Genomic DNA, 53,900 nt, shown 5'->3' with positions numbered 1-53,900 from the left:
AAGGCACCCACGGTAGCCAACAGACACCGGACGGTATTGAAGGAAATTACCCCCGCACGCGCAGAACCACTACGCTCTGGCTATGCGACCACTTTGACCAGGAAGTCTGCCCGCGATGATTCTGATTCTTTTGCCCTCCGCCGATTACGACCCGACCGAAAGCAGCGTGCCCTGGCAGACGATGCGCAATGCGGGCATCGAAGTACGTTTTGCCACGCCGCAAGGCTTGCCTGCCCACGCCGATCCACGGTTGGTGAATATCGGCTTCGGCCCGTTGAGCCCGATGCTGATGACGCGCAAGGCCGATCTGGGCATTTACACGCAGATGATCGAGTCCGAAGCGTTCAGGCAGCCGCTGGCGTATGCCGATGTCGATACGAGCCAATTTGAGGGTCTGCTGATTCCCGGCGGCCACGCCAAAGGGATGCGCACGCTGCTCGAATCGACGCAGGCTCAGCAGATCGCCCTGCAATTTTTCAAGGCCGAAAAACCCGTGGCGGCGGTGTGTCATGGCGTGCTGTTGCTGGCCCGGACGCTCGACCCCGATACCGGACGGTCGGTGTTGTTCGGGCGCAAAGTGACGGCATTGCTCGCGGCAACCATGGAGTTGCCGGCGTGGCTGATGACGGCTGCCTGGCTGGGGCGCTACTACCGCACCTACAAGCAGACCGTCGAGGCGGAAGTGAAAACCGCGCTGGCCAGCAAAGCCGACTTCAAACGCGGGCCGCTGATCGCCAAACGCGATTGTGCGCAGAAACTGCAATCAGGATTTGTGGTGCGCGACGGCCAACTGCTGACGGCGCGCTGGCCCGGCGACTGCCATCGATTCGCCGCCGAGTGGGTGGCCATGTTGCAGCCACCCGAGCGCTGATCCGCGTTTCAGTCCAGACGCGGCACGGTGAAGCGGAATTCGCTGCCCTGCCCCGGCTCACTCTCGGCAACGATCTGCCCGCCATGGGCCTCGACGATGCCCTGCGTGATGTACAGGCCCAGCCCGGTGCCGGTCGGATTGCCTTCCTTCACCGTCCAGTAACGGTCGAATACGTGCGGCAGGTGATCCTTGGGAATGCCTTCGCCGCTGTCGCGCACCGTGAAGACGATGTCGTCACCGACCGATTTGGCATACACGTCGACCGTGCCCAGGCGCGGAGTGAACTTGATCGCGTTGCCGACCAGATTCGACAGCACCTGAAACAACCGCTCGGGGTCGGCATGGATGCTCAGATCGGGATCGGCCTCGAACGAAATGCTGATGTCCTTGTCCAGCGCCAGCGGCGCGAGCAGCGATTGCGCCTCTTCGAACATCTGCGCGACATCGAGTTTCTGCGGCGCGATGGTGTAGCGGCCGGCGTCGATTTTCGAGGTGTCGAGCAAGTCTTCCAGCAGCGTGTTCATGCGTCCGGCGGCTTGTTGCATGGTGTCGATGGCGGTGGAGATGCGCCGCGAGGTGTGCGGCCCGTCGGAGCTGAAAGCCTTCTGCATCATGCCGCACAGCATCGAGATCACGGTCATCGGGTTGCGCAGGTCGTGGGACACCACCGCCACCAACTCGTCGCGGGCACGCACCGCTTCCTGCTCCCGGCGCACCTGACGGGCCAGATCATTTTCCAGCGCCGAGCGACGCAAGTCGTTGGCGGCGAACAGATCGCCGTGACTCCACTTGGTGGAAATCCCGGCCATCTCGACCTTCCAGATTTCGAACGAAGTACGCGGCCGCAGACGAAGGCCGGCGTCAGAGTTTTCCAGGTCCAGCGGCTTGCGCGGATCACCACTCCAGTTGATGTTCTCTTTGACTTCGGGCCGGAACCACAGCACGCCGTTGTCCACCGGTTTGGGCAGGCTCATGGCGAGCACACCGCTGGCGACCTGCTGATAGTGCGCGGCCGGCGGATAGACGCTGGCCAGGTGATGACTGGCAAACACCGGCTCGCCACGCTCCTGCAACCATTTGTGCAGGGCGCGAATCTCTTCCGGCTCCGGGCAGTTGCCGTAACGGTGCAATTGCTTGTCTTCGATGATCGCGATGCCGCCGGCATTGGCCAGCGCCATCAGGACTTGTGGCTGATTGGCCAAACCATCGAAGACGTTCTGTGGCGAATCGATCATCGCCTGATTGAGCAACGCCAGCGCTTCGACTTTTTCTTCCCGTTGACGGCTGACTTCCAGCGCTTCCATCGCGCTGATCTGCAACGACAGCACCTGGCCGATGGTCTGGCACGCGGTGCGCAATTCATGCGGTACATGCAGCGGCTGGCGATTGCCGCAACTGATCAGGCCCCAGAGCTTGTCGCCCTTGAGCAGGGAAATGCTCATCGAGGACAGCACACCCATGTTTTTCATGTACTGGCAGTGGATCGGCGACACGCTGCGCAGTGTCGCAAAGCTCAGGTCCAGCGGGGTCTGGGTGTCCGGGCGCAACTTGGGCACCAGCGGCACCGGTTGGTAGTCGGCATTCGGGATGATCCGCAGCCAGTTGGTGCGGTACAGCTCGCGGGCCTGCTCGGGGATGTCCGAGGCCGGGAAAAACAGACCGTTGAAGACTTCCATTGACGGATCGGACGCTTCGGCGATGACCTGACCGTGGCCCTCTTCCTCAAAACGGTAGATCAATACCCGGTCGTAACCAGTCATGGCCTGGATTTCCTTGACGCTGATGTCGTACAGCGCCTGCAGGCTCTGGGCCTTTTGCAGGCGCGCGAGCATCCGCCCCAGATGGGTTTCGGTGCCGGCGACGTTGCGCGGCTGGAAGTTTTCGACGTGGATTTCCAGCTCCAGAATCAGCACATCCTGATGCCGGTGCAGCAAGCCTTCGAACGCGGTGCCGTTGAGGCGAAAGTGCAGCGGCGGCGCATCGGACAAGGCCGGTTGCTGCAAGGCCTGGCGAACCTGTGCGGCATGGGCATCGCCGATCAGGCTTTGCAGGGGCTGGCCGATCAGCTCTTGCGCCGGGCGTGCGAGCAGGGTCTCGACGTTGGCGCTGATCTGAATGATCGAAAGGTCCGGCTCGCTCAGGGTCAGCAGCAAACCGTGCGGCTGGATTGCGCCGGGAAAGCGGATCGGCTCGTCGGCACAGTTGGCCAGCAACTCTTCAAAGGCTTCTTTGTCTTGCGGGTTCATACCAGAACCTCCTGGCTTTCGAGCCACTGCTCGAAACAGCTGAATGTAGTGTGGGCGGCCGCCACGACGGCTTCACGCTCGTCGGCGTCCATCGGGCGACTGCCCAGGTATTCGATGAAATCGCGCCAGCGCCGGCCCGTGGCAGCGCCGTAGATGTCCAGAAACGCTGCGCCGTTGTCCGCGCCGAGATTCAACCGCGTGGCGATCTCCCGGCGCAGGATCTGTCCGCCAAGGGTTGCGCCTTCCAGCACGTACAGCACGCCAAGGCAGGCGGCGGCGGAGTCGATGGCGGGCAACTGGCGGCAGAGCGAAAACTCTCCGCCGCTTGCGCCCAGCGCCTGCAGATCGCGTTGCAGGGTCGGGGTCTTGAGGCGCGAAACCAGATCGAAATCGGCGGGGATCTCGCCGCTGTCCTGCAATGCGCTTTCCAGTGGCTGATAGAAGCCGTAATAGGCGCGCATCAATCGCTCGAAAGCCTGCAGATCAAGGGTATCGGAGAAGAAAGGAAGGCGTTTTTCCAGAGCAATGTGCAGTTCGGCCGTGCCGGCGCGCAGATCCTGCAACACCGGTGGTACATGAACCTCGCGGGCCTTTGCTTGCATGTAGTCGCTCGTACAGTGGGCCGCCTGGGGCCATGGGGGAATGGAGAAGCATTGCGCGAAAGCTTACACGGCAATTGGCCTTTCTGACCCGCCAGATGATTTTTTTCTGGCGGATTCATCACCCTGTGACGGTTTCAGAGTTGACGAGAGCGCAGAAAGTTCGAACGGATTGACGCCCGTCCATCGCTGTACTGCGACTCTGCCGCCTGACTGTACGGTTCAGGCCCCCACGCCCGCGTGATAAAAATACCGCTCCCGTCACCGGAGCCCGCCCCATGGATCTTGCCACCCTCTCCCTGTTCCTGCCCGCCTGTTTTGCCCTGAACATGGCGCCGGGGCCGAACAACCTGCTGTCGGTCAGCAATGCCACCCGCTACGGCTATCGTCGCGCCTGCGTGGCCGGGATCGGTCGGTTGCTGGCGTTCGCCGGGATGATCGCCCTCGCGGCGGCGGGGCTGGCGGTGGTGCTGCAAACGTCTGAACTGTTGTTCTATGGGATCAAGATTATTGGCGCAGGGTATCTGTTGTATCTGGCGTGGCAGCTGTGGCGGGCCAATCCTGCCACCGAAGACGCGGTTACAGCGCCGGCAAACGGGCTTCTGGCCCTGGCGCGTCAGGAGTTTCTGGTGGCGGCAGGCAATCCCAAAGCAATACTGATCTTCACCGCATTCCTGCCGCAATTCGTCGACCCGGCCCGCGCCATCACCCCGCAGTTCATGCTGCTGGGCGTGTTGTTCCTGCTGCTGGAATGGATCGCCATCAGCGCTTACGCCTACATGGGCCTGCACATGCGCCGCTGGTTCGCCGAGCCGCGCGGCAAACGGATCTTCAACCGTTGCTGCGCCGGGCTGCTGTCGGCGGCGGCTTCGGTATTGTTAATGGCCAAGCGCGCCTAAGCTTCGGACGGGCCCTTGAGTTCGACCTGATTGCCATCCGGGTCGAAGCAGTACAGCGACAGGCCGTAGCCCTCGGCGCCAAAACGGGTGGCGGCTTTTTCGACGGTCAGGCCGCAGGCTTGCAAATGACTGACCAGCGCCGCTTCATCGAACGGCTCGATGCGCAGGCAGAAGTGATCGACATTGCGCCGTTCGCTGCCGGCAGCGGCGCCGCCCTTGCGGCCGATTTCCCCGTCGAGGTCGACCAGATCGATCATCGACGTACCGGCGCGCAGGTGCACCAGACCGAACTTTTCATTGCGCTTGACCACTTCGGCACCGAAAACCCGGTCGTAGAAATCAATGCTGCGATGCAGATCCGCAACGCGCAGCACGATGTGATCGATGTGTTGAATCGTGAACGGTGGCATACCTTCATTTCCCGAGTTGTAGCGACCCGATCACTGTAGTGCAGCGGCCCGAAAATTCACTGTCGATTTTTCGGTGGAGCCATCGAATAACTGGTTTTATCCTCGGCCCATGAACATACAGACCGCTGTCCTGCCCCCTCACGCCGAAATGGTTCGCGCCATGCTCGAACGCGACACTGCCTATGAAGGCGTGTTCTTCACGGCCGTGAAAACCACCGGGATCTTCTGCCGCCCCAGTTGCACCGCGCGCAAGCCGAAACCGGAAAATGTCGAGTTCTTCGCCCACGCTGACGAGTGCCTGTCCGCCGGTTACCGCGCCTGCTTGCGCTGTAAACCGCTGGATGCTGCCGCCATCGCCCCGGACTGGGTGCAGCAACTGTTGAAAGTCGTCGACGCCGATCCGGAACTGCGCTGGAGCGATGCGCAATTGCTCGCCGAGGGCATCGAGCCGCTGAAATTGCGGCGCTGGTTCAAGCAGCATTTCGGCATGACCTTCCACGCGTGGCTGCGCACCCGTCGACTCGGCATGGCATTGGGCGGAATCAAGCAAGGCACGTCCATCGACCACGCCGCGTTCGATTCCGGCTATGAATCCCTCAGCGGTTTTCGCGATGCGTTTCAGAAATCGTTCCACATCACGCCGGGACGCGCGGCAGCCAGCGAGCCGCTGCTGTTCACTCGCCTGACCACGCCGCTGGGGCCGATGATCGCCATGGCCGAACGCCGTGGACTGGTGCTGCTGGAGTTTCTCGACCGCCCGGCACTGACCCGGGAAGTCGAAGAACTGCAGACCCGCTACGGCTACGTGGTCGCACCAGGGCACAACGCGCATTTGCAGCAGATCGAAAACGAGCTGGCGCTGTACTTCGCCGGCAAACTGAACGAATTCAGCGTGCCGCTGCACCTGCCCGGCAGCGAGTTTGCCCGCCAGGTCTGGAGCGAACTGCGGCAAATCCCCTACGGCCACACCAGCACTTACGGCACCATCGCCGCACGGCTGGGCAAACCCGGCGCCAGTCGCGCGGTGGGGCTGGCCAACGGGCACAATCGGCTGTCGATCGTGGTGCCGTGCCATCGGGTGATCGGTGCGGACGGCTCGCTGACCGGCTATGGTGGTGGGCAACCGCGCAAGGCGTTTTTGCTCAGGCTGGAAAATGCCGCCGTGCAGCTGACGCAATCACTGGCTTTCTGAATAAACGACAAGAAGGGATCTCGATGAACGCGCTCGACACTCAGTTTCACCAGTTGCACCACGATGGCCTGCTGATCTTGACCAACGTTGCCGACGCCACAGGTGCGCGACTGGTCGAGCAACTGGGTGGCAAAGCCGTCGCCACCAGCAGCGCTGCTGTCGCCTGGGCCCACGGTTACCCGGACGGCAACACCCTGCCGCTCGAGCGGTTGATCAGCAGCGTGGAGTCGATTGCGCGAGTCATCAAAGTGCCGTTGAGCGTGGACATCGAGGCCGGTTATTCCGATGACCTCGGCCGGGTCGCTGAAGTGATCGATGCCGTGATCGCAGCGGGTGCGGTCGGGATCAATATCGAAGACGGCAGCGGCACGCCGGAACTGCTGGTGCGCAAGATCGAGGTCGCGCGGCAAGTGGCCGAGAAGCACAATGCGAAGCTGTTTATCAATGCCCGCACCGACGTTTATCTGAAAAGCCTGGTGCCTGCCGAGGATCGCGTCGCCGAAACCCTGCACCGCGCCGCGCTCTATCAGGCAGCCGGGGCCGATGGGTTGTTCGCTGCCGGGGTGACGTCCTCCTACGAAATCGAAGCGATCTGCAAAGGTACGACCCTGCCGGTCAACGTCCTGGGCTTCGCTTGCCTGCCCTCTCCCGAAGAACTGCAAACCCTCGGCGTGCGCCGCTTGAGCGCCGGTTCCGGGATCGCCGAGTTCCTGTACGGCGCCATGGGCTCGCTGGTGAAGAGTTTTCTCGCCAGCGGCAAGCTCGACACCCATGACCTCAAGGCCTTCACCTATGGCGAAGTCAACGGTCTGCTGAAGTAACTCATGCCCGATCCCTACCAACCGGCCAGCGAGTTTCTGGCCAGCCTCGACGCCGACTGGCAGCGCCACATTGCTGCCATAGGCCCTTGTCTGCATCAGCCGCATCCGACGCGCGATCCCTATGAGTCGCTGGTGCGGGCGATTGCCTATCAGCAACTGCACGCCAGGGCGGGCGATGCGATTGTCGGGCGGCTGGTGGGGTTGTTTCCCGGGCAGACGTTTCCGCGTCCGGAGCAGATTCTGGCGACGGGCTTCGATCAATTGCGCAGTTGCGGGTTTTCGGCGGGCAAGATTGCGACGATTCAGGGGATTGCCCAGGCGACTCTGGACGGTGTGGTGCCGGATTACTCGAGCGCGCTGGTGATGGAGGACGAAGCGCTGATCGAGCGTCTGGTCAGCCTGCGCGGGGTCGGGCGCTGGACGGTCGAGATGTTGCTGATTTATAGCCTGGAACGCCCGGATATTCTGCCGGCGGATGACTTTGGGGTTCGCGAGGGGTATCGGCGGTTGAAGGGGCTGGAGGTGAAGCCGACGCGCAAGCAGATGATTGACATCGGATTGGCGTGGAGTCCGTTTCGAACGGTGGCGGCGTGGTATTTGTGGCGGGTAGCCAAGCCGTAGAACACGTTATCGCTCATCGCGAGCAGCACACTCACCCCATCTCTTCTAGGCTGAATCGCACCGACAAAAAACACCGGAGGCCACTCATGCACCTCGAAGGCTCCTGCCACTGCGGCGCGGTTTCATTCACCCTCGACAGCGCCCACCCCTACCCTTATCAGCGCTGCTACTGCTCGATCTGCCGCAAGACCCAGGGCGGTGGAGGTTTTGCGATCAACCTGGGCGGCAATGCGGCCAGTTTCAAGGTGCGCGGGCGCAAACACATCACGATCTACCACGCGAAAATGAAAGACGAAGGCGATGCCCGCGCCCACCGCAGCAGCGCCGAGCGGCACTTCTGCTCGCAGTGCGGCAGCGGCCTGTGGCTGTTCAGCCCGGAATGGCCGGAGCTGATCCACCCGTTCGCCTCGGCCATCGACACGCCGTTGCCGGTGCCGCCGGAACACACTCATCTGATGCTCGGCTCGAAAGCCCCGTGGGTCGAAGTGCAGGCGAGCGCCAGGGACCAGCAATTCGAGGTCTACCCGGAAGAATCCATCGCCCAATGGCACGAACGACTGAAATTGACCCGATAACCGCCTTCACAGTCTTTGACAGTTTCCCGACAAAGCTGCCAAAGATTGCCGGCCGCCCCCTCACTAGCATGGGCGCATCCAATTTCCCCTCGGGTGCCCCATGCCGGTTTCGTTACGCACACTTTCGCTGTCCCTGACTTCCCTCTGCCTGCTGCTGCCGGGCGATTCGCTGCGCGCCGAAGACTGGCATGCCAACCTGCGTGCCGGGGCCGGCAGTGCGCCGCGTTACAGCGGCAGTGATGAACGGGTAGTGGCGCCATTGGTGGGGGTCGAAATCGTCAGCCCCTATGGTGTGTTTCTCGACAGCAGCCGGGGCCTCGGCTGGGGCTTCGACGAAGAGGATTTCGGCCTCAGCGTCTACGTCGGCGCCAGCGACGTGCGCAAGGATCGCAAGACCGGATTCAAAGGCTCGGACGAGCTCAACGGCATGGGTTCGATCAAGTCGCGCCCGGTGATCGGGCTCGACGGCACGTATCACATGGGCCCGATCATCCTCGGCGCGAGTTTCGAGCATGCGCTGGAAAAGGATGACGATGACCATGACACCGGCTCATCGTGGAACCGCCTCAAGCTGAGCATCAGCGCGCCGCTCTACGAAGGACGTTTCGGCAAAGTCACCGGCGGCCTCAACAGCCAGTTCGGCGACAGCAATTACATGCGCACTTGGTACGGTGTCAGCGATGCCCAGGCCTCGCGCAGCCAGTTTCCGGCGTACAAGGCCCGGGCCGGGTTGATCAGTCGCGGCGCGGACCTGACATGGACGTTGCCGCTGGATGAGCAATGGAGCGTGTCGACCGTGCTGGCGGTGCAGTACCTGAGCCACGAAGCGGCCGACAGCCCGATTGTCGAACGCCGGTTGCAGACCTCGTTGGCCGGGCAAGTGGTCTACACCTTTTGATCGCGCTTAGAACAACTCGCTGAACGGGATGAAACGCAGCGGATCACCCATCTGCAAGGTGCTGTCCTCGGGGATTTCCACCAACCCGTCGGCCCAGGTCGCACCGAGCAGAACCCCGGAACTCTGGTTCGGATACAGCGCCGCCTGCCCGCCCTCCAGACGCACCCGCAGGTATTCGCGACGGCTGCCGGGTTTCGGCCAGTCGAAACCGGCGTTGACCGTGAAGCTCAGCGGCATCACCTCTTCCACGCCTTGAATGCGCAGCAGATACGGGCGCGCCAGCAGACCGAAGGTCACCAGCGCCGAGGTCGGATTGCCGGGCAGACCGATCACCGGCACTGTGCCGAAATGGCCGACCGTCAGCGGTTTGCCGGGTTTGATCGCGAGTTTCCACAGCAACGGTTTACCGTTGTCACGCAGCACCTGACCGAGGCAGTCGGCGTCACCGGCAGACACGCCGCCGGTGGTCAGAATCAGATCGGCTGCCACTTGCAGTTGCTCGAGTTTGAGCCGGGTCTGCGCCGGACGATCGGGCAGAATCCCGGCGTCGATCACTTCGCAACCCAGTTCACGCAACCAATGGTCGAGCAAGGTGCGGTTGCTGTTGTAGATGCTACCGGGACGCAAGGGCTGGCCCGGTTCCACCAGTTCATCCCCGGTCGACAGCAACGCCACGCGCGGACGACGCACCACTGGCAAATGGGTCATGCCCTGCCCTGCGGCAACGGCCAGTTCGAACGGGCCGAGGCGTTTGCCGGCGCGCAGCAAGGTGTCGCCGACGCGGTTTTCCTGGCCCTGGGGACGGATGTTCTGGCCGACCTTCAGCGGTTGCAGGAAACGTACGCGACCGTCCTCCAGCACTTCGACGTTTTCCTGCATCTCCACGCAATTGGCGCCCATGGGCAACGGCGCACCGGTGAAAATCCGTGCGCAGGTGCCGGATAGCAAGGCGTCCGGCGCCATCCCGGCGTAGACCCGCTGTGACACGCTCAACGGCTGGCGATGCAGGTCGGCGAGGTTCAAGGCATAACCGTCCATGGCGCTGTTCGGCCACGGCGGCAGGTCGAGGGTGGCGACCAGATCGCTGGCCAGCACGCGCCCGCGCGCGTCATTGAGCGGCACCGATTCGCTGTCCGGCAGGCGTTGTTCATCAGCCATCGCCAGCAGTTGGTCGAGGGCGTCCTCGACCGGCATCAATCCCGGCTTGCTCATCCGCGCGGCCCGCAGGCTTGCACCGGTTTGAGGTGCGGAACGAAGTTGCACGGGCGGTGACGGTTATCCAGTTGTTCGGCGAGGATGCCTTCCCACGCGGTGCGGCAAGCGCCGGTGGAACCCGGCAGGCAGCACACCAGCGTGCCGTTGGACAGCCCGGCCAGCGCACGGCTTTGCACGGTCGAGGTGCCGATGTCGAGAATCGAGATGGCGCGGAACAGTTCGCCGAAACCGTCGATCGGCTTGTCCAGCAGGCAAGCCACGGCTTCCGGTGTGCTGTCACGCCCGGTGAACCCGGTGCCGCCGGTGATCAGCACCACTTGAATGCCGTCGTCGGCGATCCACTGCGCGACCTGGGCGCGGATCTTGTACAGGTCGTCCTTGAGCAGGTTGCGTTCGCTCAAGGTGTGGCCGGCCTCCAGCAGGCGGCTGACCAGCAACTGGCCGGAGGTGTCGCTGGCGTAATCGCGGGTATCGCTGACCGTCAGCACGGCAATATTCAGGGGAACGAACAAGGCATCCGATTTCACACTCATGGCACTCTCCGGCCGTCGTCAATTCAATGGATGACGAGCCTAAGTGCCGTCTGTAAGGACTGTCTAATCACTCTGGCCAACCACACTATCGACCTGCTCTATCGGTGATTTTCTTCAACCCCTCGCCCCCTGTCCGGCCCAATGAAACCGGGGGTCATCGAAACCCTCGATAGGCTCTTAGACACTGCCGATTGGACGAAAAAAACCATCAGTGGGATCGTCGTTCCCTGCGCTTTCCGTGCGCTGTACGCATCTGCGTCAATACTCAATCAAAATTCCTTATCGAGCAGGTGCCGTCGTGGACATCAAACAACTCAAGTTCCTGATCGCGCTGGACGAAACCCGCCACTTCGGCCAGGCCGCCGCGCGCTGCCACATCACCCAGCCGACCCTGTCGATGCGCCTGCGCAATCTGGAGGACGAGCTGGATCTGGTGCTGGTCAATCGCGGCCAGCGCTTCGAAGGTTTCACCCAGGCCGGCGAGCGCGTACTGGCCTGGGCCCGCACGCTGCTGGCGGCCCACGACGGGTTGTTTGCCGAAGCCGCTGCCTGCCGGGGGCAACTGGTGGGTAGCCTGCGGCTGGGGCTGGTGCCGCTGAGCAACTTCAATCCGGTCAATTACATCCAGGGTTTGTCCGGGACTTATCCGGAGCTGAAATACAGCCTGTCGTCGCTGAGTTCGGACGAGATCATCGAGGGCCTGGGCAACAATCAACTGGACCTGGGCGTGTGTTATCTGGACCACGTCAACCCGAACTATTTCGAGTTCTTCGAGATCGGCGAAACACGCGTAGGCCTGCTCTACGACACCCGCCACTTCCATTTCGAAGGCCCGGAAATGAGCTGGGAAGACGCCGCCGAACTGCCGCTGGGGATGATCACCACCGGCATGCACTACCGCAAATCCATCGACCTGAGCTTCCGCAGTCGCGGGTTGAATCCGCAGCCAATCATGGAAAGCGACTCGACCTATCAACTGCTGCAGGCGATTCACCAGGGCTTCTGCTGCTCGATCATGCCGCTGGACAGCGGGCTGGAAGAGCCGATCGAGCACCTGGCTTTCATTAACCTGCCGGATGCCAGCGTGCTCGCGCCGCTGGGGTTGGTGATGCGCAAGACCGAACCGCGCTCGGCGATTGCCGAGAAGTGTTTTGCCGAGGCGCGCAAGATGTTCGGGATCGAGGCGCCTGCCGTTTAACCCTCCCCAAGTTGCCTGAAACGTTGCACTTCGGTGCAGCGTCTTCAGGTTCGCCAGCAGTGATCGACCAATCCAATCACTGCATCGGAACAAGCGATTGGACGCACTTTTCCCTGCCCCGTAGCCTGAACCCACTTCAGCGCTTCGGGGATTTTCAGGATGCTGTGCCAAGTTGAACAACTCATCGAACCGGGCGACGCCAACGCCCCCGCGCCACAACCGGCGTCAGTGGCTTATCGCGAATACCTCGACGACGCGCCGTTGTCCCACGCGGCGCTGGCGGCGGAAATCGCCCTGGCCATCAGCTACAACGGCCTGAATCAGGCGGTGATGATGGTCTCGCCGGGCAACATCGAAGACTTCATTCGCGGCTTCAGCCTGAGCAATGCCATCGTCGACCGCCTCGACGATATCCACGACATCCGCCTGACCCATTTCGACCAGGCCTGCCAGGCCGACGTGCAGATTTCCAGCCGCGCGTTCTGGGCCCTGAAGGATCATCGCCGGCAGATGGCGGGCACCAGCGGTTGCGGCCTCTGCGGCGTGGAAGCCCTTGAGCAGGCGCTGCCGCAACTGGAGATCCTGACCCCGACACCGTTGCCACCGGCCGCGCATTTCAACGGCATCCGCCAGCGCATCGAACAGGCCCAGCAACTGGCCCGCAGCAGCGGCGCCCTGCACGCGGCGCTGTACTTCGACGCCGACGGCGAAGCGCTGTTGTGCCGCGAAGACATCGGCCGCCACAACGCCCTCGACAAGCTGATCGGCGCCTTGCAATTCGAAGGCCTCGATGCGCGTCAGGGCTTCGTCGTGGTCACCAGCCGTTGCAGCCTCGAACTGATCCACAAAGCCGTGCGCGCCCGCCTCGGCACCCTCGTGAGCCTGTCCGCCCCGACTGCGCTGACCGTGCGCTGGGCGCTCAAACACCGCTTGAACCTGATCCACGTCCCGCACCGCAACGCCCCGCGAATCTACAGCCCGATCCAGGAGCCCACCGCATGAGCAACACCCTCACCCACCTCGACGATCAGGGCCGCGCCAACATGGTCGACGTCAGCGACAAAGCCGCCACCCGCCGCGAAGCCACCGCGCAAGCCTGGGTGCAGATGCGCCCGGAAACCCTGCAAATGATCCAGTCCAACGGCCACCCCAAGGGCGATGTGTTCGCCGTGGCGCGGATCGCCGGGATTCAGGCGGCCAAGCGTACCCACGAGTTGATTCCGCTGTGTCATGCGCTGTTGCTCAGCTCTATCCACGTCGAGCTCAAGGCCTGTGAACCGGACCGCGTACAGATCACCAGCACCTGCCGCCTCACCGGCCAGACCGGCGTCGAACTCGAAGCCCTGACCGCCGCCAGCGTCGCCGCGCTGACGATCTACGACATGTGCAAAGCGGTGGACCGGGCGATGGTTATCGGCGACATCCGCCTGCTCAGCAAACAGGGCGGCCGCTCCGGCCACTTTCAATGGGAGAACCCGCAATGATTCTGATCAACTACTTCGCCAGCTACCGTGACCGGCTCAATCTGGGCGGTGAAAAAATTCCGGCCAGCGACACCCTCGCCTGTGTCGAGGACGTGCGGCAGATGCTGATGCAGCGCGGCGATGTCTGGCGTGAAGTGCTCGGCGCCGGCAACCTGATGTGCGCGGTGAATCAGGAACTGTGTCAGCCGGATCAGGCAATCGAGGATTTCGACGAGATTGCGTTTTTCCCGCCGGTCACGGGGGGTTGAAACATGGGTGTTCGAGTCCAGCGTAAAGGCTTCGATGCCGGTCAGTTGATTGCCGATCTGCATGCGCGCAATCCACGGGTGGGCGCGGTGGTGAATTTCATTGGTTATGTACGGGATCTGAACGTCGGGCAGTCGGTGACCGAGCTGTTTCTGGAGCATTATCCGGGCATGACCGAGAAGGCTCTGGAGCAGATCGCCGAACAGGCCCGGGAGCGCTGGCCGTTGCTGACGGTGGAGATTGTGCATCGGGTCGGCGCGCTGTCGGTGACCGAACCGATCGTGTTCGTTGGCGTCAGCAGCAAGCATCGGCATGCGGCGTTCGAGGCCTGTGCGTTCATCATGGATGTGCTGAAGACGCGTGCACCGTTCTGGAAACGTGAGACCACGCCGGAGGGTTCGCATTGGGTTGAGCCGCGGGAGAGTGATCAGGATGCGGCGTTTCGCTGGAGTCTGGCGCATGCCTGACCGGGTACTGTCGAATGCGACAAAAGCCTGATTAGATAGCGACTCTCGCCGATTCGAACGTGGAGCCGCACTTGAGCCAAACGCCAAAGGACTTGCCCCGCCCTCAACCCGTCAGCCTGCGCCAGGCCTGGCCCTTCTGGCTGAAACTTGGCTGCATCGGCTTCGGCGGCCCCGCCGGGCAGATCGCGATCATGCATCAGGAACTGGTGGAGCGTCGGCGCTGGATTTCCGAACGGCGCTTCCTGCATGCGCTCAACTACTGCATGTTGCTGCCCGGCCCGGAGGCCCAGCAACTGGCGACTTACATCGGCTGGCTGCTGCACCGAACCCGTGGCGGCATATTGGCCGGGGCGCTGTTTGTGATGCCCTCGTTGCTGATCCTGATCGCTCTTTCCTGGATTTATATTGCGCTTGGCGACGTGCCGGCGGTGGCCGGGGTGTTTTACGGGATCAAACCGGCGGTGACCGCGATTGTGCTGCACGCGGCCCATCGCATCGGCTCCCGAGCCTTGAAGAACAGCTGGCTGTGGGCAATTGCCGGGGCTGCGTTCGTGGCGATCTTTGCCTTCAACGTACCGTTCCCGCTGATCGTGCTCGGCGCGGCATTGATCGGCTATTTCGGCGGACGCTGGGCGCCGCAGCGGTTCAGCAACGGCGGCCATCGCGGCGGCGAAAAATCCTTCGGCCCGGCGCTGATCGATGACGACACACCGTCGCCCGAACATGCGCGGTTCAACCTGCCGAGGCTGCTGCGTCTGGCGCTGATCGGTGCGCTGCTGTGGTGCCTGCCGATGGCGTTGCTGACCGCGTTGTTCGGCTGGGACGGCACCTTCACGCAGATGGGCTGGTTCTTCACCAAAGCGGCGCTGCTGACGTTCGGCGGCGCCTACGCCGTGCTGCCCTACGTGTATCAGGGCGCGGTCGGGCATTACGGCTGGCTGACGCCAACGCAGATGATCGACGGCCTGGCCCTGGGCGAAACCACGCCGGGACCGCTGATCATGGTCGTGGCGTTTGTCGGGTTCGTCGGCGCTTACGTGCAACCGACGTTCGGCCCGGAACACGCGTTCGCCGCCGGAGCCTTGGCCGCGACGCTGGTGACCTGGTTCACTTTTCTGCCCTCGTTCCTGTTCATCCTCGCCGGCGGGCCGTTGGTGGAGTCGACGCACAATGAACTGAAGTTCACCGCGCCGCTGACCGCGATCACAGCGGCGGTGGTCGGGGTGATCCTCAATCTGGCGTGTTTCTTTGCCTGGCATGTGTTCTGGCCCAATGGATTCGCCGGGCAACCGGACATTTTCTCGATCCTGCTGGCCCTGGCTGCCGCCGTCGCCCTGTTCTTTTTCAGGCGCGGGGTAATCGAGGTGTTGATCGTTTGCGCCCTCGTCGGGCTGGGGTTTTACCTGCTGCGCTGAACCGGGGTGCACGCCAACGCCTGCGGAAACAGGCGTTTACTTATCCGGGGATTCCCCCTTACTATCCAGCCACACCGGCCTGGCGGGACACTCCCGCCGCCGACGTTTTCCGCCAACGGAAACACGCGTCATGAGCACGTCACTCCAACAATCAGAATCGTTGAACGTCTCTGCACTGTGCGCCCTCCTTCACAGGGGCCGCGCATGAATCGCATCGTCAATCTCCCCATGGCCCTGAGCCGTTCCAAGCTGCGTCACTCCGCACGCCCGCCGGATATCTGCCTGCCTGTCTGATCGCGCCGGTAAAAACCGCGACAGCTCCCCACTCTTTTTTCGATATCCCTGCCAGGACGCCCGCGCCTTTTGCCGAGCTGCGTCCGGCCCGAATCTGCGCGCCTGTGCGGCGCCACCGTGAGTGATTGATTATGAAATTCGCAGCCATTGAAGACGCCCGTCACTTTCTCGAGCAGAACCCCGACATCGACATGATCGAGCTGTTCATCCTCGACGCCAACGGCGTGCCGCGCGGCAAGCTGTTGCACCGCGAAGAACTGCTCGCCGTATACGAAAGCGGCCGGCCGCTGCCAAGTACCATCCTTGGCCTGACCGTGCATGGCGAAGACGTGGAGAACTCAGGCCTGGTGTGGGACGTCGGCGACATCGACTGCCGCGCCTACCCGCTGCAAGGCAGTCTGGTGCGCCTGCCGTGGCGGCAGATTCCGACTGCGGCGGTGCAGGTCAGCATGCACCCGGAACAAGGCATGCCAGCGAGCATCGCCGACCCGCGCCACCTGTTGATCAAGGTCATCGACCGCTTGAAAGCCGAGGGTTACCACCCGGTCATGGCCTGCGAGCTGGAGTTCTATCTGCTCGACGCCAAACGCGATCACAACGGTCGTCCGCAACCGGCGCTGGATGCCGACGGTGGACGACCGCGACACACGCAGGTCTACGGTTTGCGTGAGCTGGAGCAGATCGAACCGTTCCTTGCCGACCTCTACAGCGCCTGCAAACTGCACGGCATTCCGGCGCGCACGGCTATCTCGGAATACGCGCCGGGCCAGGTGGAAATCACCCTCGAACACGGCGATGCGCTGGAGGCGATGGACCAGGCCGTGCGCTACAAACGGCTGGTCAAAGCCGTGGCGCACAAGCACGGGATGCAGGCGACGTTCATGGCCAAGCCGTTCGATCACCTGGCCGGCACCGGCATGCACATGCACGTCAGTCTCGCCGATGCCGAGGGGCGCAATCTGTTTGCCTCCGAAGACCCGGCCGGCACCCCGCTGCTGCGCACGGCGATTGGCGGGATGCTCGCCTCCCTGCTCGATTCGCTGCTGCTGTTCTGCCCGAACGCCAACTCCTACCGCCGTTTCCAGGCCAACAGCTACGCACCGCTGGCACCGACCTGGGGCGTCGACAACCGTACAGTCAGCCTGCGCGTGCCCGGCGGCCCGGCCAACACCCGGCACATCGAACACCGCATCTGCGGCGCCGATGCCAACCCGTATCTGGCAGCGGCGGCGATCCTGGCGGGCATTCATCGCGGGATAAAAGAAGACATCGATCCGGGTGAACCGGTGGAAGGCAACGGTTACGCGCAGGCGAAAGAATTGCTGCCGACCGACTGGCTGACCTCGCTTACGGCGCTGGAAAATTCGGTGTGGGCGCGGGATGCGCTGGGGCAGGAATTTCTCGGGGTGTATCTGGCAGTGAAACGTGCGGAATACCGGCAGTTCATGGCCGAAGTGGGTGAGCAGGACTGGCGCTGGTACCTCACAGAGGCCTGATCTTTCACAACTCCCCCTGTGGGAGCGGGCTTGCCCGCGAAGGCGTCGTCACATCCAACACTTCAGGTGACTGACACATCGCTTTCGCGAGCAAGCCCGCTCCCACAGGGTCCGTGCACCGACTCCCGAATCTGGACACTGAAATGACTGAACGCAGCAATTCCTACTACACCGCGACCCTCAACCGCGACACCGACTACCCGACCCTGCAAGGCCGGCACCAGGTCGATGTGGTGATCATCGGCGGCGGTTTCACCGGCGTTGCCACGGCCGTGGAACTGGCCGAAAAAGGCCTGAAAGTCGCCATCGTCGAAAGCCACAAGATCGGCTGGGGCGCCACCGGGCGCAACGGTGGGCAGGTCACGGGCAGCCTGTCCGGCGACGGTGCGATGCGCAAACAGATGCGCAACACATTGGGCGATGAGGTCGACGATTTCATCTGGCACCTGCGCTGGCGTGGGCACGAAATCATCAAGCAACGGGTCGAGAAATATGCGATCGATTGCGACCTCAAGCACGGCCATTTGCATGCGGCATACAAGCCAAGCCATATGGCCGGTTTGCGCAGCGACTACGACGAAGCCGTGCGCCGAGGCATGGGCGATGAGGTCAGTCTGCTCGACCGCAGCCAGGTCCGTGATCTGCTGCAAAGCGATCTCTACCACGGCGCCATCAAGAATACCCGCAACATGCACCTGCACCCGCTCAACCTGTGCATCGGCGAGGCGCGAGCGGCGCAAAGCCTCGGCGCGCTGATCTTCGAAAACAGCGAAGTGCTGGAGATCATTCACGGCGACAGCCCTGCCGTGCGCACCGCCCACGGCCGGATCGACGCCAATCAGGTGCTGCTGGCCGGCGACGTTTACCACAAACTCGAACCGGGCCAGCTCAAGGGCAAGATTTTCCCGGCCATTGGCGGCATTGTCACCACCGAACCATTGGGCGATCTCGCCAAACAGATCAACCCTGAAGACCTCGCCGTTTACGACTGCCGCTTCGTGCTCGACTACTACCGCCTCACCGCCGACGGGCGCCTGCTGTTCGGCGGCGGCGCCAACTACAGCGGCAAGGACTCACGGGACATCGCCGGCGAACTGCGGCCGTGCATCGAACAGACCTTCCCGGCGCTCAAAGGGGTGAAGATCGACTACCAGTGGAGCTGCGCGATGGGCATCGTCATCAACCGCATTCCGCAACTGGGCAAGCTCTCGGACAACGTCTGGTATTGCCAGGGCTACTCCGGCCACGGCATTGCCACGACCCACATCATGGGCGAGATCATGAGCCGGGCGATCACCGGGCAGATGCAGCAGTTCGACACGTTTGCCGCGTGCTCGCACATTCGCGTGCCGATGGGGGATTTGCTGGGGAATCCGATGCTGGCGGCGGGCATGTGGTACTACCAGATGCTGGAAAAACTGCGCTGATCGAGCGGGCCCCATCGCCAGTGATGGGGCCTCTTTTTGCCGCAAAACCTCAGTCAAGCAACTGCTCCACCTCAATCCCCAACCGCCGATAATCCTCGACACTCCCCGACGCCACATGCCGTTCGGTGATCAGCGTGTGCAAGCGCTCGCACGGCGCCACCACAAACGGTTCCACCGCGCCGAGCTTGTCCGCCGTGGTCACGGCAATCACCCGCGCCGCGCAGTCGAGCAGCGCCTGCTTGACCGGCACTTCATCGAAATGCAGCGAGGTGATGCCTACCTCCGGATGAATCGCACAGACCCCGGTGATCGCCAGATCCGCTTTGATCCCCGACAGCAGCCGCAGTGCCTCATGACCGCCAGCGGACATGGTTTTCGGATTGAGCTGCCCACCCGCCAGAATCACCTTGATGCCCGAATATTCGGACAACGCAATCGCCGTCATCGGCGACGCCGTGACCGCCGTGAGGCTGATATCCCTGGGCAACGAGCGCGCCACTTGTAACGAGGTGGAACCGGAGTCGAACATCACCGTCTGCCCGTTTTGTACCTGCTGCGCCGCCAACTGCGCCAAGCGGATTTTCACCTCGTCGATTTCGTCCAGCCGGGTGAAGTAATCCTTGCCGGTGTCCTTCGGCCGCGGCAGCGCGCCGCCGTGCACTCGCTGCACCAGTCCGGCGTTGTCCAGCTCGGCGAGATCGCGGCGGATAGTGTCTTCAGACACCGCAAAGTGCTGGCTCAACTCGGACGCCATGACCTTGCCGTCACGTTCGAGGATCAGAAGGATTTTCTGCCGGCGCAGGGAGGGAAGCTCGGAAGCGGAATGATCGTGCATGGTTTTGCCTGTTTGTGCTTTTAATTGCAGGTTTTCGCGAGCTTAGCCAAGCAAACCGGCAAACACAACGCCGGTATCAATGGCTTCGATCATTGGAATCACAAAGCCGAATTTTTTCTTTCGACCCGCCCCCGGCAGAATGGCCCCACTTTCAAAAGGACCAGGATGAACACCCCATGAACCTCAATTTCGCTTTCGCCTGCATGGTCGTCGTGTCGTTTGCCATTGCCCTCGTGCACGCCTGATCAAGGACTCACCCTGCGCCGGGCTCAGACTTTTGCCATCAATGATTTCTCTAGACACCCGCAAAGCAAGAATCTAGCGTTGTCAGCTCCAGATGACTTGCAGAGATCAACATGCGCCAACCCGTTCGGAAACTGACGATAGACAATATCGACTCGATAACCGAGGCGTTTCATCACGACCTTGCCGTTATCGGCGAATCGATTGCGGGGAAGACCGGCATATCTTTGATGCTTGCGCTGAAGCGCGATCGCTTGGGCCACGGGCCCTACCCAGACGTGTCACTGTTCGAGGCGGCCAACCGAATCATGTCTGACCTGGTCATTCTTCATGGAATCGGCGCGCTGCTTAAAGAGAAATTTTTCCCTTTCGACGAGTACACCGTTGAGTTTGGAAACGAAAACCGCAACAGCTTTGACATACGCGCAGAATCGCCGAGCGGCACCCTCGCTGGTGAAGCATTTAATGCGGCTTCCTCATTCTTCGGCACCAAAAAACGTGCGGCATTAAAGAAACTGCGCAGCAAAGCTGTAGAGCAAAGCTACAAAGTCATCATGTTTAATGCTGAAGGACCTCGTAGCGGCGTCAAACCAGAGGTCGACGGCATCTACCAGATCGCCGTTGATGTCACCACGGGATCAATCAACATCACGCCCTGAACCCGAACGCCGCTAAACCGTGAATCAATCCTCCACCGGCTTTCACTCCGCCACCACCCGCGCCTTGCGCACGAACAACGCATGCACCTTGTCCCAGAAATTGCCGCCCAGCACGAAGAAGCTGCCGACGAACATCAAGTCGCCGAGCGCCTGCAACTGCCAGAGATTGGGCCGTACGCCCGGGAAGAAGTTGTCGAAATACGGTTCCAGGAAGGACGACAGCAGCGGCAGGCAGAACATCACCACGCCGATCTTGTGGCGCATCGGGCTGACTTCGGCCACCGGGGTCGGAATCACGCCGGAAATGTAGTGGCCGATCGTGCGCTTGAGTTCGGCGAACCCGGCCTTGCCCATGACCGCGATCACCAGCAGCAACAGCACTTTATTGCTGATGAACAGCACCCCGGTCAGCGCCGCGACTTTCGAGCCCGGCACGTCGAGGGCGGCGGCAATCGGCACCATCAGCCACGAACCGAGCATCAGGCAGATGATTGCCACGCCGACCTTGAAACGCCAACTGGCGCTGGAGGGGGCAAGCGGTTCTTGAGCAGTGTCCATGGCTTCCTACCTTTTTATTCGGGGCGGGGTTCGGTGGCGTTCGCCTGAAAAAGCGTAGCAGCTGATTGCTTCGAACAACCCGCAATCTGCGGTCTATGCTCCAGTGACATTTCCCGCTGGGGCCTCCCGGTATGCCTGCAACGCCAGCCCTGCTGATCCGTCCCGGCCACCTGCTGTTGCTCGGTGCGCTGAGCCTTGGCGGCTGCCTGCGGCTGGGCCCGGATTTCCAGCCACCGGCGCAGGACTGGAGCAAGCAGTGGCAAAGTCCGGCGCTCGAGCAGGCCAGCGAACGCGGCACCGTGCCGGATCTGCGCCAGTGGTGGCAGGTGTTTGCCGATCCGATCCTCGACCGTTTGATCAGCGACGCCGAAGCCCGCAACAGCAGCCTGAAAATCGCCGGCCTGCGGGTCCTCGAAGCCCGCGCGCAACTGGGCATCGCCGACAGCGGTCGCTACCCGCAGCTGCAACAGGCCAGCGCCGACAGCCTGTACATCGACCGCCGTCAGTCCGGCGGCAACAACCCGCAGGACTTGCACTTCTGGCAGCACAGCGCCGCATTCGATGTCGGTTGGGAACTGGATTTCTGGGGGCGCTTCAGCCGTGCCATCGAATCCGCCGACGCCAGCTACTTCGCCGCCCAGGCCAACTACGAAGACGCCCTCGTGCTGCTGCGCGCTCAAGTGGCCGATACCTACTTTGCCCTGCGCACCACCGAAGCCCGGCTGCGGGTCGCACGGGAAAATGCCGCCCAGCAAAAACGCAATTTCGAGATCACCGAAAAACTCTTTCGCAGCGGCCAGACCGCCGAACTCGACCTGCAACAGGCCAGAACCCAATACCTCGGCACCCTGAGCAGCATTCCGGCTTTCGAAGACCAGTTGCTGCGCACCCGCAATGCGCTGGCGGTGCTGGTCGGCCAGCCGCCCGGTGGCGCGGCGTTTCTGGCGGAGCAACCGGGGCTGATTCCGCTGGTGGATCGCGCCGTGTTGCAGGATGTCCCGGCCAACCTGCTGCTGCGCCGTCCCGATGTCCGCGCGGCAGAGCTGAACGTTGCCGCGCAATCGGCGCTGGTCGGCGTGGCCGAGACCGATCTGTATCCCTCGCTGACCCTGCTCGGCAGCATCGTCTGGTCCAGCGACACCCTCGGCGCCACCCCGCGCAGCCTCGATCTGATCGGCGGCCCGAGCCTGCGCTGGAACCTGTTCGATTACGGTCGTATTCACAACAACATTCGCGTGCAGGATGCGCGCTTGCAGCAACTGATCGAAGCCTATCGCGACAAGGTCCGCCAGGCTGCCCGCGAGGCCGACGACGCCGCCAGCGGCCTGACCAAAGCGCTGGAGCGCGAACGCATTCTCGGCGAGGCCGAAGGCGCGGCGCGGCGTTCGCTGGTGCTGGCCAATACCCAATATCGCGAAGGCTATTCGGACTTTCAACGGGTGCTCGACGCCCAGCGTGCGTTGCTGGAGCTACAGGACAACTATCTGGTCAGTCGCAGCAACGCCGTGAGCAACCTCATTGCTTTGTACCGCGCCGTCGGCGGCGGTTGGCAAAGCGCCGGGCCGCAGATTGATTCAGCGACCCGGCAGCAGATGCAGCAACGCACCGACTGGGGCGATCTGCTGAGCGCCCCGCCGCCCCAACCGACTTATCCGATTCCCTCGCAGGTAGACCGCCATGAGTGATGAAGCGCCGCCGGATCCGGCGAAAAAAGGCATCCGCTGGGTGCTGCTGGTGATTATGCTGAGCCTGGTCTGGTATCTGCTGGCCGACCGTTTTACGCCCTACACCCAACAGGCGCGGGTCGGCGCATTCGTGATCCCGGTGGCGGCGGAAGTCGCGGGCCGGGTGATCAAGGTCAACGTGCGCAACAATCAGGACGTGCAGGCCGGCGACATTCTTTTCGAACTCGATCCGCAGCCGCTGCAAATTGCTGTCGACCGGGCCCGCGCCGATCTGGAAAACACCCGGCGCACGGTCGGCGCCAGCACCGCGGGCATCGCTTCGGCACAGGCGTCGTTGCGGGCCGCGCAAGCCAATGAACTCAAAACGCGCCAGGACAATCGACGGCTGGAAGGCTTGTACAAAGAAGATCCGGGCACGGTTTCGGTTCGGCTGCTGGAAGTGTCCCGGGCCAATCACGAGGCCGCTGTCAGCCAGGTCGCCGCCGCTCGGGCCGAAGTACTGCGCGCCCAGGAGCAGGAAGGCGGCAACACCGACACCAACGCCAAACTGCTCAGCGCCGCCGCCACGCTGGCCAAGGCCGAACTGGATCTGGCCAACACCCGCATTCGTGCGCGTTCGGCGGGCCTGATCACCGACCTGCGTACCGATGTCGGCCAGTTCGCCGCTGCCGGCAGCCCGGTGATGACGCTGATCACGATCCAGGACGTGTGGGTCAGCGCCGACCTCACCGAAAACAATCTCGGCCGAATCAAGCCCGGCACGCCAGTATCGATCATCCTCGACGCCCTGCCCGGCGAAGTGCTCGATGGCCGGGTGCGCAGCGTCGGTTATGGCGTCAGCGTCGGCCAGACGCCGCCGCCCGGCACCCTGCCGACAATCCAGAACAGCCGCGACTGGCTGCGTCCGGCCCAGCGTTTTCCGGTGATCATCGAGTTCAGCGAAGAGGCGAAAAAGCGTCTGTTCGAGAGTCGTTCGATTCGCGCCGGCGGGCAGGCGGAAGTCATGGCGTTTCCCAGCGAAAGCAATCTGCTCAATCCACTCGGGCGGGTGTTTGTCTGGTTGATGAGCTGGCTGTCGTATGCCTATTGAACGCAGCGTCCCGGCGCAAAGGGCCTTGCGTCTGGCCTGCGGCACGGCGTTGTGCACCGCCGCCAGTTACGGGCTCGCCTTGCCACTGTCGTTTCTGTCGCCGGTGCTCGCGGTGTTGCTGCTGGCCAGCATGCCTCGACCGTTGCCAGTCAAAATGGCGCTGGTGCTGACATTGGTCGCCGCATTCACAACCAGTCTCGGGCTGTTGCTGGTGCCGTTGCTGCGTTATTACCCGGTGTGCGGCGTGCTGCTGATCGGTGTCGGACTGTTTCTGGTGTTCACCTACGGCTTGCGCGGCGGCAACGTGCTGGTCATGACGTTCCTGGTGATCGGCATGACCATGATCTCCGCCGCCGGTTTTGCCTCATTCGAACTGGCGATGGCGGTGATCAGCGCGCTGGTCAAAGGCTTGTTGCTGGCCGTCGTCATCGTCGGCCTGAGCCACATCCTGTTCCCGGAACCGGCCAACAGCCCCGCGCCACCACCCGCTCCCGCCCTGCCCGCCGAAGACGTGCCTCGCGTAGCGATGCGCGCAACATTGATCGTGCTGCCGACCTTCCTGCTGGTGCTGATCGACCCGGCCAGCTACCTGCCGATCATCCTCAAAGCCGTCAGCCTCGGCCAGCAGAGCACCACGACTCGCACCCACCATGCCGGGCGCGAACTGCTCGGCTCAACCTTGCTCGGCGGACTGCTGGCGGTGCTGTTCTGGTGCGCGTTGAGCCTGTTCGTGCACTTGTGGATGTTCTTTCTGTGGATGCTGCTGTTCGGGCTGTTCGTGGCGCGCAAACTCTATCGGTTGCACCCGACGCAACTCACCCCGGGGTTCTGGCTCAACACCCTGATCACCATGATCATCCTGCTCGGTCAGTCCGTTGAGGACAGCGCGGCGGGCAAGGACGTCTACACCGCCTTCGCGGTGCGCATGGGGTTGTTCATTCTGGTGACGCTCTACAGCGGTGTGATGATGCACCTGCTCGTCGCGCATCGGGAAAGCCGTCAGGGCGTGACCTGATAACCCCGCCCTTGCAGGCAACCGGTGTAGGCGCTTGAACTGGCTGAAGCATCGGTCCGCCGCTGCTCACGCCGATCCTGCCGCTGCCGCGCACCACCGACCACCGCACCGGCGGCAGCCGTCTCTTTGGCTCGGTTCTGGCGATAATCCTGCTTGCGGTCATCGTCCACGGCTTCATAGAACTCGTCGTGCTGACGCCCGCGCACTTCAGCGGCAGTAGCGCCGGCAGCGGCACCCACGGCAGCGCCCTTCAACCGACCGCCGGCCTGGGGTGTCGACGTGGTTGAGGTGGACGCGATGGAATGGCAATCGTTGATGTCGATCTGGGTTTGCTGGGAAGTCTGACCCTTGAGCGGGACGACGGATTCAGCACTGGCCTGTGTGGCGCACAGGCACGCTGCGATGAAGAGTGAGAAGCGGAACATGATGACCTCCGACGCGGCGGGGTTTGCCTGGGGGGCGGGGTAATCTGGGAGTGTAGTTCACGGGGCGCAAAGCCCGTGTTCAAACGTCTTCCCGCACCCGCCGAACCTGCACCAGCAACGCCGGCGCGAAGTGCAGTACCACCATTCGCGCCAGATGGTGAGTGAGGATAAACACCACATTCAGCCCGCCGGCGAACGCCACGATTGCGATGGTTTCGATTGCTCCTGGCATGTACGCGAGCCACAGCGACAACGCATCGCTGCCCAGCAACCGCGCGGCCGCCAATGCAAAAACCGCCGCCACCAGAATCATCAAACCGACCGATACCAGCGCCGTGCGGCCGTGACGTCCCAGCTCCGCGAGGCCAAGCCCTTGGAATCGCGAACCAATCCGCACACCGAGAATCAGCGCCGCCAGATTCAAACTCCAGTCCGGCATGTGAAAGCCCTGCAGCCATCCTGATTTCACGAACGCGGCGGTGATGATGATTGCCGTCAACATGAACGGCGCCGGCACGCCAACGGCCAGCAGCAAACGCCCGACCACCACGCTCAAACCGATCACTGCCAGCACGGTCAATGCCATGCCCGTCGACAGCGGATCAACTTCGGTCGCCGCAGCCGGTGCTGCTCCGGGAATCAGCAAACTCACCAGCAGCGTGATCAGCAGCAGCCGCATCAAGTGCACGATGATCACCTTGCTCGACGCCTGATGCGATTCCAGCAAATCGAACACCGCTGCCAGCGCGCCCGGATACACCGCCAGCAAGGCATCCGTTCGATTCCACCCCGCACCGCGCGACAGCCACCAGGCGGCCAGCGCCACTTGCACTGCCAGGCACAGCAGCAACACGCCGAGGCTCGGCAACATCGTCGATACCGTCGCACTGTCCCACGCTTCGAACATCAACCCGGTGGCGATACCCAGCGTGACCTGAATGTAGCCCAAGCCATAGGGCGTCGCTGGCGCGAATTTGAATTTGGTGACGACCAGTGCCGTCACGAGAATAGAGCCCAACAGCAAACCGTGGGGCACGCCTTCGAACTGCAACAGTGCGCCGAAGCCGGCAGCAATCAACAAACACAGAATGGATTTCATGGTCGCCTTCCTGGCTATTCAAGTGAGTCAGGCGCGCAACCGTCCAATCGCCCGCCGATACTTTTCGATCCGCTCCAGATCCTCCCAACTCGGCGAGGCAATCCGCGACAGGTCGCTGTTCTCTTCCAGATCCGCCAGTTTCACCACCCGCCCGATCGGGTTCTGCGCCGCGCGCTCGACAAAGTCCTCGTAGGATTCACCGGGCACTTTGGTCACCGATTCGATGGCGGACAAAACCGCTTCGCTGAAGCCTTCCTTGCGCAAATCCTCCAGGCTGATGCCACAGTCCTCGACCACATCGTGCAACACCGCGACGATGCGCTCTTCCAGGCTGCTCATGCGCAACATGACCTTCAGCGGATGCAAAATATACGGCGCCCCCCCCTTGTCCACCTGCCCCTCGTGGGCCGTGGCGGCAATGGCGATGGCGCGTTCCAGTGTCTGAGTCATGGGCTTTTCCTCGGGTCAGACGCCGTACCGGCCGCCAATATAGAAGTGGCGCTTGAACCAGCGCCCAATCGCCTGCAAACGTCCGGCTGGCTGCGCCGGCTCGGCATAGCGCTGGAGGATCAGCGAGACCAGATCAGCCTGACTCTCCCCCGAACGCGCGTCCAGCAACTCGGCCACCCAGGCACATCCGGCCTTCTTCAAATGCTCACGCCATTCACCGGGCCAGCCATCCAGCTCATCCAGCGCCAGCCACCGCGCACCGCCCTGCTCGACATGCCCGCCGCCGATCGATTGCTCGAAGCAGAACGGCGTCGCCGGGCGAGACAGGTCGATGCTGAAGATATAGATGTCTTGAGTTTTGTGCTGCGGCGTGGGGGCGTTGTTGCGGCTGCCGATTTGAATCATGCGCGGTTCCGTCCGTGGGAGAGGCGTTACAACTTGTTTCGCAGTCTACGACGTGGTGCTGATGGGGGGAACCTTTGGCGATGAGCCGGGACGTGGCAAGTGAAAAGTTTGAATGGGTAGTCCGGGGATTTTGTTTCAGTCGCCCACAAAAAAGGGACACCGCTGGGTGTCCCTTTTTGCGTTTGGATTCAGGTTGATGGATCAGCGTTTCATGGCTTCACACTGGTTGCGCAGATCCCCGTCGCCGATGCTCGCACAGCTGCTGCCCTGCTTCGCTTCACAGAAGGAGCGTTTGTCACGATCCTGGATACTCGCGCATGAACCGCCTTTCTCCCCTTCGCAAGCGGTGCGAAGATCGTAATTATCGATCGAGGCACAACTACTGCCTTTCTTGGCGTCGCAATAGGCGCGCTGGTCACGATCCTGGATACCCGCGCATGAACCACCCTTCTCCGCTTGGCAGGCCGTGCGCAAATCGTAATTGTCGATGGAATAACAACTGCTACCTTCCTCCATGGCCTGGCAATAATTGCGTTTGTCTGGGTCAGTGATGCTGGCACAACTGGCGGAAACGTAACCGCTGAACAGCAACAACATCGCAAGAATCAGTTTCATCTCACACTTCCTTGAGCTTGCCGGGAAACAGCCTGGCACTGGGTAAAGCAATCAAAACCAGATCAGCGCTTCATGGCCTCACACCGCGTACGCAAATCATGGTTGTCGATGTTCCCGCAACTGCTGCCGCCCGTTGTGGCATTGCAGTAGGCGCGCTGGTCGTGGTCATCGATGTTGCCGCAGGAGCTGCCACCCTGCTCCGCATTGCACCGCGCACGCAGGTCATGATCATCGATGTTGCCGCAGCTGCTGCCGCTCTTTTTGGCATTGCAGTAGGCACGCTGGTCGTGGTCGTCGATGTTGCCGCAGGAACTGCCGCCCTGCTCCGCGTTACAAGCCGCCCGCAGATCGTGATTGTCGATGTTGCCGCAACTGCTGCCGCTCTCCCTTGCATTGCAATAGGCGCGCTGATCGTGGTCATCAATGTTGCCGCAACTGGCAAAGCTGTAGCCGCTGAACATCAACAACATTGCGAGTAATAGTCTCATCACACACTTCCTTGGTTGACCAGGAACCAGCCTGGCACTGCTTGAGCCGATGAATGAGCGTCGCGACACGCCATCAAATTGACATCGGTTTTGGGGAAAGTTCCGGGGGTGGAATGTGTGATGAGTTTTTTGATCTGAAAACGCCGTAGGAAATTGCTCCGCGTGGTGAGGGAGCTTGTTCTTGCGGGGCTGCGAAGCGGGCCGAAATCTGGCAAGTCGTTTTCCCCTGTTGCTCCGCAGCCCTTGATTTACGCCGGTTGCGCCGCCGAACGCGAGCGAACTCTCTGGCCAGACGTGGTGATTTCACGTCCTACAGGCTGATTGCGACGGTGGGAATCGGTGCCTAGAGTGGGTCTGTCGCTGAACGAATTTGGCGATAGGGTTTCGCAGCCCTAAGGAAAATTGACTAACACCGTCAAACTACAATTCTGGCAAAATTCGCCGGCATTACGTTTTACGGCAGTTGTGTGCGGGAGACTTACGGGTCTGCCGGGTTTGGTCTCTTCCTCGGTCTGCGAACCCGCACACATCTGCCACCCACTTTGTTTCGCAGCAGAAAGGTGGCTCATCTTTACCAAGAGACCTTTCCATATGACGATCAAAACACCGCTCCACCGCCACGCGAAGATGTCCCATCCCGCTACCGACCACCCTGTCCTGCTCATCGACGCCGACACCACACTGAGCGATCTTCACGCCTGCCTTAGGGAACGGCTCGATGCTGTTCTGAAATACTTGGATCTGATGGCCTGCATACATCTCCCCGACCACGCCGAGCATGACATCAACACCGTCAGCACCATCGCCAGAATCTTGATTCAGGACGTGAGTGACGTGTTTCGGGTTATAGAGCAACGAGGATTTTGATGTTCTTGCCTGGAAGCTGAAGGACTTACACAATTAAACTTTTCAACTTTTATGCCCGTTTTAAGCCTTGCCAAGTACATGGCGCTTGAAAAGAAAGGACAAGCACCAATCGGAATAATCACAATTAGTGAAAGTTATTAAAACCTGTCATTTATTACAGGTGACAATATCTCTCACCTAAAACACAATCACTCCACAGAAATATGCATTCTGGAAATCACGCCCATTTCGAAACTGGAGATTGAAAATGACATACCCACTGAATGGAAACTATGATGGCGGAAGCGGAAACATATACCGCCTTGTGATTGAAAACTTCAACGAATCAACCGGTTGGTGCAGCGGCTACTTCCACGACGCTCAGACAAACAAGTGGGAAAAAGTGACAGGCCACTACCACTTTTACGGGGAAGGTCAAGATGAGACAGTACTTCAATTCAATACTTCACATGGTTCCTGGAGATGGGAAGCGGACTACGTCGGCGGCGCGCCATCCTTTAACAATTGGACTGCCACTCTAAATGGTGCTGGTTATGCTCAAATGGATTTTATCAAAGAGTCAAACACGCCACAAAGGGTAACGGCAGCGGAGCTAAATCGGGGCGAATAAGCAAGTCAGAACCTAGAAAAATTCGGACCGCCAGCCCATTAATCATAAAAAATCAATCAAAGCCATCCCCTGGCGTAATAGGTATGGCTTTGAATAAAACCGACAACAATAGAGCTTGCATAACGCGAAGCGAATCATCAAAAATTCGCCGGCGTATTCGCACTAATAATCTCCGCCTCATCCGCCCCAATATTCCGGAACTTGTGCGGCAGCGTCGTCGGAAAGTAATACCCATCCCCCGCACTCAACACGCTCACCTGCCCATCCACCGTCAACTCCACGGTGCCACGGGTCACTAACCCACACTCCTCACCTTCCGAGTGAACAATCGGCTCTTCCCCGGAGCTCGCGCCCGGTGCGTATTGCTCGCGCAGCAAGCGCATCTGGCGGCTGGGGACCGAGGCGCCGATCAGGAGCAGGCGCAGGCCGTGGCGGCCGAGGTCGGGTTGTTCGTTGGCGCGGAAGACGTATTGGTGTTCGCGGGGGGGCTGGTCGAAGGTGAAGAAGTCGGCCAGGGACATCGGGATGCCTTCGAGCAGCTTTTTCAGTGAGCTGACGGAAGGACTGACACGATTCTGTTCGATCAGGGAGATGGTGGCATTGGTCACGCCGCTACGCCGGGCCAGCTCGCGCTGGGAGAGTTTGTAGCTTTCGCGTACTAGTTTGAGTCGAGAACCCGTATCCATGACAGCCTTATGTGAGAACGACTTAAGGGCGATGGGGGTGGGTGGCGGGTGCCGCGCAAGGCGCGCGGATCACGTTGCTCCCGTGTCCCGGAACCGTGAAAGGCGGCTATTAAATCACGTTTGTCGGTGTTGCTCAGCAGGTTCGATGGACGGCACATGAAAAAGCCGGCGACGCCCTTTTTGGGGGCGCCACCGGCGAGGTTAATCAGATGCCGAAACGGTCGCGCAGCGAGTAGTACACGGCGCCGAGGGCGGTCAGTGGCGCGGAGAAGGTGCGGCCGCCGATCATCGGCATGTGTGGCAGGGAGGCGAAGGCGTCGAAGCGTTCGGCGTCACCGCGGATCATTTCCGAGATCAGTTTGCCGGCCAGGTGCGAGCAGGTGACGCCGTGGCCGCTGTAGCCCTGCATGTAGTAGGCGTTTTTCTCGATGCGGCCGAATTGCGGCATGCGCGACATGGTCAGCAGGAAGTTGCCGGTCCAGCGGTAGTCGATTTTCACGTCTTTGAGCTGCGGGAAGGTCTTGAGGATCTTCGGGCGGATCAGGGTTTCAATGTCGTCCGGTTCACGGGCACCGTAGACCACGCCGCCGCCGTAGAGCAGACGGTTGTCGGCGGTCAGACGGTAGTAGTCGAGCAGGTAGTTGCAGTCCTCGACGCAGTAGTTGTTGGTGATCAGGCCGCGGGCCTGCTTTTCGGTCAACGGTTCGGTGACGCAGATCTGCGAGCCGCACGGCATGCTCTTGGCGGTCACGCGGTTGTCGAGGCCTTGCGGCAGGTAGGCGTTGCCGGCGATCAGCAGGTACTTGGCGCGGACCTGGCCTTTGGCGGTGCGCACGACGTTGGGTTCGCCGTATTTGATTTCCACCGCAGCGGACTGTTCGTAGATCTTGCCGCCCAGACGCACGATGGCGGCGGCTTCACCGAGGGCCAGGTTCAGCGGGTGGATGTGACCGCCCTGCATGTCCAGCAAACCGCCGACGTAGGCGTCCGAGCCGACTTCGCGACGAATGTCCGCAGCGTCGAGCATCTTCAGGTTTTTATTGCCGTAACGTTCCCAGCTACGTTTCTGTTCGGCGAGTCCCTTGAGCTGTTTGTTGTTCATCGCTGCGAAAATGCCGCCCGGGCGGTAGTCGCACTTGATGTCGTATTCCTTGATGCGCGAACGAATGATGTCGGCGCCTTCGAAGATCATGCTGCCGAGGATTTCGGCGGTCTTGTCGCCGTAGCGCTCTTCGATCACGTCGACGTCGCGGCTGTAGGAGTTGACCAGTTGACCGCCATTGCGACCGCTGGCGCCGTAGCCGACTTTCGCCGCTTCCAGCACCGTCACCTTGTAGCCGGCTTCGGTCAGGAACAGCGCCGAGGACAGGCCCGTGTAGCCGGCGCCGATGATGCAGACATCGCACTCCACCGACTCTTCAAGCGTCGGGAAGTCGATGACTTCGTTGCGGGTGGCGGCGTAATAACTGTTGACGTGTTGTTGTTTCATTATTGTTCTCCGAGGGACGCCGGAAAAACCGGCGTCCACCGTTGTAAATAGAATTAGAGCTTGATCCAGGTCGCTTTCAGCTCGGTGTACTTGTCGAACGCGTGCAGCGATTTGTCCCGACCGTTGCCCGATTGTTTGAAGCCACCGAACGGTGCGGTCATGTCGCCGCCGTCGTACTGGTTGACCCACACGCTGCCGGCGCGCAGGCCACGGGCGAAGGTATGAGCCTTGCTCAGGTTGCTGGTCCAGACCCCGGCGGCGAGGCCGAAGATGCTGTCGTTGGCGATGTGCAGTGCTTCTTCAACGGTGTCGAAGGTGATCAGCGACAGCACCGGGCCGAAGATTTCTTCCTTGGCGATGGTCATGGCGTTGGTCACGCCGTCAAAAATCGTCGGCTCGATGTAGGTGCCGCCGGTTTCCTCGAGGGTGCGGCGGCCGCCGGCGATCAGCTCGGCGCCCTGCTCCCGACCGATGCTGATGTAGCGCAGCACGTTGTCCAGTTGACGCTGATCGACCACGGCGCCGACGGTGGTCGCCGGATCCAGGGCGTGACCCGGTTTCCACGCTTGCAGCGCTTCGACCAGCAGCGGGATGAATTGCTCGCGGATCGAACGCTCCACCAGCAGGCGCGAGCCGGCGGTGCAGACTTCGCCCTGGTTGAACGCAATGGCGCCGGCCGCCGCTTGTGCTGCCGCGCGCAAGTCCGGTGCGTCGGCAAACACCACGTTCGGGCTCTTGCCCCCAGCTTCGAGCCAGACGCGTTTCATGTTGCTAAGGCCTGCATAAATCATCAGTTGCTTGGCAATCGCGGTGGAACCGGTAAAGGCCAGCACGTCGACGTCCATGTGCAGCGCCAGCGCCTTGCCGACGGTGTGGCCGAAGCCTGGCAGGACGTTGAACACGCCTTTCGGAATGCCCGCATCCAGCGCCAGTTGCGCAATGCGGATCGCGGTCAGCGGGGATTTTTCCGAAGGTTTGAGGATGAACGAGTTACCCGCCGCCAGCGCCGGGGCAAATTTCCAGCTGGCCATGATCAGCGGGAAGTTCCACGGCACGATGGCGGCGACCACGCCGGACGGCTCGCGGGTGACCAGGCCGAGTTGATCGTGTGGGGTGGCGGCGACTTCGTCGTAGATCTTGTCGATGGCCTCGGCGCTCCAGCGGATCGCGTTGGCGGTCGCCGGGATGTCGATGCTCATCGAGTCGCTGATCGGCTTGCCCATATCGAGGGTTTCGAGCAGCGCCAGCTCTTCCTGGTGTTGCAGGATCAGGTCGGCGAAGCGGATCAGGATGCGCTTGCGTTCGGCCGGGGCCTTGTTCGCCCACACGCCGGAATTGAAGGATTGGCGCGCGGCTTCAACGGCAAGGTTGGCGTCGGCTTCATCGGTGCTGGCGACGGAGGCCAGGAAACGGCCGTCGACGGGGCTCAGGCATTCGAAGGTTTCGCCGCTGATGGCCGGGCGGTATTCGCCGTTGATGAAGGCACGGGATTCGAGGGTCAGGGACTGGAAGCGTTGTTCCCAGTCGTTGCGGGTCATGGTCATGGGGGGGTGACTCACACATAAGAATTAGTGACCGATATCCCTGTGGGGGCGACGGTGCGACTTGCTCGCGAATACGGCGGGTCAGTCACCTTCAATGTTGAAGGTGATGGCCACTTCGCGGGCAAGTCGAATCGTCGCACCGTCGCTCCCACAGGGTTTTGCGGTGTTAGCGAGATCGCGCTTGAGCGTCAGACGGTATGCAGATACCAGTTGTACTCAAGGTCAGAGATGGAGTTCTCGAACTCGGCCAGCTCGCTTTCCTTGCACGCGACGAACACGTCGATGTACATCGGGTCGATGTAGCGGGCCATGACTTCGCTGTCGTCCAGCTCACGCAGGGCGTCGCGCAGGTTGTTCGGCAGGCTCTGTTCGTTCTGCTCGTAGCTGTTGCCTTCGACCGGAGCGCCCGGCTCGATTTCGTTGGTCAGGCCGTGGTGGATACCGGCCAAAACGGAAGCCATCAGCAGGTACGGGTTGGCGTCGGCACCGGCGACACGGTGCTCGATGCGCACGGCATCCGGCGAACCGGTCGGCACGCGGACGGCCACGGTGCGGTTGTCGATGCCCCAGCTCGGCGAGTTCGGCACATAAAACTGCGCGCCGAAGCGGCGGTACGAGTTGACGTTCGGGCACAGGAAGGCCATTTGCGCAGGCAGGGTCTCCAGCACACCGCCGATCGCGTGGCGTAGCGCGGCGTTCTGCTCGGGATCCTCGCTGGCGAAGATGTTGTTGCCTTCTTTGTCCAGAATCGAAATGTGTACGTGCAAACCGTTGCCCGCCTGGCCCGGATACGGCTTGGCCATGAAGGTGGTGTCCATCTCGTGGTCGTAGGCGATGTTCTTCACCAGACGCTTGAGCAGGACGGCGTAGTCGCACGCCTTGATCGGGTCGGACACGTGATGCAGGTTGACTTCGAACTGCGCCGGGGCGCTTTCCTTGACGATGGCGTCGGCAGGAATGCCCTGCTCTTTCGCGCCTTCGAGGATGTCTTGCAGGCAGTCGACGTACTCGTCGAGGTCGTCGATCAGGTAGACCTGGGTCGACACCGGACGCTTGCCCGAAACCGGCGAACGCGGCGATTGCGGACGGCCGTTCACGTTGTCCTGGTCGATCAGGTAGAACTCGAGTTCGAACGCGGCGCAAATGGTCAGGCCCAATGCGTCGAACTTGCGCACCACGTTGGCCAGCACTTCACGCGGGTCGGCAAAGAACGGCTCGCCTTCCAGTTCGTGCATGGTCATCAGCAGTTGCGCGGTCGGACGCTTCTGCCAGGGCTCGATGCTCAGGGTGCCGGGGATCGGGTAGCAGATGCGGTCGGCGTCGCCGATGTCCAGGCCCAGGCCGGTGCTTTCCACCGTGGAGCCATTGATGTCGAGGGCAAAGAGCGAGGCCGGCAGGTTGATGCCTTTCTCGTAAACCTTGTGAAGACTGGTGCGCTCGATGCGCTTGCCGCGCACCACACCGTTCATGTCTGCAATCAGAAGGTCGACGTACAAAACCTCAGGATGTTTCTTAAGGAATGCGTTTGCTTCGTTGAGTTGAACGGCACGCAGAGGGACCGACATGATGCACCTATTTAGCTGTTAATTATTATGTTCACTGCTGTTTCGCGGAGCCAGTCAACCCGAACGGCAAAGTGAAGTCAATAGCGAACACCGGGCCGCTCAGCGTTTATTTTTCGGGCTTTTTTTAACACTCACGTGCCAATGACGACGCCAGAGACCCGTGAATCATGAAGATTTGATGAACGGCGTTTAGAATTTTTTACATAGGAGTTGTTAATTAAAATCAACGACGCTAAGCTCCGGAAAAGCTCGTTCAAGTGTCAAACTTCGAGGTGAATAAAAATGGCATTCAAGCCATTGATCGGCGTTACTGCGTGCGTCAAACAGATTGGCCTGCACCCCTATCACATCAGCGGCGACAAGTACGTTCGCGCTGTCAGCGTTGCGGCGCTGGGGTTGCCCGTCGTCATTCCTTCCCTTGGCAAACTGACTGAAATCGAAGATCTGCTGGGTCAGCTCGACGGTCTGTTGCTGACCGGCTCGCCGTCCAATGTGGAACCCTTCCACTATCAGGGCCCGGACAGCGCTCCCGGCACGGATCACGATCCGGCGCGGGATGCCACTACCCTTCCTCTATTACGTGCAGCCATCGCGGCGGGCGTTCCGGTACTCGGCATTTGCCGGGGCTTCCAGGAAATGAACGTGGCGCTCGGCGGCAGCCTGCACCAGAAGGTGCATGAACTGCCGGGCATGCTCGATCACCGCGAAGCCGACAGCCCGGACGTCGCCGTGCAATATGCCCCGGCCCACGCCGTGAAGGTATTGCCGGGTGGCGTGTTCGAAGCGCTGGAGCTGCCGGGTGAATTCCAGGTCAACTCGATTCACAGTCAGGGCATCGACCGCCTCGCGCCCGGCCTGCGCGCCGAAGCCGTGGCGCCGGATGGCCTGATCGAGGCGGTCTCGGTGGAGCACAGCCCGACCTTCGCCCTCGGCGTGCAATGGCACCCGGAATGGCAAGTGCTGGACAACCCGAACTACCTGCGGATTTTCCAGGCATTCGGCGAGGCTTGCCGCCAGCGTGCGGCGCGACGCAACCAGCGCTGACGCCACCCAACGATTGCAAAACCATTTACTGCCCCCGCGGGGTCGGCGGCTGCGCGCTTGCGCATCCGTCATCCGCGATCAGCAACACACCGCGAAAACAAAAAGCACCACCCGGCAGCCAGGACGGCGGCGCCGAACAACCCGCACGGTGCGGGTCTGCAATCCACTCTTAAGCCAGGCCGCGTTGGCCCGGCGACTGAAACCTGTTGGGAGTTTCACATGGCAAACGCCTCCAGCACTTACAGGAAGGCTCTTGAAGGTCATCAGCAACCGAAAAAGGTTCTGGTGAAAGTCGATCGAGTCACCAAGAAGTTCGATGAAACCACTGCGGTGGACGATGTGTCCCTGGAGATCCATCAGGGCGAAATCTTCGCCCTGCTCGGCGGCTCCGGCTCGGGCAAATCGACCCTGCTGCGCATGCTCGCCGGTTTTGAACGACCAACTGAAGGACGCATTTTGCTCGACGGTGTCGACATCACCGACATGCCGCCGTACGAGCGGCCGATCAACATGATGTTCCAGTCCTACGCCCTGTTCCCGCACATGACTGTCGCGCAGAACATCGCCTTCGGCCTCAAGCAGGACCGTTTGCCGGCCAGCGAAATCGACGCCCGTGTCGAAGAAATGCTGCGCCTCGTCCACATGACCCAATATGCCAAACGCCGCCCGCATCAGCTGTCCGGCGGCCAGCGTCAGCGCGTGGCCCTCGCCCGCTCCCTGGCCAAGCGGCCGAAGCTGTTGCTGCTCGACGAACCGATGGGCGCGCTGGATAAAAAACTGCGTTCGCAGATGCAGCTGGAACTGGTGGAAATCATCGAGCGCGTCGGCGTGACCTGCGTGATGGTGACCCACGACCAGGAAGAGGCCATGACAATGGCCGAGCGCATCGCGATCATGCACCTGGGCTGGATCGCCCAGATCGGCAGCCCGGTCGACATATATGAAGCCCCGGTCAGCCGCATGGTCTGCGAATTCATCGGCAACGTGAACGCCTTTGACGGCACCGTGGTCGAGGACCTTGAAGGTCACGCGATCATTCACAGCCCGGACTTGCAGCAAAAGATCTACGTCGGTCATGGCGTCAGCACTTCGGTGCAGGACAAATCGATCACCTACGCGATCCGCCCGGAAAAAATGCTCGTCAGCACGATCAAGCCAGAGACCCGCTACAACTGGTCCGAAGGCAAGGTGCATGACATCGCCTACCTCGGCGGCCACTCGGTGTTCTACGTCGAGTTGCCGAGCGGCAAGATCGTCCAGTCGTTCATGGCCAACGCCGAACGCCGTGGCGCGCGGCCGACCTGGGACGACAAGGTCTACGTCTGGTGGGAAGACGACAGCGGCGTGGTACTGCGCTCATGAGAACCTTCAATCAGCAATTCCTGCGCCTGGTGCCCAGCGGGCGAAAGTTCGTCATCGGCATCCCGTTCATCTGGCTGTTCCTGTTCTTCATGCTGCCGTTCTTTTTGGTGATGAAGATCAGCTTCTCGGAAGCCGCGCTGTCGATCCCGCCGTACTCGGAGATTTACACCTACGCCGAACAGAAATTCCAGCTGCTGCTGAACATCGGCAACTACACCCTGCTCGGCGAAGACGAGCTGTACCTGTCGGCGTATCTCGGTTCGCTGAAGGTGGCGTTGCTCAGTACGCTGATGTGCCTGGTGATCGGTTTCCCGATGGCCTACGCGATCACCAAGACCGGCAAGGAAACGCAAAACGTCCTGCTGCTGTTGATCATGATGCCGACCTGGACCGCGATCCTGATCCGCGTGTATGCGTGGATGGGCATCCTCAGCAACAACGGTCTGCTCAACGCGTTCCTGATGTGGACCGGGCTCACCGATCACCCGATCGAGATCCTCAACACCAACACCGCCGTTTACATTGGGGTCGTGTATGCGTATCTGCCGTTCATGGTTCTGCCGCTGTACGCCAACCTGGTGAAGCACGACGGCAGCCTGCTGGAAGCCGCGCAGGATCTGGGTTCGAGCAACTTCAACAACTTCTGGAAAATCACCGTGCCGCTGGCCAAGAACGGCATCATCGCAGGCTGCATGCTGGTGTTCATTCCGGTGGTGGGCGAGTTCGTGATTCCGGAACTGCTGGGCGGCCCGGAGACCCTGATGATCGGTCGCGTGCTGTGGCAAGAGTTCTTCAATAACCGCGACTGGCCGGTGGCGTCTGCCCTGGCGGTGGTGATGCTGTTGATCCTGATTGTGCCGATTCTGCTGTTCAACCGCAGCCAGGCCAAAGAGATGGAGGCACGGGGATGAAACGCTTCGGTTTTGCAAAGTTCATGCTGATCTTCGGCCTGACGTTCATTTATCTGCCGATGCTGATTCTGGTGATCTACTCGTTCAACGCCTCGAAACTGGTAACGGTCTGGGGCGGCTGGTCGGTGAAGTGGTACGTCGGCCTGCTCGACAACACCCAACTGATGGGCTCGGTGGTGCGCTCGCTGGAAATCGCCTGCTACACCGCGATTGCCGCCGTTGCGCTGGGCACCCTCGCCGCTTTCGTGCTGACCCGCGTAACGCGCTTCAAGGGTCGTACGCTGTTCGGTGGTCTGGTCACCGCGCCGCTGGTGATGCCTGAGGTGATTACCGGTCTGTCGCTGTTGCTGCTGTTCGTAGCGATGGCGCAACTGATCGGCTGGCCGCAAGAGCGTGGCATTGTCACCATCTGGATCGCCCACACCACGTTTTGTGCCGCTTATGTGGCGGTGGTAGTCTCCGCCCGTTTGCGCGAGCTGGACCTGTCGATCGAAGAAGCGGCGATGGATCTGGGCGCGAAACCGTTCAAGGTGTTTTTCCTGATCACCATCCCGATGATCGCGCCGTCGCTGGCGGCGGGCGGCATGATGTCGTTCGCCCTGTCGCTGGACGATCTGGTGCTGGCGAGCTTCGTCTCCGGCCCGGGTTCCACCACCCTGCCGATGGAAGTGTTCTCGGCCGTGCGTCTGGGTGTGAAGCCCGAGATCAACGCCGTGGCCAGCCTGATTCTGCTGGCAGTGTCGCTGGTGACCTTCCTGGTCTGGTACTTCGGCCGCAAGGCAGAAGCCAACCGCAAGCGGGCGATTCAGGAAGCGATGGATCAGACCGCCAACGAATCGTGGCAGCAACCGCAACCTCAACGAGTGGCAGCGACGGCCTAGGGCCGTCGCGTTTTACGGCTTTGCGCTTTGGCTTAAAAGCTTCTTAATAAAAAGAATGGAGTTTCACCGATGAAAATGTTTGGCAGGACTCTGCTGACACTGTCCTTATTGGGCGCAATCGCCACGGGCGCCCAGGCCAACGACAAGGTGCTGCGCGTTTACAACTGGTCGGATTACATCGCCCCGGACACCGTCAAGAAGTTCGAGGACGAGACCGGCATCCGCGTGACCTACGATGTGTTCGACAGCAACGAAACCCTTGAGGCACGTTTGCTCGCGGGTAAGTCCGGCTACGACATCGTGGTGCCGTCCAACAGTTTCCTGGCCAAACAGATCAAGGCCGGGGTCTACCAGACTCTGGACAAATCGAAGCTGCCAAACTGGAAAAACCTCAACCCGGTGCTGCTGAAAAACGCCTCCGCCAGTGATCCGGACAACGCCCACGCGTTCCCGTACATGTGGGGCTCGATCGGCATCGGCTTCAACCCGGACAAGGTCCGCGAAGTGCTCGGCAAGAATGCGCCGACCAATTCCTGGGACCTGCTGTTCAAACCGGAGAACGCCGAGAAGTTGAAGGCCTGCGGCATCAGTTTCCTCGACTCGCCGACCGAAATGCTTCCGGCCGCCCTGCACTACCTGGGTTATCCGGTGAACGACAAGGACGTGAAGCACATCGCCGAAGCCGAAGCGCTGTTCATGAAAATCCGGCCGTCGGTGGCGTATTTCCATTCGTCGAAGTACATCTCCGATCTGGCCAACGGCAACATCTGCGTGGCCGTCGGCTACTCGGGTGACGTGCTGCAGGCCAAGGCCCGCGCGGTGGAATCGGGCAACAAGGTCGAGATCGACTACAGCATTCCCAAGGAAGGCGCCGGCAGTTTCTATGACATGGTCGCCATCCCGCGCGATGCCGCCAACGTCGAGAACGCCTACCTGTTCATGAACTTCCTGATGCGCCCGGACATCATCGCCGAAGTCACCAACAGCATCGGCTACAGCAACGCCAACGAAGCCGCGACGCCGCTGGTGGACGAAGCGATCCGCAACGACCCGGGGTCGTACCCGCCGCAAGCGGTGATGGCCACGCTGTATGCGGTGCCGGATCAACCGATTGCCACGCAACGGATCATGACCCGGGGCTGGACCCGCGTGAAACTCGGCAAGTAATTGCACCACCGATGATCGTTCCCACGCTCTGCGTGGGAATGCAGCCCGGGACGCTCCGCGTCCCAAAGCGGACGCAGAGCGTCCATTGAGGCATTCCCACGCGGACGGTTCGACGCCTCGACGTGGGAACGATCAGAGTTACAAGTTTCCGTTCACGCAGCGCCTTACCACCGCTGCCCCCTGCTCTGAACGGCATCACCTGGCTTCCTCGGTTCAGGTGAATTCAGGCGCCCTCGGGCGCCTTTTTTTGTGGGCTCAGATCAGCGGCCAATCGGCCAGCGAGCGATAACGGCCCTTGTGGGACTCGAACAGCGCAAAGCGTTCAGCGCGCAGGAAAAACTCTGGCGCAGTGGCGGATTCCGGTTCCGGCGCCCGATAGTCGCGGGCCAGCGTCAGGTGCGGACGATACTCCCGCGTCGCCTCTTCAAACCCGAATGGCAACATCGCCTGCTCCAGCGCATACACCAGTCGCAGCAATCCCTGCGGCGCCTGCTCCGGCGCCAGCGACAACACCCCGGCACGCCGCCAGACCTGCAACCGATCCAGCGAAATCCTCAGCGCCTCCCCCGGTGTTCGCACCTTCGCCGCCGCCTCGCAGACCTCGCCAATCTGCGCCAACGGCACCGCGCCGAGAAACAGCAACGTCAGGTGGAAATTGTCGGCCGGCACCGGTTTGCCGGCACGCAAACCCAGTTCGCTGCGCCACTGGGCAATCGCCTTGCGCTGTGCCGGCGGGCAGTCCAGGGCGAAGAACAGCCGCTTGACCGGTTGATCCCCGCGCGTTTCGTCCATCATGGCCCCGCTCCTTCGTTCGTCGAGATCCCTGGATTCTACACGCCCGTTTCTGGCGACTCTCGGCATGGGGTTTATAGTTCAACGATTGCCATCAACCGGAGGACGTCATGCGCGAGATCCTCAGCAAAGAACCCTGGTGGGCCCGACCGCCGAATCCCGGACAGGATGAGAGTGAACTGGAATGGGGCTGGCTGGTGCATTACAGCGAAGGTGAGCCACGTTTCGAATTCGTCCGCGAGCGGCCGACGGACGAGCAGATCCGCAACCGCAAAGGCTGCCGGATCACCCCGTCGGCGGAGTGACCCGGCGGCGCGGCATCAAGGCTCGAGAATGTCCTTGAAGCCACCGAAGATCATCCGCTGCCCATCGAACGGCATCGGGTTGACGTCCGGTTGCATGCGCGGGTCCTCCATCATTTTTGCCATGCCGGCGTCGCGGGTGGCCTTGTCCGGCCAGACCAGCCAACCGGCCGATACGACTTCGCCTTCCTTGAGTTTTACGGCCATCGGGAATGAGGTGACCTTGCCGTCCGGCACGTCATCGCCCCAGCCCTGAATCACCTCCAGCGCGCCGTATTCCTTGAACAGCTTCGCGGCGATTTCGCAGTGTTTTTTGTACTGTTCGCGGTTGGCATTCGGCACGGGCGCCACGAAAACATCGATGTAAGCCATGATCATTCTCCTTGCAGGGTGGGTTCGATCTGCTGAGTAGTCGACTCGGACGGCCGCCATTCGACACGGTTGACGCCCAACCCGACCGACGGTTCATCTCGCCCGCCCAAATTGCCCTCGACCTGCGCCGCCATGTGCAGCGTGCCGGCCATCACGCCGGTGGTCGGGTTTTGCACCAGTTTCAGCCAGGCCTTGTCGAAGGTGTTGCCCAGGCTGCTGCGGATCAGCGCTTCACTGTCCGGGCGGTCGTTGGCCTGAATGATTGCGCGCACGCCCGCCACGCGGACCGAAATCAGCGCCCCGGCCAGTTTGCCGGCTGCGGCCGCCACCGCGCTGGCCGCGCCGCGCGGGGCCATTTCCGCCTCCATGCGCTGGCTGGCGCGCTTGGCCACCGGCGCCATGGCCGACTCAGTCGAGGTCACGCCTTTGGAGCCGCCGTCGGTGTGAATCTTGTCGATCAGCGCCGCGTAGGCCGGCAGCGTGTTCAACGGTTCAGTGCTGACAACCTGATACAGCGAAGCATCCCTCGCCGGCGGCGGGCCAAGGGCGATGGCAGGGATTTTCTGCAATCGCCGGTTGAGCTGGGCAATGGGCACGCCGTGGCGCTGGGCGATGACCGGCATCTGCTGCGCCATCAGTTGCGCGTAGAACGCGGTGGACTGGCCGAGGATCGCGTCCGGGTCGATCTCCACCGCTACCGGCGCCAGCACCCGTTCCTGATATTGCTCCAGCAGATAGGCCGCCAGACGCTTGGCCGAGGCATCCTGCTCGCCGCTGGCACTGATCGTGTACCAGCTGACCTTCATCGACAGCCATTCCTGGGTCCAGTAGCTGCTGAACCACGGGATGAAATTTTCTTCAGTTTGCTCATAGACCCGAATGCGCCAATGTTCCATCGAGCCACGGGCGAATACCTTGACCTGCTCGGTGGCCTGTTTCGAGGCGCTGACAATTTCCCGGTCGATCTGCTGCCAGGTCGCCGGCGAAACCACCACCGCCGGCGCGGTCACCGGGGCCCGCGCCGTAGTGGCGCAGCCGGCCAGCAACACCAGTGCGGCGACGAGCAGCGCACGCAGGTTCACGGTGGCGGTCCTTATCTGTTCTTTGGTCGCAAGACCTGAAGAATCCGGAGAGAGATGACATGAGTATAGGTGCGTGGGGTGCGCCGTTTATCCGCTGGTCAGGGCCGCGCCGGTCCAACCATCAATGGCGTCGATATTCACCATCGCGACGATTGCCTTCCGCCGACCGCTCGCCAAAGGCACGATTAACCCATCCGAAACACACAGCACGAGGAGTTCACATCATGATCAATACCGTCACCCTCGCCGTGAGTTTCCCGGTCTTCGGCAGCAACTACTACGATCAGCACGCCGTGTCGCGCAAGACACAAGCGCTGGTGTTCGACGAAGCCTTCGAAGATCTGTTGATGCCCGCCGCCAGCAATCATTTCAGCAATGAAGTGGTGGGCCTCAACGATCAGTTCCGTTTTCTGAGCGACATTCTCGCCACCCATTTGCTGGACATCGAGGCCTCAGTGCCTGCGCGATCCAGCGTCCGGGCGAGCGCTCATTTTTAATGCCAGAGGGCGTTCCCGCAAAGAAACGCCCTCTTCGTTTCAGTCAGTCATCATCCCGGTCGCGGTGATAACGACGCCCGTCGCGGCGGTCGTCATCGCGGTCGTCCCAGCGCCGGTCATGATCGTAATAACGGCCATGATCGCGGTCGTAATGCCGGCCATGGCGATGGTCATCATCGAAATCCGCCACACAGCCGCCCAGCAGTACAGCGGCGGAAACGGTCAGCAGCAGGCTTGTTGCACGCATCATTCAGAATTTCCCTAAAACCAAGGTCTTGACGACGGAAACGGCAGCGCTGCCCGCACCGATGAGGCGCGGTGTGCGCTGCCGCAGATACGACCGGGGAAAACGACGATGATTCACCGACCGCCGATGACCGTTGATCGCCTCGCCCGCCTCGCCCGAGCGGCGGCCAAATGCCACCTATACTGCTTGCAACGCGCAAAGGATCTGCCCCTCAAAAACAACAAGTAGAGGTGCGACATGGTCTGGCAACAAGTCTATGACCCGTTCGGCAATCCGGTGATTTCCACGATCATGGCCGCCGTTCCAGTGGTGGTGATGCTGGCGGCGCTGGCCTTCTTTCATGTGAAGGCGCATCTGGCCGCACTGCTGGCGCTGGCCTCGGCACTGCTGATCTCGATCTTCGCCTTCGGCATGCCCGCTAACATGGCCGGTTCGGCGGCGCTGTTCGGGGCGGCCAACGGGCTGCTGCCGATTGGCTGGATCGTGCTCAACATCATTTTTCTGCATCGCCTGACCACCGAGAACGGCTCGTTCAAGGTGTTGCAGGATTCGCTCGCCCGCATCACCGACGACCGGCGCCTGCAATTGCTGCTGATCGCCTTCTGTTTTGGCGCCTTCTTTGAAGGTGCCGCCGGGTTCGGCACGCCGGTGGCGGTGACTGGGGCCATTTTGATCGGTCTTGGTTTTTCGCCACTGGCAGCGTCCGGTCTGGCGCTGATCGCCAACACCGCACCCGTGGCCTTCGGCGCACTGGGCACACCGATCATTACGCTGGCCAAGGTCACCGGGCTGGATGAAATGGAGCTCTCGATGATGGTGGGACGGCAGCTGCCGTTCTTTTCGGTGCTGGTGCCGTTCTGGCTGATCTGGGCCTTCGCCGGGTGGCGAAAGATGCTGGAGGTATGGCCGGCGATTCTGGTGGCTGGCGTCAGTTTCGCCATCCCGCAGTTTCTGGTTTCGAACTACCACGGGCCGATGCTGGTGGATGTGATCGCCGCGCTGATTTCCATGGCCTGCCTGACGTTGTTCCTCAAGGTATGGAAACCGGCAACCGTCCACACCTCGGCCGCGCTGTCGGGGCGGCATGACGACTCGAAGGTCGAAGAAGAAAAGGTCACGGCCAGCGCCGCATTCAGCGATCAGGCGCGCCCGGCAGTGATGCGCGCGTGGATGCCGTGGATCATCCTCACGGTGTTCGTGTTTGCCTGGGGCACCCAGGGTTTCAAGAACATGTTCGACACTCGTCCGGCGATTGATCCCGTTACCCAATCGGCCAGGCTTGATCCGCAGGGCAAACCGCTGCGCGAGGCCAATCCGGTGTTCGCCCCGGCCGTGACTTTCAGCTCCCTGCATCTGCAGATCGAAAAAGTCCCGCCGGTGGTCGCCGCGCCGAAAGCTGAAGAGGCGGTGTACAAGTTCACCTGGTTCACTGCCACCGGCAGCGGCATCCTGCTCGCGGCGATTGTCGGTGGATTGCTGATGGGCTACTCGATCCCGCAACTGATCAAACAGTACCTACGCACGCTGTGGGTCGTGCGCTTTTCGCTGATCACGATTGCCGCGATGCTGGCGCTGGGATTCCTGACCCGCTACTCGGGGCTGGACGCGACCATGGGGCTGGCATTCGCTGCCACGGGGATTTTCTACCCGATGTTCGGCACCTTGCTCGGCTGGCTTGGCGTAGCGCTGACCGGGTCGGATACCGCGTCCAACGTGCTGTTCGGCGGCTTGCAACGGGTGACGTCGGAGCAGTTGGGCATCAGCCCGGTCCTGATGGCGGCGGCCAACAGCTCCGGCGGAGTGATGGGCAAAATGGTCGACGCGCAGTCGATTGTGGTCGCCTCGACGGCGACACGCTGGTACGGCCATGAAGGGGAAATCCTGCGTTACGTGTTCTTCCATTCCATCGTGCTGGCAATCCTGGTCGGCGGCCTGGTGACGTTGCAGGCGTATGTGGCGCCGTTTACGTCCATGGTGGTCGGCGCGCATTGAGATCGCGGGTGCCTCGGTTGTGAGAGCGATCTGACTCACAGCCAAGGCACCCGCGTTCATTCTGTCGATTGATGAAGCGCGCGCATGAGGCCATGCGCAAATCAAAGAAAACCTTTTCCTCTCCAGCGTGGTCACTCCTAGAACAGAGCGAGACTGGCAACCACGCCAGCGTACCCGTGCGGGTCTTTCACACCCTGCCGACCTGATAGAGGAAGCCAAGCAAATGAATGACCATCCGCCAATGGCGATCTCCCGACGCCGTTTCCTGATTCTTGGTGCCGTGACCGCAACCGCGTTCGCGATGCCCCCTTTCATCAGCCTCAAGGCCTACGCGGCCAGCCTGGAGCAACCGGCCATGGCCAAAGTAACTATCGAAGTCAACGGCAAGCCACAGGCGCTGGAGGTTGATACTCGCACCACCCTGCTCGACGCCCTGCGCGAACACCTGCACCTGACCGGCAGCAAAAAGGGCTGCGACCACGGTCAGTGCGGCGCCTGCACGGTGATCGTCGATGGCCGGCGAATCAATTCATGCCTGACCCTGGCGGTGATGCAGGACGGCGCCAAAGTCACCACCATCGAAGGCCTCGGCATGCCAGACCACCTGCACCCGATGCAGGCGGCATTTATCAAGCATGACGGCTACCAGTGCGGATATTGCACGCCGGGGCAGATCTGCTCGGCGGTCGCCGTGCTCCAGGAAATCCGCGACGGCATCCCCAGCCACGCCAGCGCCAGCCTCACCGAAGCGCCGCAACTGATCGCCAGCGAATTGCAGGAACGCATGAGCGGCAACATCTGCCGATGCGGCGCCTACTCGAACATCATCGAAGCCATCAGCGAAGTCGCGGAGGTGTCAGCATGAGAGCGTTCAATTACAGCCGCGCCGACTCCCCTGCCGCAGCCGCCGCTCAAGCTGCACAAATCGAAGGTGCGCGTTTCATCGCCGGCGGCACCAACCTGCTGGACTTGATGAAGCTCGACATCGAAACGCCGCAGCAGCTGATTGACGTCAATCACCTGGGCCTCGACCAGATCGAAGCCACCGACGACGGCGGCTTGCGCATCGGCGCACTGGTGCGCAATACCGATCTGGCCGCCGACAGCCGCGTCCGGAAAGACTACGCGCTGCTGTCCCGCGCCTTGCTCGCCGGTGCATCGGGCCAGTTGCGCAACATGGCGACCACCGCCGGCAATCTGCTCCAGCGCACGCGCTGCCCGTATTTCTACGACACCAATCAAGCCTGCAATAAACGCAATCCCGGCAGCGGTTGCGCGGCGATTGGCGGGGTCAGTCGACAACTCGGCATTATCGGCGTCAGCGATGCTTGCATCGCGACCCATCCGAGTGACATGGCGATTGCGATGCGGGCGCTGGATGCCCAGGTCGAAACGATCAAGGCCGACGGCAGCACGCGGCGCATCGCCATCGCGGACTTCCACCAGTTGCCCGGCACCACACCGAATGTCGAAACCAGTCTGATGCCGGGCGAGCTGATCACCGCCGTCACCCTGCCCGCGCCAGTGGGCGGCACCCATGTCTATCACAAGGTGCGCGACCGCTCGTCGTACGCCTTCGCGCTGGTTTCCGTCGGCCTGATCCTGCAGAAGGATGGCAGCGGCCGCATCGCCGTCGGTGGCATCGCGCCGAAACCCTGGCGAGTCGAAGCGGCGGAAGCGCTGCTGCCGCAAGGCGCGAAAGCCGTCACCGCACGCCTGCTCGACGGCGCCACGCCTACTTCTGACAACCAGTTCAAAGTGACATTGGTCGAGCGCACGATTGCCTCGGTGCTGGCCCAAGCGAGGGACGAAGCATGAAATTCGACACGCCCGCCACGACCAACCCGATTGATCAGTTGAACGTCATCGGCAAACCCACCGACCGCATCGAAGGCTCGCTGAAGACCAGCGGCCAGGCGCCTTACGCCTACGAGCAACATGAAGCCGTGAAGAATCAGGCCTATGGCGTGATGGTCGGTTCGGCCATTGCCAAGGGTCGCATCACCCGCATCGATCTGGAGGCCGCCCGCGCCGCGCCGGGGGTGCTGACCATCGTCACCGCCGCCAATGCCGGCAAGCTCGGCAAAGGCCAATACAACGCCGCGCACCTGCTGGCCGGGCCGCAAGTGCAGCACTATCACCAGGCAGTAGCGCTGGTGGTCGCCGAAACCTTCGAACAGGCGCGGGCTGCCGCGCAGTTGGTCAACGTCGAGTACGCGGCCGACAAAGGTCAATTTGATCTGGCCAGCGTGCGCGATCAGGGCGTGGAGCCGAAAGACGAATTGCCGGACGTCACACACGGCGATTTCGCCAGCGCTTTTGCCGCCGCGCCCGTGCAGTTCGACCAGACCTACACCACGCCGGATCAGTCCCACGCGATGATGGAGCCCCACGCGACACTTGCCGTGTGGAAAGGCGATCAACTGACGCTCTGGACCTCCAACCAGATGATCGCCTGGAGCGTCGGCGACATCGCCGCCACCCTCGGCCTGCCCAAGGAAAACGTGCGGTTGATCTCGCCGTATATTGGTGGCGGTTTCGGCGGCAAGCTGTTCATTCGCGCCGACGCGATCCTCGCCGCTCTGGGTGCACGGCTGGCGAACCGTCCCGTGAAGGTCGCCCTCGCCCGTCCGCAGATCGCCAACAACACCACCCACCGTCCCGCCACGATTCAGCGGATTCGCATGGGCGCCACGGCTGACGGCAAACTCACCGCCATCGCCCATGAAGGCTGGTCGGGCAACCTCGCCGACGGCAAGGTCGAAGTCGCGGCACAGCCGAGTCAGTTGCTCTACGCCGCAGAAAATCGCCTGGTGACCATGCGCCTGGCGCCGCTGGATCTGCCGGAAGGCAACGCCATGCGTGCACCGGGTGAAACGCCGGGGCTGATGGCGCTGGAGATCGCCATGGACGAGATGGCGGAACAGCTCAAACTCGATCCGATCCAGTTCCGCATCCTCAACGACACGCAGGTCGATCCGGTGAAAACCGAGCGGCCGTTCTCCCAGCGACGTCTGATCGAATGCCTGCAAACCGGCGCCGAGCGTTTTGGCTGGGATAAGCGCAATGCGGCGCCCGGCACCCGTCGCGAAGGTCGCTGGCTGATCGGCATGGGCGTTGCGGCGGCGATTCGCAACAACCTGCTGGTGAAGTCCGGCGCACGGGTACGACTGGAGCGCGACGGCAAGATCACCGTTGAAACCGACATGACCGACATTGGCACCGGCAGCTATACGATCATTGGTCAGACTGCAGCGGAAATGATGGGGGTCAGCCTGGACGATGTGGTGGTGCGACTCGGCGATTCGAATTTCCCGGTGTCGGCGGGCTCCGGCGGCCAGTTCGGCGCCAACTGCTCGACCGCCGGGGTTTACGCGGCGTGCATGAAGCTGCGCGAAGCGATCGCGACCAAACTGGGCATGAACGCGGGTGAAGCGCAGTTTGTCGACGGCCACGTGCGGCTGGGCAACCAGAACGTGCCGTTACGTGACGCCGCGCAACACGCCCCGATCGAAGTCGAGGACAGCATCGAATTCGCCGACCTCGCCAAGCAGTACCAGCAATCGACCTTCGGCGCGCACTTCGTCGAAGTCGCGGTGGATGCCGCCACCGGCGAAGTGCGCGTGCGACGGATGCTCGCGGTGTGCGCCGCCGGGCGGATTCTCAATCCGAAATCGGCCCGCAGCCAGGTGATCGGCGCCATGACCATGGGCGTCGGCGCAGCATTGATGGAAGAGCTCGCGGTGGACCAGCGCCACGGCTTTTTCGTCAACCATGACCTGGCCGGCTACGAAGTACCGGTGCACGCCGACATCCCGCATCAGGAGGTGATTTTCCTCGATGAAACCGATCCGATTTCATCGCCGATGAAAGCCAAGGGGGTCGGTGAACTGGGGATTTGCGGCGTGAGTGCAGCGGTGGCGAATGCGATCTATAACGCCACGGGTGCACGGGTGCGGGAATACCCGATTACCTTGGACAAGATTCTCGCGTCACTGCCGCAGATGATTTGATTTGTGGACTGGCCCCACGGTGAGGACGTTCGGTCTCACCGTGGGCGACTTGCTGATTATCGGACGTCGGGATACTCCGACGCTCCCACCTGCTCCATCCAGTCCACCACTTTGCCATCCAGCATTTCAGCAATGGCGATATGCGTCATGGCCGTGGTCGGCGCCGCACCGTGCCAATGCTTCACGTCGGGCGCGATCCACACGGTGTCGCCTGGCCGAATCACCCGCACCGGCTGCCCCCATTCCTGCACGAAGCCTGACCCAGCGGTAACGATCAGCGTTTGCCCCAACGGATGGGTGTGCCACGCCGTACGCGCTCCCGGCTCAAAGGTCACGGTGGCGCCGCTGATCCGCGCCGCATCGCTGCCCTTGAACGGCGCATCGACCCGTACCGTCCCGGTAAACCAGTCGCTCGGGCCTTTGACCGACGGTTGTGAGCCGTTGGGAGTAACGGTCACGCGAGATGTTTCGCTGGCCTGGACTTCGCCCGCCAGCAGGGAAAGGGTCAGCGCCGAAGCGGCGATCGGATTCATGTTGAGGCTCTCCAGAAAAGGGACAGCCTCCACTTTAACCAGCCCGACTGTTCCGATAATCGACTAGAATTCAAAATAACTTATGCAGGGTACTCATTAATGCTTCGGGAAAATGCCAGTGATCTGCTCGCTTTCCTCGCCGTGGCGCGTGAGCGCAGTTTCACCAAAGCAGCTGCCAAACTTGGCGTTTCGCAGTCGGCGCTCAGTCATACGATCCGCAGCCTTGAAGCCCGGCTGGGCCTTCGCCTGCTGATCCGCACCACCCGCAGTGTCTCTCCCACCGAGGCTGGTGAGCACTTGCTGCAAACCATCGGCCCGCGCTTCGAAGAGATCGAATCGGAACTGGCCGCCCTCAGCAACCTGCGGGAAACGCCCGCCGGCAAGATCCGTCTAAGCGCCACCGATCACTCGCTGAACTGGCTGTTGCGACCGGTCCTCAAAGAATTTCTTCTGCAATACCCGGACATCTCCGTCGAAGTCAGCTGCGACTACAGTTTCGTCGACATCGCAGGTCAGGGTTTCGATGCCGGCGTGCGGCTGGGCGAGGATGTCGCACAAGGCATGATCGCCACTCGTATCGGCCCGGACATGCGCATGGCGGTGGTCGGCTCGCCCGCCTATTTCGCCAGACGCACCGTACCGAAAACCCCGCGTGATCTGACCGACCACGCTTGCAATAACTTGCGCCTGCCTACCAACGGCGGTCTATACGCCTGGGAGTTCGAGAAGAATGGCGAACGCTTGAAAGTGCGAGTCTGCGGACAGGTCACCCTCAACGGCGTCTATCCATTACTGGACGCTGCACTCGACGGTTTCGGCCTGAGTTACATCCCGGAGAACATCGTCGCCCCCTGTCTGGCTGAAGGTCGCCTGATACAAGTACTGGAGGATTGGTGCCCGGTGTTTTCCGGATATCACCTCTACTACCCGAGCCGGCGCCAGACAGCGCCGGCCTTTGCATTGTTGCTGGCGGCGCTGCGCTATCAAGGCTGAAACCGTCTAGTCCAGCAACGCAATCAACTGCTGACGCTGCGCATCGGTCAGCATCAACCCGAACCCGGCGCCGGCGTTGTCGGCCATGTACAACGGGTTGCTGGTGCCGGGAATCACACAAGTCACCGCCGGATGCGCCAGCAGAAATTTCAGTGCCAGTTGCGGCCAGCTCTTCGCCCCCACCTGAGCTGCCCAACCCGGCAGCGGTTTGCCCTTGAGCCGCGCGAGCAGGTCGCCGCCGCCGAACGGCCGGTTGCAGATCACCGCTACTCCGCGTTCGCGGCACAGCGGCAGGATGCGTTTCTCGACCCCGCGATCATCCAGGGCGTAGTTGATTTGCAGGAAATCCAGCGGCTCGGCCTTGAGTACCGCTTCGACCTCGTCATAGGCCGAAGGCGTGTAGTGGGTGATGCCGATGTAGCGGATGCGGCCCTGCTCTTTCCATTCGCGCAGGGTCGGCAGATGGGTTTGCCAGTCGAGCAGGTTGTGGATCTGCATCAGGTCGATGCGCTCGGTGCGCAGCAGGCTGAACGACTGTTCCATCTGCGCGATGCCCTCCTCGCGACCACGGGTCCAGACCTTGGTCGCCAGAAACGCCGGTGAGCGCGGTTCGTGGATCGACAGCAATTCACCGGTGGTTTCCTCGGCGCGGCCGTACATGGGGGAGCTGTCGATCACCGTGCCGCCCTTTTTGAACAGCTCGCCGAGCACCGCCGGCAATTGCTTGTAGACCGGATCGCCGGGGGCGACGTCGAAACCGCGATAAGTGCCCAACCCCACCAGCGGCAGTGGCTCGGAGCTCGAAGGGATGGCGCGGGTCTGCATGGTCTGGGCTCCTGTGGCGTTCGGCAACGAAATGGCGGCCAGCGCCCGGTCAAAGGTGAAAACCGCTGACACGCCGGCTGCCAGTGTCAGCAACCGGCGGCGGGAATATCCCTCAGTGTGGTTCATGCTGGCGCCCTTGCCCTGTGGATCTGTTGCACCTTGTGTTTTGATGCAGCCCGCAAAACCGTTGGACTACACTGCGACAGCCAACCTGCGCGCCCGGTTAACGTTAGTCGAATGTCCAGAACCCTGTTGTCACTCGTCGCATTGATCCTCGCCGTGTACTTGATCCTGTGCGCGGCGCTGTTCGTGTTTCAGCGGGCGCTGATTTATTTTCCGCAGCCCGCCAGCCTCGACTCACCGGAGTCACGGTTGACGCTGGCCATGCCCGACGCCGAGATCCGCGTGACAGTGCGCGAGCGCGCCGGGCCCAGAGCACTGATCTATTTCGGCGGCAATGCCGAGGACGTTTCGCGCAATCTGCCGGAGTTTTCCGAGGCGTTTCCTGACTATTCGTTGTATTTGCTGCATTACCGGGGCTTTGGCGGCAGCGGCGGCTCGCCCTCCGAAGAAGCGATTGCCGAGGATGCGCTGGCGCTGTTCGATCAGGTGTATGCCAGTCATCCTCAGGTCGCGCTGCTGGGGCGCAGCCTCGGTTCCGGCGTCGCGGTGCGGCTGGCTAGCCAGCGACCGGTGGAACGGTTGATTCTGGTCACGCCCTACAACAGCCTCGAAGAAATCGCCGCCCGCCAATATCCGTGGGTGCCGGTGCAGTGGTTGCTCAAGGATCGTTTCCGGTCCGGCCAGTACGCGGCGCATATCCGCGTGCCGACGCTGCTGCTGGCGGCGAGCGATGACGAGGTGATTCCACGGGCCAGCACCGAGCGCTTGCTGCACAGTTTTCCCGACGGTGTGGCCGCGCTCAAAGTGGTGGCGGATTCGGCACACAATTCGATTTCCGAACGCCCGCAGTACCTGCAATGGATCGAGGATGCGTTGAATCGCTGAGCACTTCGTCGGCAGTCGATGAAACCCGGCGCTGCTTCGTGAACCAAGTGCAAAAAGGCCAGTCCTACCCGCGCCGCGTTCTGCGGCTCACTTTCCTTCAGCCTTGTCTTTGTTCAGAGCTTTGCGTCCCATGCGCCACGCCGTTCGTTCGTCTCGCTTCGTTTCGCTGTGCCTGTTGTTCCTTTCTCCCCTGCTTTCTCCCTCTGCCCACGCCGGCGCCGAGCGACAACTGGTGGCCGCCATCAACGACTACCGCGCCCATCCGCAACGTTGTGACCGGCGCCCGGCCCAACGGCTGGCGCCGCTGACGCTGAAGTCGAACCTGGCGTTACCGGTCGGCTATGGCTACGGCGGTGGGTTGCGCGAACGATTGAAGGATTCCGGCTACGCAGCCGTGGCGGTGCGCAGCATCCGGATCGTCGGCGCGCAGGACGCCGAAGAGGCGTTCGATCTGCTGCAAAGCGATTACTGCGGCGCACTACTGGACGGTCAATACGCCGACATCGGCATCAGCCGCGCCCGCAGCGAATGGCAAGTGGTGCTGGCCCGGCCGGTGCTTGACAGTCGTGTCGGCGACACCCGCAGCGTCGGCAAGGCCTTGCTGGCCGAGGTCAACGCCGCCCGCGCCCGACCGCGAATGTGTG

The 53,900-nt window shown here is 61.8% G+C and carries 58 protein-coding genes (1 of these 58 running past the window's edge); 35 read left to right on the top strand and 23 right to left on the bottom strand.

Annotation, left to right across the window (positions count from 1 at the left end; all coding sequences use genetic code 11):
• Positions 1 to 115: 115 nt before the first annotated feature.
• Positions 116 to 871: a type 1 glutamine amidotransferase domain-containing protein gene (locus tag ACTJK9_RS16835; RefSeq protein ID WP_085613050.1), complete on the top strand. Its 756-nt coding sequence runs from the start codon at positions 116 to 118 to the stop codon at positions 869 to 871.
• 8 nt (positions 872 to 879) lie between these two features.
• Here ACTJK9_RS16835 and ACTJK9_RS16830 read toward each other — a convergent pair whose 3' ends face one another.
• Complete coding sequence (locus tag ACTJK9_RS16830; RefSeq protein ID WP_085613049.1) at positions 880 to 3,117, bottom strand: ATP-binding protein; 2,238 nt, start codon at positions 3,115 to 3,117, stop codon at positions 880 to 882.
• Entirely contained in the window at positions 3,114 to 3,719 is a 606-nt protein-coding gene (locus tag ACTJK9_RS16825; protein ID WP_085613048.1) for a biliverdin-producing heme oxygenase, read from the bottom strand. Before ACTJK9_RS16825 ends, ACTJK9_RS16830 begins: the two co-directional genes overlap by 4 nt.
• Before the next feature lie 275 nt (positions 3,720 to 3,994).
• On the opposite strand from ACTJK9_RS16825, the gene ACTJK9_RS16820 reads away from it, so the two are divergent.
• Positions 3,995 to 4,615, top strand: a complete 621-nt coding sequence (locus tag ACTJK9_RS16820; protein WP_440814959.1) for a LysE family translocator — start codon at positions 3,995 to 3,997, stop codon at positions 4,613 to 4,615.
• On the opposite strand, the gene ACTJK9_RS16815 is transcribed toward ACTJK9_RS16820, so the two are convergent.
• Positions 4,612 to 5,025, bottom strand: a complete 414-nt coding sequence (locus tag ACTJK9_RS16815) for a VOC family protein (protein ID WP_440814957.1) — start codon at positions 5,023 to 5,025, stop codon at positions 4,612 to 4,614. The genes ACTJK9_RS16820 and ACTJK9_RS16815 overlap by 4 nt on opposite strands.
• Before the next feature lie 109 nt (positions 5,026 to 5,134).
• Here ACTJK9_RS16815 and ACTJK9_RS16810 point away from each other — a divergent pair, with 109 nt between their 5' ends.
• The 5 genes from ACTJK9_RS16810 (at position 5,135) to ACTJK9_RS16790 (ending at position 9,132) form a co-directional block, all read left to right on the top strand.
• On the top strand, positions 5,135 to 6,217 hold the full coding sequence (locus ACTJK9_RS16810; protein WP_440814955.1) for a bifunctional transcriptional activator/DNA repair enzyme AdaA: 1,083 nt from the start codon (positions 5,135 to 5,137) through the stop codon (positions 6,215 to 6,217).
• A gap of 23 nt (positions 6,218 to 6,240) precedes the next feature.
• Positions 6,241 to 7,038 carry an isocitrate lyase/PEP mutase family protein gene (locus ACTJK9_RS16805; RefSeq protein WP_440814953.1) on the top strand — a complete coding sequence of 266 codons (798 nt, stop codon included), beginning with the start codon at positions 6,241 to 6,243 and terminating at the stop codon, positions 7,036 to 7,038.
• 3 nt (positions 7,039 to 7,041) lie between these two features.
• Positions 7,042 to 7,659 carry a DNA-3-methyladenine glycosylase family protein gene (locus ACTJK9_RS16800; RefSeq protein ID WP_440814951.1) on the top strand — a complete coding sequence of 206 codons (618 nt, stop codon included), beginning with the start codon at positions 7,042 to 7,044 and terminating at the stop codon, positions 7,657 to 7,659.
• Between the two features lie 86 nt (positions 7,660 to 7,745).
• Positions 7,746 to 8,234, top strand: a complete 489-nt coding sequence (locus ACTJK9_RS16795; protein ID WP_440814949.1) for a GFA family protein — start codon at positions 7,746 to 7,748, stop codon at positions 8,232 to 8,234.
• Positions 8,235 to 8,334: 100 nt separating this feature from the next.
• Entirely contained in the window at positions 8,335 to 9,132 is a 798-nt protein-coding gene (locus tag ACTJK9_RS16790) for a MipA/OmpV family protein (protein WP_440814947.1), read from the top strand.
• A 6-nt stretch (positions 9,133 to 9,138) separates the two neighbouring features.
• Here the strand turns inward: ACTJK9_RS16790 and ACTJK9_RS16785 are convergent, their stop codons facing one another.
• Together ACTJK9_RS16785 and moaB are read right to left on the bottom strand one after the other, a co-directional pair.
• Positions 9,139 to 10,344 (bottom strand): molybdopterin molybdotransferase MoeA, encoded by a 1,206-nt coding sequence (locus tag ACTJK9_RS16785; protein ID WP_440814945.1) that lies wholly within the window; start codon positions 10,342 to 10,344, stop codon positions 9,139 to 9,141.
• Positions 10,341 to 10,880: a molybdenum cofactor biosynthesis protein B gene (gene moaB / locus ACTJK9_RS16780; protein WP_440814943.1), complete on the bottom strand. Its 540-nt coding sequence runs from the start codon at positions 10,878 to 10,880 to the stop codon at positions 10,341 to 10,343. The genes ACTJK9_RS16785 and moaB overlap by 4 nt, the downstream gene beginning before the upstream one ends.
• A gap of 298 nt (positions 10,881 to 11,178) precedes the next feature.
• On the opposite strand from moaB, the gene ACTJK9_RS16775 reads away from it, so the two are divergent.
• From ACTJK9_RS16775 to ACTJK9_RS16740, 8 genes are all read left to right on the top strand, one after another.
• Positions 11,179 to 12,078 carry a LysR family transcriptional regulator gene (locus ACTJK9_RS16775; RefSeq protein ID WP_007957027.1) on the top strand — a complete coding sequence of 300 codons (900 nt, stop codon included), beginning with the start codon at positions 11,179 to 11,181 and terminating at the stop codon, positions 12,076 to 12,078.
• 159 nt (positions 12,079 to 12,237) lie between these two features.
• Positions 12,238 to 13,080 (top strand): formate dehydrogenase accessory sulfurtransferase FdhD, encoded by an 843-nt coding sequence (gene fdhD, locus ACTJK9_RS16770; protein ID WP_440814940.1) that lies wholly within the window; start codon positions 12,238 to 12,240, stop codon positions 13,078 to 13,080.
• A complete protein-coding gene (gene moaC, locus ACTJK9_RS16765; protein WP_039770876.1) occupies positions 13,077 to 13,562 on the top strand; it encodes a cyclic pyranopterin monophosphate synthase MoaC in 486 nt (161 codons plus the stop codon). Before fdhD ends, moaC begins: the two co-directional genes overlap by 4 nt.
• The gene (locus ACTJK9_RS16760) at positions 13,559 to 13,810 is read left to right on the top strand and encodes a MoaD/ThiS family protein (RefSeq protein WP_007957033.1); all 252 of its coding nucleotides are present in this window, start codon (positions 13,559 to 13,561) and stop codon (positions 13,808 to 13,810) included. Before moaC ends, ACTJK9_RS16760 begins: the two co-directional genes overlap by 4 nt.
• Before the next feature lie 3 nt (positions 13,811 to 13,813).
• Positions 13,814 to 14,275 (top strand): molybdopterin synthase catalytic subunit MoaE, encoded by a 462-nt coding sequence (gene moaE / locus ACTJK9_RS16755; RefSeq protein ID WP_085613038.1) that lies wholly within the window; start codon positions 13,814 to 13,816, stop codon positions 14,273 to 14,275.
• 71 nt (positions 14,276 to 14,346) lie between these two features.
• Positions 14,347 to 15,690 carry a chromate efflux transporter gene (chrA, locus tag ACTJK9_RS16750; protein ID WP_440814937.1) on the top strand — a complete coding sequence of 448 codons (1,344 nt, stop codon included), beginning with the start codon at positions 14,347 to 14,349 and terminating at the stop codon, positions 15,688 to 15,690.
• 425 nt (positions 15,691 to 16,115) lie between these two features.
• Complete coding sequence (locus ACTJK9_RS16745; RefSeq protein ID WP_085613036.1) at positions 16,116 to 17,480, top strand: glutamine synthetase family protein; 1,365 nt, start codon at positions 16,116 to 16,118, stop codon at positions 17,478 to 17,480.
• Between the two features lie 143 nt (positions 17,481 to 17,623).
• Positions 17,624 to 18,907, top strand: coding sequence for an NAD(P)/FAD-dependent oxidoreductase (locus ACTJK9_RS16740; protein WP_440814935.1), 1,284 nt, complete (start codon positions 17,624 to 17,626; stop codon positions 18,905 to 18,907).
• A 49-nt stretch (positions 18,908 to 18,956) separates the two neighbouring features.
• Here the strand turns inward: ACTJK9_RS16740 and ACTJK9_RS16735 are convergent, their stop codons facing one another.
• Positions 18,957 to 19,742 carry a DeoR/GlpR family DNA-binding transcription regulator gene (locus ACTJK9_RS16735; RefSeq protein WP_440814933.1) on the bottom strand — a complete coding sequence of 262 codons (786 nt, stop codon included), beginning with the start codon at positions 19,740 to 19,742 and terminating at the stop codon, positions 18,957 to 18,959.
• Positions 19,743 to 20,098: 356 nt separating this feature from the next.
• Here ACTJK9_RS16735 and ACTJK9_RS16730 point away from each other — a divergent pair, with 356 nt between their 5' ends.
• Positions 20,099 to 20,644, top strand: a complete 546-nt coding sequence (locus ACTJK9_RS16730; protein ID WP_440814931.1) for a hypothetical protein — start codon at positions 20,099 to 20,101, stop codon at positions 20,642 to 20,644.
• Between the two features lie 42 nt (positions 20,645 to 20,686).
• Here the strand turns inward: ACTJK9_RS16730 and ACTJK9_RS16725 are convergent, their stop codons facing one another.
• On the bottom strand, positions 20,687 to 21,202 hold the full coding sequence (locus ACTJK9_RS16725; RefSeq protein ID WP_440814929.1) for a transporter suffix domain-containing protein: 516 nt from the start codon (positions 21,200 to 21,202) through the stop codon (positions 20,687 to 20,689).
• Positions 21,203 to 21,333: 131 nt separating this feature from the next.
• Between ACTJK9_RS16725 and ACTJK9_RS16720 the strand changes: the two genes are divergently transcribed.
• From ACTJK9_RS16720 to ACTJK9_RS16710, 3 genes are read left to right on the top strand one after another with little or no spacing between them, the layout of a single operon-like run.
• Positions 21,334 to 22,887, top strand: a complete 1,554-nt coding sequence (locus ACTJK9_RS16720) for an efflux transporter outer membrane subunit (protein WP_440814927.1) — start codon at positions 21,334 to 21,336, stop codon at positions 22,885 to 22,887.
• On the top strand, positions 22,880 to 23,977 hold the full coding sequence (locus tag ACTJK9_RS16715) for an HlyD family secretion protein (protein ID WP_440814925.1): 1,098 nt from the start codon (positions 22,880 to 22,882) through the stop codon (positions 23,975 to 23,977). Before ACTJK9_RS16720 ends, ACTJK9_RS16715 begins: the two co-directional genes overlap by 8 nt.
• Positions 23,967 to 24,992: a DUF2955 domain-containing protein gene (locus ACTJK9_RS16710; RefSeq protein WP_440814923.1), complete on the top strand. Its 1,026-nt coding sequence runs from the start codon at positions 23,967 to 23,969 to the stop codon at positions 24,990 to 24,992. The genes ACTJK9_RS16715 and ACTJK9_RS16710 overlap by 11 nt, the downstream gene beginning before the upstream one ends.
• Here ACTJK9_RS16710 and ACTJK9_RS16705 read toward each other — a convergent pair.
• The 6 genes from ACTJK9_RS16705 to ACTJK9_RS16680 form a co-directional block, all read right to left on the bottom strand.
• On the bottom strand, positions 24,977 to 25,417 hold the full coding sequence (locus ACTJK9_RS16705) for a YMGG-like glycine zipper-containing protein (RefSeq protein ID WP_064595416.1): 441 nt from the start codon (positions 25,415 to 25,417) through the stop codon (positions 24,977 to 24,979). The genes ACTJK9_RS16710 and ACTJK9_RS16705 overlap by 16 nt on opposite strands.
• Positions 25,418 to 25,496: 79 nt before the next feature.
• Positions 25,497 to 26,516 (bottom strand): AbrB family transcriptional regulator, encoded by a 1,020-nt coding sequence (locus tag ACTJK9_RS16700; RefSeq protein WP_085613028.1) that lies wholly within the window; start codon positions 26,514 to 26,516, stop codon positions 25,497 to 25,499.
• Positions 26,517 to 26,543: 27 nt separating this feature from the next.
• Positions 26,544 to 26,966 (bottom strand): HD domain-containing protein, encoded by a 423-nt coding sequence (locus tag ACTJK9_RS16695; protein ID WP_221399376.1) that lies wholly within the window; start codon positions 26,964 to 26,966, stop codon positions 26,544 to 26,546.
• 15 nt (positions 26,967 to 26,981) lie between these two features.
• Positions 26,982 to 27,371, bottom strand: a complete 390-nt coding sequence (locus ACTJK9_RS16690; RefSeq protein WP_440814920.1) for a hypothetical protein — start codon at positions 27,369 to 27,371, stop codon at positions 26,982 to 26,984.
• Positions 27,372 to 27,572: 201 nt separating this feature from the next.
• Entirely contained in the window at positions 27,573 to 27,986 is a 414-nt protein-coding gene (locus ACTJK9_RS16685) for a hypothetical protein (protein WP_007957072.1), read from the bottom strand.
• A 62-nt stretch (positions 27,987 to 28,048) separates the two neighbouring features.
• Positions 28,049 to 28,474 (bottom strand): hypothetical protein, encoded by a 426-nt coding sequence (locus tag ACTJK9_RS16680; protein ID WP_039770908.1) that lies wholly within the window; start codon positions 28,472 to 28,474, stop codon positions 28,049 to 28,051.
• Between the two features lie 591 nt (positions 28,475 to 29,065).
• Between ACTJK9_RS16680 and ACTJK9_RS16675 the strand changes: the two genes are divergently transcribed.
• Complete coding sequence (locus ACTJK9_RS16675; protein WP_085613025.1) at positions 29,066 to 29,341, top strand: fructose-bisphosphate aldolase; 276 nt, start codon at positions 29,066 to 29,068, stop codon at positions 29,339 to 29,341.
• A gap of 247 nt (positions 29,342 to 29,588) precedes the next feature.
• Positions 29,589 to 29,951: a hypothetical protein gene (locus ACTJK9_RS16670; protein WP_143492976.1), complete on the top strand. Its 363-nt coding sequence runs from the start codon at positions 29,589 to 29,591 to the stop codon at positions 29,949 to 29,951.
• 137 nt (positions 29,952 to 30,088) lie between these two features.
• Here ACTJK9_RS16670 and ACTJK9_RS16665 read toward each other — a convergent pair whose 3' ends face one another.
• The 4 genes from ACTJK9_RS16665 to ACTJK9_RS16650 form a co-directional block, all read right to left on the bottom strand.
• Positions 30,089 to 30,637 carry a cupin domain-containing protein gene (locus ACTJK9_RS16665; RefSeq protein WP_007957093.1) on the bottom strand — a complete coding sequence of 183 codons (549 nt, stop codon included), beginning with the start codon at positions 30,635 to 30,637 and terminating at the stop codon, positions 30,089 to 30,091.
• A gap of 205 nt (positions 30,638 to 30,842) precedes the next feature.
• Positions 30,843 to 32,126 (bottom strand): NAD(P)/FAD-dependent oxidoreductase, encoded by a 1,284-nt coding sequence (locus ACTJK9_RS16660; RefSeq protein WP_440814916.1) that lies wholly within the window; start codon positions 32,124 to 32,126, stop codon positions 30,843 to 30,845.
• A 53-nt stretch (positions 32,127 to 32,179) separates the two neighbouring features.
• Positions 32,180 to 33,670, bottom strand: coding sequence for an aldehyde dehydrogenase (locus ACTJK9_RS16655; RefSeq protein WP_085613023.1), 1,491 nt, complete (start codon positions 33,668 to 33,670; stop codon positions 32,180 to 32,182).
• 188 nt (positions 33,671 to 33,858) lie between these two features.
• Positions 33,859 to 35,235 carry a glutamine synthetase family protein gene (locus ACTJK9_RS16650; RefSeq protein ID WP_011333558.1) on the bottom strand — a complete coding sequence of 459 codons (1,377 nt, stop codon included), beginning with the start codon at positions 35,233 to 35,235 and terminating at the stop codon, positions 33,859 to 33,861.
• A 282-nt stretch (positions 35,236 to 35,517) separates the two neighbouring features.
• Here ACTJK9_RS16650 and ACTJK9_RS16645 point away from each other — a divergent pair, with 282 nt between their 5' ends.
• From ACTJK9_RS16645 to ACTJK9_RS16625, 5 genes are all read left to right on the top strand, one after another.
• Entirely contained in the window at positions 35,518 to 36,279 is a 762-nt protein-coding gene (locus ACTJK9_RS16645) for a gamma-glutamyl-gamma-aminobutyrate hydrolase family protein (protein WP_440814914.1), read from the top strand.
• A 219-nt stretch (positions 36,280 to 36,498) separates the two neighbouring features.
• Positions 36,499 to 37,641, top strand: coding sequence for a polyamine ABC transporter ATP-binding protein (potA, locus tag ACTJK9_RS16640; RefSeq protein ID WP_007957110.1), 1,143 nt, complete (start codon positions 36,499 to 36,501; stop codon positions 37,639 to 37,641).
• Positions 37,638 to 38,552 (top strand): ABC transporter permease subunit, encoded by a 915-nt coding sequence (locus ACTJK9_RS16635; protein WP_064595393.1) that lies wholly within the window; start codon positions 37,638 to 37,640, stop codon positions 38,550 to 38,552. The genes potA and ACTJK9_RS16635 overlap by 4 nt, the downstream gene beginning before the upstream one ends.
• Positions 38,549 to 39,433, top strand: a complete 885-nt coding sequence (locus tag ACTJK9_RS16630) for an ABC transporter permease subunit (RefSeq protein WP_007957119.1) — start codon at positions 38,549 to 38,551, stop codon at positions 39,431 to 39,433. Before ACTJK9_RS16635 ends, ACTJK9_RS16630 begins: the two co-directional genes overlap by 4 nt.
• A 69-nt stretch (positions 39,434 to 39,502) precedes the next feature.
• Positions 39,503 to 40,600: a polyamine ABC transporter substrate-binding protein gene (locus ACTJK9_RS16625; protein WP_007957121.1), complete on the top strand. Its 1,098-nt coding sequence runs from the start codon at positions 39,503 to 39,505 to the stop codon at positions 40,598 to 40,600.
• A 255-nt stretch (positions 40,601 to 40,855) separates the two neighbouring features.
• Here ACTJK9_RS16625 and thpR read toward each other — a convergent pair whose 3' ends face one another.
• Positions 40,856 to 41,395, bottom strand: a complete 540-nt coding sequence (gene thpR / locus ACTJK9_RS16620) for an RNA 2',3'-cyclic phosphodiesterase (protein ID WP_440814910.1) — start codon at positions 41,393 to 41,395, stop codon at positions 40,856 to 40,858.
• A 107-nt stretch (positions 41,396 to 41,502) separates the two neighbouring features.
• Between thpR and ACTJK9_RS16615 the strand changes: the two genes are divergently transcribed.
• Positions 41,503 to 41,697 carry a hypothetical protein gene (locus ACTJK9_RS16615; protein ID WP_007957125.1) on the top strand — a complete coding sequence of 65 codons (195 nt, stop codon included), beginning with the start codon at positions 41,503 to 41,505 and terminating at the stop codon, positions 41,695 to 41,697.
• Positions 41,698 to 41,712: 15 nt separating this feature from the next.
• Here ACTJK9_RS16615 and ACTJK9_RS16610 read toward each other — a convergent pair whose 3' ends face one another.
• Together ACTJK9_RS16610 and ACTJK9_RS16605 are read right to left on the bottom strand one after the other, a co-directional pair.
• Positions 41,713 to 42,066 carry a DUF1428 domain-containing protein gene (locus tag ACTJK9_RS16610; protein WP_064595389.1) on the bottom strand — a complete coding sequence of 118 codons (354 nt, stop codon included), beginning with the start codon at positions 42,064 to 42,066 and terminating at the stop codon, positions 41,713 to 41,715.
• Between the two features lie 2 nt (positions 42,067 to 42,068).
• Positions 42,069 to 43,148 (bottom strand): hypothetical protein, encoded by a 1,080-nt coding sequence (locus ACTJK9_RS16605; RefSeq protein ID WP_440814908.1) that lies wholly within the window; start codon positions 43,146 to 43,148, stop codon positions 42,069 to 42,071.
• 224 nt (positions 43,149 to 43,372) lie between these two features.
• Between ACTJK9_RS16605 and ACTJK9_RS16600 the strand changes: the two genes are divergently transcribed.
• A complete protein-coding gene (locus tag ACTJK9_RS16600; RefSeq protein WP_039770930.1) occupies positions 43,373 to 43,645 on the top strand; it encodes a hypothetical protein in 273 nt (90 codons plus the stop codon).
• Between the two features lie 43 nt (positions 43,646 to 43,688).
• Here ACTJK9_RS16600 and ACTJK9_RS16595 read toward each other — a convergent pair whose 3' ends face one another.
• A complete protein-coding gene (locus ACTJK9_RS16595; protein WP_064382340.1) occupies positions 43,689 to 43,895 on the bottom strand; it encodes a hypothetical protein in 207 nt (68 codons plus the stop codon).
• A 234-nt stretch (positions 43,896 to 44,129) separates the two neighbouring features.
• Here ACTJK9_RS16595 and ACTJK9_RS16590 point away from each other — a divergent pair, with 234 nt between their 5' ends.
• From ACTJK9_RS16590 to paoC, 4 genes are all read left to right on the top strand, one after another.
• Positions 44,130 to 45,884 carry an L-lactate permease gene (locus ACTJK9_RS16590; RefSeq protein WP_085613017.1) on the top strand — a complete coding sequence of 585 codons (1,755 nt, stop codon included), beginning with the start codon at positions 44,130 to 44,132 and terminating at the stop codon, positions 45,882 to 45,884.
• A gap of 241 nt (positions 45,885 to 46,125) precedes the next feature.
• Complete coding sequence (gene paoA, locus ACTJK9_RS16585; protein ID WP_440815018.1) at positions 46,126 to 46,749, top strand: aldehyde dehydrogenase iron-sulfur subunit PaoA; 624 nt, start codon at positions 46,126 to 46,128, stop codon at positions 46,747 to 46,749.
• Positions 46,746 to 47,702: an FAD binding domain-containing protein gene (locus ACTJK9_RS16580; protein ID WP_440814906.1), complete on the top strand. Its 957-nt coding sequence runs from the start codon at positions 46,746 to 46,748 to the stop codon at positions 47,700 to 47,702. Before paoA ends, ACTJK9_RS16580 begins: the two co-directional genes overlap by 4 nt.
• A complete protein-coding gene (gene paoC, locus ACTJK9_RS16575) occupies positions 47,699 to 49,897 on the top strand; it encodes an aldehyde oxidoreductase molybdenum-binding subunit PaoC (RefSeq protein ID WP_440814904.1) in 2,199 nt (732 codons plus the stop codon). The genes ACTJK9_RS16580 and paoC overlap by 4 nt, the downstream gene beginning before the upstream one ends.
• Positions 49,898 to 49,953: 56 nt before the next feature.
• On the opposite strand, the gene ACTJK9_RS16570 is transcribed toward paoC, so the two are convergent.
• Positions 49,954 to 50,430, bottom strand: a complete 477-nt coding sequence (locus ACTJK9_RS16570) for a (R)-mandelonitrile lyase (RefSeq protein ID WP_440814902.1) — start codon at positions 50,428 to 50,430, stop codon at positions 49,954 to 49,956.
• 99 nt (positions 50,431 to 50,529) lie between these two features.
• Here ACTJK9_RS16570 and ACTJK9_RS16565 point away from each other — a divergent pair, with 99 nt between their 5' ends.
• Positions 50,530 to 51,423 (top strand): LysR family transcriptional regulator, encoded by an 894-nt coding sequence (locus tag ACTJK9_RS16565; protein ID WP_440814900.1) that lies wholly within the window; start codon positions 50,530 to 50,532, stop codon positions 51,421 to 51,423.
• A 6-nt stretch (positions 51,424 to 51,429) separates the two neighbouring features.
• On the opposite strand, the gene ACTJK9_RS16560 is transcribed toward ACTJK9_RS16565, so the two are convergent.
• Entirely contained in the window at positions 51,430 to 52,374 is a 945-nt protein-coding gene (locus ACTJK9_RS16560; protein WP_440814898.1) for an aldo/keto reductase, read from the bottom strand.
• A gap of 111 nt (positions 52,375 to 52,485) precedes the next feature.
• Between ACTJK9_RS16560 and ACTJK9_RS16555 the strand changes: the two genes are divergently transcribed.
• Together ACTJK9_RS16555 and ACTJK9_RS16550 are read left to right on the top strand one after the other, a co-directional pair.
• Positions 52,486 to 53,256 (top strand): alpha/beta hydrolase, encoded by a 771-nt coding sequence (locus tag ACTJK9_RS16555; RefSeq protein WP_440814896.1) that lies wholly within the window; start codon positions 52,486 to 52,488, stop codon positions 53,254 to 53,256.
• A 130-nt stretch (positions 53,257 to 53,386) separates the two neighbouring features.
• On the top strand, positions 53,387 to 53,900 hold the 5' portion of the coding sequence (locus ACTJK9_RS16550) for a CAP domain-containing protein (protein WP_440814894.1). 353 nt of this gene lie beyond the right edge of the window; 514 of the gene's 867 nt are visible here — the first part of the coding sequence; the start codon lies at positions 53,387 to 53,389; its stop codon lies beyond the right edge, outside the window.

The sequence above is a fragment of the Pseudomonas sp. 22082 genome (assembly GCF_052046055.1).
Taxonomy (GTDB): domain Bacteria; phylum Pseudomonadota; class Gammaproteobacteria; order Pseudomonadales; family Pseudomonadaceae; genus Aquipseudomonas; species Aquipseudomonas pharyngis.
The sequence above is the reverse complement of the archived record's forward strand: the minus strand, read 5'-3'. Positions and strand labels throughout refer to the sequence as shown.

What these genes read in the sequence shown, in the direction of transcription:
- ACTJK9_RS16835 (WP_085613050.1), top strand. Translation starts at nt 116, where the DNA reads ATGATTCTGATTCTTTTGCCCTCCGCCGATTACGACCCGACCGAAAGC.
- ACTJK9_RS16565 (WP_440814900.1), top strand. Translation starts at nt 50,530, where the DNA reads ATGCTTCGGGAAAATGCCAGTGATCTGCTCGCTTTCCTCGCCGTGGCG.
- paoC (WP_440814904.1), top strand. Translation starts at nt 47,699, where the DNA reads ATGAAATTCGACACGCCCGCCACGACCAACCCGATTGATCAGTTGAAC.
- ACTJK9_RS16555 (WP_440814896.1), top strand. Translation starts at nt 52,486, where the DNA reads ATGTCCAGAACCCTGTTGTCACTCGTCGCATTGATCCTCGCCGTGTAC.
- moaB (WP_440814943.1), bottom strand. Translation starts at nt 10,880, where the DNA reads ATGAGTGTGAAATCGGATGCCTTGTTCGTTCCCCTGAATATTGCCGTG.
- ACTJK9_RS16790 (WP_440814947.1), top strand. Translation starts at nt 8,335, where the DNA reads ATGCCGGTTTCGTTACGCACACTTTCGCTGTCCCTGACTTCCCTCTGC.
- ACTJK9_RS16625 (WP_007957121.1), top strand. Translation starts at nt 39,503, where the DNA reads ATGAAAATGTTTGGCAGGACTCTGCTGACACTGTCCTTATTGGGCGCA.
- ACTJK9_RS16635 (WP_064595393.1), top strand. Translation starts at nt 37,638, where the DNA reads ATGAGAACCTTCAATCAGCAATTCCTGCGCCTGGTGCCCAGCGGGCGA.
- ACTJK9_RS16680 (WP_039770908.1), bottom strand. Translation starts at nt 28,474, where the DNA reads ATGAGACTATTACTCGCAATGTTGTTGATGTTCAGCGGCTACAGCTTT.
- ACTJK9_RS16730 (WP_440814931.1), top strand. Translation starts at nt 20,099, where the DNA reads ATGCGCCAACCCGTTCGGAAACTGACGATAGACAATATCGACTCGATA.
- ACTJK9_RS16740 (WP_440814935.1), top strand. Translation starts at nt 17,624, where the DNA reads ATGACTGAACGCAGCAATTCCTACTACACCGCGACCCTCAACCGCGAC.
- ACTJK9_RS16560 (WP_440814898.1), bottom strand. Translation starts at nt 52,374, where the DNA reads ATGAACCACACTGAGGGATATTCCCGCCGCCGGTTGCTGACACTGGCA.
- ACTJK9_RS16660 (WP_440814916.1), bottom strand. Translation starts at nt 32,126, where the DNA reads ATGAAACAACAACACGTCAACAGTTATTACGCCGCCACCCGCAACGAA.
- ACTJK9_RS16665 (WP_007957093.1), bottom strand. Translation starts at nt 30,637, where the DNA reads ATGGATACGGGTTCTCGACTCAAACTAGTACGCGAAAGCTACAAACTC.
- ACTJK9_RS16675 (WP_085613025.1), top strand. Translation starts at nt 29,066, where the DNA reads ATGACGATCAAAACACCGCTCCACCGCCACGCGAAGATGTCCCATCCC.
- ACTJK9_RS16590 (WP_085613017.1), top strand. Translation starts at nt 44,130, where the DNA reads ATGGTCTGGCAACAAGTCTATGACCCGTTCGGCAATCCGGTGATTTCC.
- ACTJK9_RS16705 (WP_064595416.1), bottom strand. Translation starts at nt 25,417, where the DNA reads ATGTTCCGCTTCTCACTCTTCATCGCAGCGTGCCTGTGCGCCACACAG.
- ACTJK9_RS16745 (WP_085613036.1), top strand. Translation starts at nt 16,116, where the DNA reads ATGAAATTCGCAGCCATTGAAGACGCCCGTCACTTTCTCGAGCAGAAC.
- ACTJK9_RS16810 (WP_440814955.1), top strand. Translation starts at nt 5,135, where the DNA reads ATGAACATACAGACCGCTGTCCTGCCCCCTCACGCCGAAATGGTTCGC.
- fdhD (WP_440814940.1), top strand. Translation starts at nt 12,238, where the DNA reads ATGCTGTGCCAAGTTGAACAACTCATCGAACCGGGCGACGCCAACGCC.
- ACTJK9_RS16805 (WP_440814953.1), top strand. Translation starts at nt 6,241, where the DNA reads ATGAACGCGCTCGACACTCAGTTTCACCAGTTGCACCACGATGGCCTG.
- ACTJK9_RS16720 (WP_440814927.1), top strand. Translation starts at nt 21,334, where the DNA reads ATGCCTGCAACGCCAGCCCTGCTGATCCGTCCCGGCCACCTGCTGTTG.
- ACTJK9_RS16695 (WP_221399376.1), bottom strand. Translation starts at nt 26,966, where the DNA reads ATGACTCAGACACTGGAACGCGCCATCGCCATTGCCGCCACGGCCCAC.
- ACTJK9_RS16690 (WP_440814920.1), bottom strand. Translation starts at nt 27,371, where the DNA reads ATGATTCAAATCGGCAGCCGCAACAACGCCCCCACGCCGCAGCACAAA.
- ACTJK9_RS16655 (WP_085613023.1), bottom strand. Translation starts at nt 33,670, where the DNA reads ATGACCATGACCCGCAACGACTGGGAACAACGCTTCCAGTCCCTGACC.
- ACTJK9_RS16760 (WP_007957033.1), top strand. Translation starts at nt 13,559, where the DNA reads ATGATTCTGATCAACTACTTCGCCAGCTACCGTGACCGGCTCAATCTG.
- ACTJK9_RS16820 (WP_440814959.1), top strand. Translation starts at nt 3,995, where the DNA reads ATGGATCTTGCCACCCTCTCCCTGTTCCTGCCCGCCTGTTTTGCCCTG.
- moaE (WP_085613038.1), top strand. Translation starts at nt 13,814, where the DNA reads ATGGGTGTTCGAGTCCAGCGTAAAGGCTTCGATGCCGGTCAGTTGATT.
- ACTJK9_RS16725 (WP_440814929.1), bottom strand. Translation starts at nt 21,202, where the DNA reads ATGGACACTGCTCAAGAACCGCTTGCCCCCTCCAGCGCCAGTTGGCGT.
- ACTJK9_RS16600 (WP_039770930.1), top strand. Translation starts at nt 43,373, where the DNA reads ATGATCAATACCGTCACCCTCGCCGTGAGTTTCCCGGTCTTCGGCAGC.
- ACTJK9_RS16815 (WP_440814957.1), bottom strand. Translation starts at nt 5,025, where the DNA reads ATGCCACCGTTCACGATTCAACACATCGATCACATCGTGCTGCGCGTT.
- ACTJK9_RS16670 (WP_143492976.1), top strand. Translation starts at nt 29,589, where the DNA reads ATGACATACCCACTGAATGGAAACTATGATGGCGGAAGCGGAAACATA.
- ACTJK9_RS16825 (WP_085613048.1), bottom strand. Translation starts at nt 3,719, where the DNA reads ATGCAAGCAAAGGCCCGCGAGGTTCATGTACCACCGGTGTTGCAGGAT.
- ACTJK9_RS16715 (WP_440814925.1), top strand. Translation starts at nt 22,880, where the DNA reads ATGAGTGATGAAGCGCCGCCGGATCCGGCGAAAAAAGGCATCCGCTGG.
- ACTJK9_RS16785 (WP_440814945.1), bottom strand. Translation starts at nt 10,344, where the DNA reads ATGAGCAAGCCGGGATTGATGCCGGTCGAGGACGCCCTCGACCAACTG.
- ACTJK9_RS16595 (WP_064382340.1), bottom strand. Translation starts at nt 43,895, where the DNA reads ATGATGCGTGCAACAAGCCTGCTGCTGACCGTTTCCGCCGCTGTACTG.
- ACTJK9_RS16570 (WP_440814902.1), bottom strand. Translation starts at nt 50,430, where the DNA reads ATGAATCCGATCGCCGCTTCGGCGCTGACCCTTTCCCTGCTGGCGGGC.
- ACTJK9_RS16615 (WP_007957125.1), top strand. Translation starts at nt 41,503, where the DNA reads ATGCGCGAGATCCTCAGCAAAGAACCCTGGTGGGCCCGACCGCCGAAT.
- ACTJK9_RS16580 (WP_440814906.1), top strand. Translation starts at nt 46,746, where the DNA reads ATGAGAGCGTTCAATTACAGCCGCGCCGACTCCCCTGCCGCAGCCGCC.
- ACTJK9_RS16830 (WP_085613049.1), bottom strand. Translation starts at nt 3,117, where the DNA reads ATGAACCCGCAAGACAAAGAAGCCTTTGAAGAGTTGCTGGCCAACTGT.
- ACTJK9_RS16800 (WP_440814951.1), top strand. Translation starts at nt 7,042, where the DNA reads ATGCCCGATCCCTACCAACCGGCCAGCGAGTTTCTGGCCAGCCTCGAC.
- ACTJK9_RS16610 (WP_064595389.1), bottom strand. Translation starts at nt 42,066, where the DNA reads ATGGCTTACATCGATGTTTTCGTGGCGCCCGTGCCGAATGCCAACCGC.
- ACTJK9_RS16650 (WP_011333558.1), bottom strand. Translation starts at nt 35,235, where the DNA reads ATGTCGGTCCCTCTGCGTGCCGTTCAACTCAACGAAGCAAACGCATTC.
- thpR (WP_440814910.1), bottom strand. Translation starts at nt 41,395, where the DNA reads ATGATGGACGAAACGCGCGGGGATCAACCGGTCAAGCGGCTGTTCTTC.
- ACTJK9_RS16735 (WP_440814933.1), bottom strand. Translation starts at nt 19,742, where the DNA reads ATGCACGATCATTCCGCTTCCGAGCTTCCCTCCCTGCGCCGGCAGAAA.
- paoA (WP_440815018.1), top strand. Translation starts at nt 46,126, where the DNA reads ATGGCGATCTCCCGACGCCGTTTCCTGATTCTTGGTGCCGTGACCGCA.
- ACTJK9_RS16630 (WP_007957119.1), top strand. Translation starts at nt 38,549, where the DNA reads ATGAAACGCTTCGGTTTTGCAAAGTTCATGCTGATCTTCGGCCTGACG.
- ACTJK9_RS16685 (WP_007957072.1), bottom strand. Translation starts at nt 27,986, where the DNA reads ATGAAACTGATTCTTGCGATGTTGTTGCTGTTCAGCGGTTACGTTTCC.
- ACTJK9_RS16700 (WP_085613028.1), bottom strand. Translation starts at nt 26,516, where the DNA reads ATGAAATCCATTCTGTGTTTGTTGATTGCTGCCGGCTTCGGCGCACTG.
- ACTJK9_RS16710 (WP_440814923.1), top strand. Translation starts at nt 23,967, where the DNA reads ATGCCTATTGAACGCAGCGTCCCGGCGCAAAGGGCCTTGCGTCTGGCC.
- moaC (WP_039770876.1), top strand. Translation starts at nt 13,077, where the DNA reads ATGAGCAACACCCTCACCCACCTCGACGATCAGGGCCGCGCCAACATG.
- ACTJK9_RS16795 (WP_440814949.1), top strand. Translation starts at nt 7,746, where the DNA reads ATGCACCTCGAAGGCTCCTGCCACTGCGGCGCGGTTTCATTCACCCTC.
- potA (WP_007957110.1), top strand. Translation starts at nt 36,499, where the DNA reads ATGGCAAACGCCTCCAGCACTTACAGGAAGGCTCTTGAAGGTCATCAG.
- ACTJK9_RS16645 (WP_440814914.1), top strand. Translation starts at nt 35,518, where the DNA reads ATGGCATTCAAGCCATTGATCGGCGTTACTGCGTGCGTCAAACAGATT.